Raw genomic sequence first — 53,324 nt, forward strand, 5'->3', positions numbered from 1 at the left:
GTCTTCTTCAGTAGTTAGTATTATTCTTAACGCGCTAGGCATCATTTATCACTTAATTTCCGACTCTATCTATCTTACGTTTTTTTTGGTTGACCTACTTATTCTACAATCAACTATATGAGCAGAGTAGAAGGTGAAAATCCACGGTTACGTCATTATCTAGGACGCTTACATCTATTTTACGTGTTAGTTCACCATTAGTTTACTCAAATCAATGATGTGAGTGCAAAGACGCTGAAGTAACGCTGCTTCATGACTGATGACTAAAATTCCCACTTTATGTTCTTTGGCATATTTAATTACTACCTGCCAAATCAGAGCTTGAGTGTTAGCATCTAGCATTGCCGTCATTTCATCTGCAATTAAGTAGCGTGTGGAAGAATTGAGCGATCGCGCTACTGCAATCCGTTGCAATTCACCCCCACTGAGTTCATGAGGATAGCGATTGAGCCAACTTTGGTGAATGCCCAAAGCAGCGAGTAAATCATCTGAAGGCGGTTGTCCTTCTGCTAAAATTTTGCTAATTCGCCAGCGCGGATTGACAGCTAGTTCCGGGTTTTGAAAAATCAGTTGGACAGGACAATAACTACTGCTGGGTAAGGGCTGACCATTACAAGTTACCTTTCCTTGAGTCGGTTGCAGATATCCCGCTAGGAGTTTAGCAATTGTGGTTTTACCCAAACCACTCGGCCCAGTCAAACCCACAACTTCGCCTCTGGCTAATTCCAAACTAAAATCTTGCAAAATCCAGCTTTGCTGGGAATGGTAACGAAAAGATAAATGTTCAGCCTTCAACATGAATACACCTCACGGGAGCGCCCCGGACTATCCGAACTTGGGGTCTAGCTTCTAAGCAAGCCTGTGTTGCTACAGGACAGCGATCGCCAAATAAACAACCAACAGGTAAAGCCTCTGGGCTGGGTTGACTACCGGGAACTGGGATAAACTCATTTTGAGGAAGCGATCGCCATAAGGCTTGAGTATAAGGATGACGCAGATTTCCAGAGGTAAAATCACCAGCCTTCGCCACTTCCAGAGTTGTCCCTGCATAAAACACAGCCACTTTATCCGCCACTTGCAACGCTGCTTCTAAGTCGTGGGTAATTAAAATGACACCTTTACCCTCACTAGCCAGTTCCCGCAGATGATTCAAAGTCTCTACTACAATCTCTGGGTGCAGCCCAGGAGTAGGTTCATCAGCAATTAACAACTCAGCACACCCTATTGCGGCTGTAGCAACTAGCACTCGCCGCGCCATACCTCCAGAAATTTGAAAAGGATACTGCTGTTTCACTGACGCAGCCAGACTATAACGGTCAAATACTTGATCTACTTGTTGTTTAGCTTTTATCTTAGGTAATCCACTTAAATTACCTGCACGATTTACCTGAGAACCCACACGCATCAAAGGGTCAAGGTAGCTTATAGATTGGGGAATTAGAGCGATTTGCTTTCCTCGCAACTGCGCCTGACGTTCTACAGTTAACGGTTCTCCCTGAAAAATCATCTGTCCTGTTACTTGGGCGTTGTGCGGTAATATACCCAAGATGGCATGAGCGAGTAAACTTTTCCCGGAGCCACTAGAACCAACAACTGCAACTACTTCACCAGCATTAACCTCTAAATCTAATTCGGAAATTACAGTTAACTGCTTCTGGGTCAGTCCCGCTTCATACATCGTGAAAGTGACACTTAAATTTTGAACTGATAACATCTTCAAATTCGACATTTGAGATTTTGAATTAATTACGAATTACGAATTACCCCTGACTTGTTTTGGGATCGAGCAATGCACGCACACTTGCACCCAAGATATCAAATGCTTTGACAGCAATTAATAGAGCCATTCCAGGTAATACGGAAAGCCACCAGTAACCTGCTGATAAGAAGCGCATTGATTCTGATAGTATGATACCGAGGGCGGGTGTTTCTGGCGAAAGACCCAAACCCAAGAAGGTAAGACCAGCCTCATGGAGAATTGCATGGGGAAACTGTAAAATTAGCCCGACGACGAACTGAGGAAACAGGTGGGGTATCATGTGATGGCGGGCAATCCACAAAGGCGATCGCCCTAATTTAGCAGATAGTTGTACATAGTCGGAATTTTTAATTTGCAAAACCTCTGCTCGTAGCAGTCTTGCTAATGCCATCCAGTGAGTAATAATGATGGAAATTAACAAACCCCCTACTCCACCACCAGCCGCAAATGCCACTAAGATAATCAGCACCAAATGAGGTAGGCTAAAAAACACATCAATTAACCAAGTGATAGCCACATCGACTTTACCACCCATAATGGCGGAAATTGTGCCTAGCACCAGTGCTAACACTGCACTACAGATAGCAGTGAGTAAACCCACCCATAAACTCAGGCTCAATCCATGCAGGGTGCGGGTGAGCATATCTCTTCCTAACCAATCAGTACCGAAGGGATGAGCAAAGTTAGGCGGTTGATTTTGAGCTTGTAAGTTGATTTCTAGTCCACTTTTGCTAATAATTTGAGTACCCAACAGTAAAATTATCAGCACGAATAGACAAAGAAGTGCGATCGCTAAAGTTTTACTCCGGCGATTACCCAAAATCCAGAGACGAGGTTTTGAACTGCGAGTAACAGAAATAGCATTCTGAAGTTTCATGGTGTGGGGTTTCCCAGACGAATGCGGGGATCAATAATTTGATAGGTGAAGTCTGCTAGAGCATTACCTATAAAAACGAACAATGCACAAAAGAAAACAATACCCACCAGTAAAGGTACATCACCAGAGAGTGCAGATTGGATTGTCGCATCGCCTAACCCCGGATAGCCAAACACTTTTTCCGCCAGCACCGAACCGCCAAACAATTCACCCAGACTCGCAAACTGTAATGTAATCGCAGGTAAGGCAATATTTCGCAAACCGTGATGTAGAATGAACCCTGTTTTCGTTTCTCCTTGAGCATAGGCGAACAAAGCAAAGTTGCTGTGAAGAATTTCGATCAGTTTTTCACGAGTAGCTAAAGCAATAGTGGCAACGCCCATTAAACTTAGTGCTAGAGCAGGTAAAATTAAATGGTATAGTCTGTCCCAAAGGCTGACATCCCGCAGCAATACCCCCGGTGGCGAAGCACAGCAAATTGGTGTAACTTGTAAGCTGACAGAAAATAAGGTCAGTAATAGTAAAGCAATCCAAAAAGTAGGAGCTGATGCCAAAGTGTAGGCATACAGACGAATAGTTTGATCCAAAAATGAGCCTTCTTTTGCTCCGGCGAGGATACCAAGAGTTACACCAAAGCATCCTGACAGCAACCAAGCCAGCCCCATCAACCACAGGGATGCACCGAAGCGATTAGCAATAACTTGCCATACTGATGCTCGATAAACCATAGATTCGCCCCAATTTCCTTGCAAAAGTTGCCCTAACCAAAGAAAGAAACGGGTAATCATGGGCTTATCTAATCCCCAGCGTTGGGCAATTAATTCTCTTTGTTCGGGAGTGAGTGTCAATCTCAGGCTAGCATTGACATAGGCATCAATTGGGTCAATGGGAGATAAACTCATCAACACAAAGGTGAGAATTGCCACTGTCAAGAGCAATAGGAAAAGATAAAGCAGTTTTTTCAGAAAAAATCGCAATAAAAAATTCATTTAATTACAAATTACGAATTACAAATTATCTTCCATTCAGTAATATTCCCTAATAGTCGTCCTTGGTGACGTTGAGATGGCACTTTTGCTCTACCAATATCCAGACATTTACTTACTAAATAAGTCTCATTCAAATTAACCAACCAAACAGAAGTTGCATCCCCTTGAGTCCCAATTCCAGTTTGACCGTTCCAATGTACTTGTTTCCAATACTTACTAGCGGCGATTTCATCAGTAGCACCCAATCCTTGATCCAATAAGCGGTCAACTGTGGGATTAGTGTAATTACTGTAATTAGGACGACGATTGGGTATACCATTGGGACTACGGTATAGGGCGCGTAAATCTAGAGAACGTGTTGTTAAAGTATAGAACCAAGCGTCATGCTGGATGCGATGCTTCATCTGTTCCCAATAGGAACCCTCTGGTTTTACCTTAATCCCCACTGGTTTGAGCATTTGGGCGATCGCCATTGCTAATCCTTGTTCATGGGGTAGACTTGCTGTGTAAAGCAAGGTAAATTCTGCTTCTGTTCCTTGTTTATCCACTGTGCCATTGTTGTTACTATCTCCCCACCCAGCTTCAGCCAAGATTTGTTTTGCTTTATTGATATCTGCATCAGCAATGGCCGGGGCTGGTTCTTGCCAAGGCGGCCCACCTGGATAACCATAAACACTAGACCCATAGCCCCACAAAATTGCATCGACTAATGTCTGGCGGTTAATTGCATAGTTGATTGCTTGGCGAATTCCTCGGTCTGATGTGACGTTATTTCCTGTGGGATAACCTTGAGCATTTTTTTGTCCTGTATCGGGGGCAAAAGGTAAGATCGTGACGGTATGATCTAAAGTGGGAATTTGATATAGTTCCATTCCGCTTACAGAATGTTTTGCCAAGGGATAGGGAATTTTCGCAATTTGAGCGCGACCTGATTTAGCAGCCGCAAAAGCAGCATCTCCTTGGGTGAATAAGAAAACAACACGCTTAATGCTGGGTTTGTTCCCATAGTAATAAGGGTTAGCTTCCAATACAATTTGTTCTCCCTCTACCCACTGTACTAATTTGTAAGGGCCAGAACCAATGGGATTACGGTTGTATGTTTTGCTGTGGGCGTGTTTAGGGACAATGCCTAAGCTAGCGAGTTTGTCAATAAAGATGACATTTGGTTTTTTGAGGTAGAATTTCACCTCGTAATCGCCTGTGACTACAGCTTTATCTAGAAATTTTTCTAAACTTAATTCTGTGTCTTTGTTGAATGTGTAAGCAACATCTTCTGCTGTTAAGGGTTTTCCATCACTGAAGCGGACATCAGGGCGGATTTTTACTGTCCAAATTTTGCGATCGCTACTCAATTGATAGTCTTGCGCTAAATCCATGACTAATCCTTGATTAAGGTCACGCCTCAATAAGCGACTTTGCAATAATGGATCGCTGTAACTATCCCAAGACCAACCATCGGTAGGGTCAAATCCCTGGCGGAAATTAATGTATTCATGCCATCCTAAATCGATGACAATTTTATCTTGAGGAAGCGAATTTGCAACTGCAACGCTGGAATTTGAGGTATTGCGGCTACAAGCAGTTAAGCTGATGAGTAGGATTCCCCAACTAACAGCTAATAATTTTCTCCATCCCCTTGGTTGAAGAGGAAATTGAGAGGTAATGACTGTAGTTTCTGCACAGGTATCAATCATAAAAATCCTCTTCAAAACCTATAGGAAAAACTACCAATCACTGTAAACGGCTCTTGTACATTCAAGCTACCAAAATCGTTAGTATCGAAATACTTCACGTTAAACAGATTTTTGAAGTTCAAACTAATGTTGTAGCGATCGCTGCGGTAAAATAACGCTGCATCAGTTCGCAGATATGAAGGAACGGTGAATTCGTTGGGTATACCATTGGCGCGATCGCCTACGTATACTAATCCCAAACCACCGCCAAATCCTTGCAAATTACCTTTTTGAATTTCATAGGTAGTCCAAAGACTCGCGCTATTATAGGGAACATTCCCCAAGCGATCGCCAACGGGAATCAGGTTATCTTTTGTGACTACGGCATCAGTATAGGCGTAAGTCCCAATAATTCTCCATCCCGGTGATATTTCCCCAGAAATATCTAATTCTATCCCCCGACTGCGTTGTTCTCCGGTTTGAATTCTGTCAAAAAAGTCATCGGAATTGGGGTCTGTGGTGGCGACGTTTTGGCGGGTAATTTGATAAATTGCTAAATTTGCCAATAACTTTCTATCAAACAATTCCTGGCGAATTCCTACTTCATATTGTTCAGAAGTTACTGGTTTAAAAGCTTCACCACTGGAATTTCTGCCAAACACTTGGGGTATAAAAGCATTAGACCAACTTGCATACAGGGTTGTGGTATCACTTGGTTGATAAACAATTCCTAATCGTGGTGAGAATTTGCTGTCACTGATTTTGTTAATGTTGGTGTTTGTATCCAGGTCATCATAGAAGCCTTCAACACTAGCAAAGCGTACACCAGCAGCAATTTTTAAGTTGGGCAGCAGTTCAATGATATCTTGCACATAAATACCAAGCACATCACTACCGTAGGTGATAAAATAATCTAAAGAAAGTTCCCCTGTTGGTCTAGCACCGTAAACTGGATTAAAGATATTAATAGGTGCAATTGGTGAACTGAAAGCTTTACCGGGATAATCTAAGTGGGAATATTCCACCCCAAATAATATGTTATGTCCTATGGAACCTGTTTTGAATTTTCCATAGATTTCGTTACGAAAACTCAGGTTATTTGTCTGACTATTGCTGGTTGTGAATTGACGGTTTAAGGTTTCTCCATCATCTTGTAGTCCCCGACTACTCGCCCTTCTGGAGCTAATTTGTTGCCAAAGTCCATTAAATGTTTGTTTAAATTGCCAATTATCACTAAACTGATGCTCAAATTCGTAGGTTAATGAGTTAGCAGTATAGGTTTCTAAATTGATATCAGGTTCCCCTTGGAAAAAACTGCGCCGGATGTTCAAAAATCTGGGATCTGCTCGAAATACACCAGGATCTACTGATTCATAGGTGAGGTTCTCATAGTCTATATTTAACGTAGTGCGATCGCCCAATTTCCAAGTCAGCGCCGGTGCGATAAAAGTCCCCGCATATCTGCCAAAATCACGAAAACTCCCTTGATTTTGATAGGAAGCATTCAGTCGGTATAGTAGGGATCTTGATTCTGTAAGCGGCCCAGTTAAATCTATTTCACCCCGATAAAAAGCATAACTACCAGCTGTAGCTTTGATCTCATAGAAAGGATCTTCTAAAGGCTTTTTGGTGATTGTATTAACCGTACCAGATTGAAAACCACTACCATACAAAATCGCGGCTGGGCCTTTGAGGACTTCAACGCGATCAATGTTTGCTAAATCCCTAGCAAAACCGCCCTGAGAACGAAAACCATTGCGGAGAGTTTCGTACTCGTCAGAAAAACCCCGAATGATAAAACCTGATGAACCAGGGCCTGTTCCTTCTGTTAATCGTTGGACACCACTGACATTATCTGTAAATTCATCTAAACGTACTACTCCCCTATCTTCTAATACCTGACGTGGAATCACCTGAATTGATTGGGGAGTGTCTTCAATGGGAACCTCCAATCTTGTCCCCGTGACAACGAGTTCTATTGGTGGTTCTTCAGCTTGTTCTCTGATATTTGCAGAGGGTGTATCCGGTGTTTGTGGTTGCTGTGCAGAAGTTGTCACACCAGCGACAACAAAAATTAAACCTTTGTCGCTGTCATCTAGTTCAACTTTCGGTAAACTCGTCTCACCCGTCACTGTGACTCGGATAGTATTTGCATCCTGATTTGTAACTACAACATCAGTAATTCCCGCGATTGGTTTTTCTTGACGGAATAATTCACCACTACTTAGTTTCAGTTGAGCGTTGGGAATATCAACGATAAAATTATTTCCTTCACTCTTAACTACAGTTTGCAGTTGGTCAGAACTAGGTGTTTCTAAAATTACTTCTAAACTGTTATCGCTGGTATTTAAGCTTACCCCTGTGATGAATATGACTTGATTTTGCTGCTGCGCTAACCAGTCTTTGACGCTGGTGTGAGGACGTTGAATATCACTTATTTGGGGAATCTGTGTGATGGGTAATTTTGGTTTATACTCTGGATTTAAATTAATCTGAACTAACTTTTCTTTTCCCTGTGCTTGTACAGGCTCGGAACATAACAAACAGATAATTCCTGCAATCCCTAAATAACTAAAATGTCCTAACTTCAAAATTTTCCTCCACTCCGCAGTCTGATAAATCGACACACATTTTTAGCCCATAACACAAAATTGTTATGAGTTTTTGACTTTTAAATGCTGTAATATTTTTTGATAAGAATGATTATCATACTATTTTCAGCAGGGAAAGATGAATAAAAAATAAATATATCGGCATTTAGCAGTAATACCAATTATTTATTTCCAAAACGAAGACGATAGTCATCATGTATAAGGTGTAAAGATAACTGTAGTGCGATCGCAGAACTTTTCGGTCTACTGTATCGTTCAAATCACACGGCTGTAACCCGATTCGGCTGGGATATTGTGCTGTTGTCAGTTAGGTGGTAGATGCTTGTGAAAAGCTTCGACTGCCCTCGCTACTCCGTCCTCTGCCTGAATCCGTTTGCCCATTGCCGCAGCACGCGATCGCATTGTTGTATCGTTGATAGCAGTTTGAATTGCAACAACTAGTTTCTCTACTGAAGGCTGTTCTTGCACAATCGGGGGTGGACCTAAACCTAACTCCCCTACTCTACGCGCAAAGAGAAACTGGTCGCCATTGTAGGGCATAGTAACTGTAGGAACGCCAGCACGTATACCATTCAATGTTGTACCATGACCACCGTGATGCACCAGTGCCGCCATTTGAGGAAACAGCCAATCGTGAGGCACTGATTGGATCGTAAATATCTCATCTTCTGGAAAATTGGCATCACGAAGCCCGCCTGCTACGGTTCGCACAATTGCTCGCTGTCCTGTCGGAATTAGCACTTTGCGAACTGTTTCTACTCCGATTTTCTCATGCCAGGTTTCAATATAAATTGGCGGTGGTCCAGCAGCCAGAAAATCTACTAGGTCGCTGGGCGGTTGCCAGTTCGACGGACGCTCAAGAAACCAGTAGCCAGTGACATACGCCCAGTCGGGCCAGTCATTCGGTTTAGGGACAAAAGAAGGACTACAGCTGTAAAGAAATGGTACTTTTTGTTGCTGCATTCGCGCCAACACACCTGACCTGGGGGAAAGAGGAGGTAAGTGCAAGGTTTCCTGTCGCCATTGGTTAATTGGTTGCCGAATAGATTGCCAAAAGAGTTGATCGAACAACGGGTAGGTCAGCCAGTTGTAGACGTCTTCTAAAAGCGGAATAGTTGGTGAGTGTATGGGAGGAAAAAGAAGATGAGGCAAAACACGTGTTTGATGGCGGGGGTTCTCACAGGCTGCGTAGCAAGGTATACCAAGTTTTTCAGCGATATCGTAGCAGGCAAATGTGTCTGGATTAAAAACAATTGCGTCTGCATCTTGGCAAATCTGCCAGAGTACAGGAAGCAGACTCTCGTTCACTGGTCGTAGCAAATTGCCCCAATCAAGCATCAAACCGAAGGGATTGTTGCCAAAAGGTATTAGTGGACTTATCTTTTTAAAGTTATTACAGTCCACAGGCACAAAGTCCAATCCGCAACTGCTAACGAACTCTTGCATAGAAACCCAAGTTGCTAGTTGTACTGAATGACCAGCCCGTTGCAATCCAAGCCCCAGGGCGACGTAAGCTCGGAGGCCGCCGGATGATGGCAATACCACAATTTTTATACGCATACTTTCTGTCCTGTTATTTTGGCGTTATACAATCACGTTATGGTTTAGGTAGGTCTAAGGATGCTCACCGGATAAGACAAGTTGGCTTTGTCAAAAGAGTTTTCACTATATTTATGGCAAAATTTATACCCAAATCTTCCAATTAATTTATACTTAGCTGCTTTAATGTCGCCCCAATATTCAAGGATAAGTTCGATTTCATAAAATTAATCAAGATACAATTTCAATTGTTCTTTTAATAATTGAACATGAGGTAAACTCAGCATTGTGTAATGTTCACCTGGTGCAGAAATAATTTCTACTGGTTGAGAAGAAAGTTCATCCCAGCCCAAGGTTGGATTATTAAGCTCACCAATACTACTTGATCGGAAGAGGATGATTCGGTGAGGATAAACTTGCGGTACATAGTTCAACATAGCTTGGATGTTACTTTTGAAAACCTGCACAAGATAGTGGAGTTGTTGCTTTCCAATATCTGGAGGTAGGAAATTAGTGATCTTTGCTTGTTCTAAAAAATGATTTAGTTGCTCATTTATATCTAGCTGTTGCAAATCGTCATCAAAAACTGACAAATTTTTCCCAGTTAAACCAGCCATATCCTCAGCAAAATTAGCTAATAGTTTGCTATCGTCATATTCATAAATCTCTGTAGTTTTGTTGCTCTCAACTGGTGCTAAACTATCTAGCAAAACAAGCCGCTTTACTTTATGACCCTGCTTGTGTAGTTGTTGAGCCATTTCAAAAGCCACAACACCACCCATAGACCAACCTCCTAAAAAGTATGGCCCTTGTGGCTGAACAACACGCAGTGCTGTAATATAGTCTGTTGCCATATCTTCAATGCTTGTGTGGGGTTGTGATTCCCCATCAAGACCAAGTGATTGCAATCCGTAAAATGGTTGGTCTGGTTGTAGATTACGTGCTAATTCGTAATAACAAAGCACATTACCACCAATTGGATGTACGAAAAATAGAGGCGGTTTAGAACCATGAGGTTGAATTGCAACTAAAGGGGACGATCGCACACAATTAGCCGACTGACGTAAAATACTAGCTAAATGTTCAATTGTAGCTCCCTGAAACAGAGTAGATATTAGCAAGTTTTGTCCTAGCTGTTTGTGAATTTGAGCCATCAAGCGCGCAGCCAAAAGTGAATGACCTCCCAAATCGAAGAAATTGTCTGTAATTCCGATGGGGGAAACATTCAACAGCCCTTCCCAGATTTGTACAAGTTGTAATTCTAAAATGTCACGAGGTGCTAGGAAGTTTTCCTGGAGTTTCGGTCTATTCGTATCCGGTGCTGGCAAATTTTGCCGGTCTATTTTCCCATTTGGTGTTAATGGTAGCTCTTTTTGTAACACAAAAGCTGTAGGTATCATGTAGTCGGGCAGTTTTTGTTGGAGGAATTGACGCAAATTACTAATACTAGGAGTTGTTTTTGGTGGAGGTACAATGTAAGCCACTAGGCGTTTGTTACCTGGGTCGTCTTCTCTAGAAATCACAACACTTTCTTTAACTTCGGGATGTTGAATTAACAAAGCTTCAATTTCACCAAGTTCAATGCGGAAACCGCGAATTTTCACTTGGCGATCGCTCCGTCCAAGAAACTCGATATTACCGTCGTTTAAGTAACGGGCTAAGTCACCAGTTTTATAAAGGCGATTCAATTTTGGATTAGCAAAATTTTCATACCTATTCTCCAATTTCAAATCGTGAAATGGATTGGGAATAAATTTTTCGGCGGTCAATTTTGGGTTGTTGAAGTAACACCGAGCAAGTCCATAACCACCAATATAAAGTTCGCCAGTAACACCGATAGGTACTGGTTGGAGATGGTCATCTAAAATGTAAATTGATATGTTAGCAAATGGCTTGCCAATTGGTACTAAGCTATCAAGAGGTAAATTGATTTCGCTACTTTCAAAATATAAACTGTCAACAGTGGACTCACTCACGCCATAGGAGTTAATCAAGCGAGTTTTTGGACTACAAAAACGCCGAAATTCTTCATATTCCTGCACATAAAAGCTATCTGAACCGACAACTAACAACCGCATAAAGTTAATATTCTGCTGAGTTTCTTCCAGATATCGCATCAAGTTTCTGATAATTGCTGGAACAAAATCTGCACAATCAACTTTTTCTTGCAACATCAGTTCATACAGCTTTGCAGGATTCAAAAGCCATGCTGATGGACATAAAACTAGTTTAGCTCCACAACAAAGAGCATGAATCCAATCTCCGGAAAAGACATCAAAAGAAAAACTAGCCGTTTGCAGATAACTAGTAACCAATGTCCGCGACTGATAAGCGTTTTTCCAAGCTTGATATAAATTGAGGAGACTGTAATGAGCGATCGCCACTCCTTTTGGTGTACCCGTAGACCCTGAAGTATAGATAACAAAAGCCAAGTTATGATCGGTAATTTTACTAACTAGATTAATCTCACTTTCCTGAGCAATTAACCCCCAGTCTGTATCGAGTTTGACTACCCGCGCCCCATACTCAGGAAGTTGCGTAACTAACTTTTCCTGAGTTAGCAACACCGACACCTGAGCATCACAGAGCATAAAATTCAAGCGCTCTTGGGGATATGCTGGGTCTAGGGGTAAGTAAGCACCACCAGCTTTGAGAATACCCAAAAGTCCTATTACCATTTCTAAAGAGCGATCGACACACACACCCACTACTACCTCTGGTTTGACACCCAGTGTTTGTAAGTAATGTGCTAATTGATTCGCTTGATTGTTCAGTTCTCGGTAAGTTAGTTGTTGTTCTTTAAAAACCACAGCAATAGCATCGGGTGTATGCTCTACCTGATTTTCAAATAATTGATGAATCGATTGCTCTTTGGGGTAGTCAGCTTGAGTGTTATTCCACTCTACTAACAACTGTAATTTCTCTGCTTCCTTTAATAATGGTAACTCCCAAAGGTATTGCTCAGGTCTAGCAACCATACCTTCTAATAAGGTAACGTAATGACCAAGCCAACGCTGAATCGTTTGGCGATCGAATAAGTCATTGTTATATTCACACTCGACAAAAAGCTCATTATCTGTTTGAGTAATATCCCAACTAATATCAAATTGAGAAGTATGAGTATGATTTTGATTGACGGTAAATTCCTCACCAAAACTCTGTGATTGCAATGACGCTTTTTCTAGATTAAACACTGCTGTTACTAGAGGCGATCTACTTAAGTCTCGCGGTAGATTTAAATTCTCAATCAACTTGATAAAAGGATAAATTTGATGTTCATAAGCATCTAACAGTACTTGCTTGACTGTATTTAGATACTCTGTAAATTTTGCATCTCCAATAACCTGAGTACGTATCGGCAATAAATTCACACAATGACCGACAAGATATCCATCTTTGAAAGCAGATTGTCCTGCGGAAACGATACCAACAACAATATCTTGCTGACTGCTTAATCGGTGTATTAACACTATAAATCCAGCTAGAAGTGTGGTTAATAAAGTGCAGTTACATTGTCCACTCAGACGTTTTAAATCTGCATATAATGCTGTATCAATCTTGATTTTTTGTCGAGAACCTTGATATGTATTTACCGCTAGACGGGAGCGAGTCGTAGGTAATTCCAATACTGGTACTGTCCCTGCAAATTGTTTGAGCCAATAAGCCTCAGCTTTTGCCATTGCTGGACTTTGTTGCAGACTTGCTTCCCACTGAGCATAATCACTCAATTGCATCGGTTTTGGCAGTTTATAAGCAACATTTTGGCACTCTGCAAAATAAATTGTACTCAATTCTCGCAGCAAAATATTAATTGACCAACCATCGGCAATAATATGATGAATAGTAAAAATTAACAGATGATGTTGTGACTCTAGCTTAACAATATGAAGCCGCAGTAATGGCCCTTGTTCTAGGTCAAAAATTTGTTGAGCTTCTGTTGTTAACATCTCTGATATTTTCTCTTGCCGTTCATTGTATTCTAAAGTTGAAAAATCAATGAAAGGAATGTTTATGAGTAAATTGGCTGGAATTTTTTGATAATCGCCTTCAGGACTAAAAGTGACTCGTAGAGCTTCGTGACGATTGACAATTTTTTGAACAGCCCTATTCATTGCTTCTAAATTAAAAAATCCGCGCAGGTGACTAGTAATTGATTGGTTATAGGCACGAGAGGCATTGTCTCCCATCTGGGCGACAAACCAAAGCTGTTTTTGTGCTTCTGTTAAAGGTATCTTCCGGGCATATTTTGAATTTTGGTTGCTGTAGGCATTAGCGGATGATAAATTCTTGGTAGAAATATGAATAGATGGTAAAAACTCTCCAGCTTGCATTTCTACAACGCTTTGCTTGACTGCCGAAATTATCTTTTCAATATCTGCATCAGTATGAGCCGTAGATAAATAAAAGGTGCGTCCTTCCCAAACATAAACACCTTTTTCCAGTAGGTGATAGAAAAATAAATTACTCAATTTCGTTTGACAATTAAACCGGAAGAGTGAACCAAAATTAACTACAGTAATTGGTACTTGTGTTTGCTCGAAGTAACTGTTAAGGGTTTCAACTAGTTGCGTTGTTCTTTGATTTAACTTTTCTTGAAGTTGGGGACTAGTATTTTTAATGTGATTGAGTGCAGCATAAGCGGCGCTCATTGCTAGAGGATGTTTGAAAAAAGTACCAGCAAAAAAAGTGGTTTCTGCTTGCGGATAAGACTCATCACCATAGTTCCAAAAACCACCGTCGAGTGCGTCTAAAAATTGTGCTTTGCCAGCTATTACCCCGATGGGTAAACCAGCAGCAACGGCTTTTCCATAGGTGGTAATATCTGCTTGAATATCCCATAAGCCTTGAATGCCACCAGGGTGCATCCGAAAGCCGGTAATCACTTCATCAAAAATTAAGACAATTCCTGTTTTTTTGGTTAATTCCCTGAGTTCATGTAAAAACTCTTTGGGTTGCCAATCTGGACGACTGCTTTGTATCGGCTCAACTAAAATGGCGGCTAATTCATGTGCATGGGCTTTGATTACATCGAGGGATTCACTGCTGCCATAGTCTAGAGCGATCGCATCCTCGACAATGTAAGATGGAATACCAGCAGCTGCGGGAATCGAACGCAATTTTCCATCGTCGCCTGTGATTCCTTTAACTAAAACCCCATCAAAGTTACCATGATAAGAACCCGCAAATAAAGCAATTTTAGAGCGTCCTGTAACGGTGCGTGCTAGGCGAATTGCTCCCATAACTGCCTCTGTGCCATCGTTGCAAAAAGCTGCTCTCTCTGCACCTGTGAGAAAGCAAATTAACTCAGCAACTTGCCCTGAAAGACGGGATTGCGGCCCATGTAAGATGCCTTGAGCCATCTGCTCTTGCACAGCTTCGACAATAAAAGATGGCGAATGACCAAATAACAGCGTACCAAATCCCATCGATATATCTACATATTCGTTGCCATCCACATCCCACAGTCTCGCACCGACTCCACGCTGTCCGTGAATGGGATATATCATCTCTTTAATAGAGGGAAGAAATCCTGATATTGCCCTGCTATTCGCATGGCATGAACGATAAGCTTGGGTAAGTCGTTTAGATTCTTGTGTACGCTGGATAAAACGGGCAATTAATGAGTCAAGATGTTGTTGCTGAACAGGCGTTAATGAGGATGTTACTTGGTCATTTTTAGATGCTATTTCTGTTGATAATTTAGTATGATTAAGTTGTTGACTTTGATGTCCAGGAGATTGAATATTTTCTAATAACGGCGATGGATTTTGAGATAACTTTCCTTCAGGCAATAAGTCTATTAATTTAGACATGACCTGAAGATGCTGTGTGATAATCTGCTCAATATTGGTTTTACTAGCTATAGGCTTGTCGTCTTTTTGGTTGGGGAGTTTGGGTATTGTTTCTTGGGGTGAAACCGTTACCGTTGGTTCTTCTGGTGGTAGTTGTTGAACTATGTGCAGTGCTAAAGCATCAACAGTCGAAAAATCTTCTAGTAACAGGCGAAAAGAAATCTGCACACCTAATTGTTTTTCAATGGCGCGACTAATTTGCAGTAATGAAAGAGAATCTGCACCCATTTCCAGAAAATTAGCGTGAATATTGATTTCAGCCGAATTTACCCCCAAAGAATTACTCAAAATCTCTTTGAGGACTGGCAAAATTTGATTGTATTGCGAAGAGTTAGGGATTCCAACAAAGAGAGTGTAGCTTGCTTCCTCAAAGGGAGACGCTAAGATTTCTTTAGTCTCATGGATAGAGGTGGTATTTTGAGGTAATGAATTATACTGAATATTTTGGGGAGCAATCCAGTATCTTTTGCGCTCAAAGGGATAGGTAGGCAATATCAGACGATAGCGTGGCTCATGTCCATAAAATTTTGACCAATCGACATCAACTCCTTGCAGCCAAAGTTTACCCAGTGTATTCAGTAAAAACACTACATCCGATTGTTGATTTTGTGGATGTCTTAGTGAAGAGAGAACCAGATGACCAGCCGCTTTTTGCTTTCCGAGCAAAGTACTTAATGTTCGTCCTGGGCCGACCTCTAAAAAAATTCGCTCTGATTCTTGTAGTAACTCAGCAATTCCCTGGCTAAAGCGTACCATTTGCCGTAGGTGTTTTGCCCAGTAACTTGGAGCGATCGCTTGATCTGTGGTAATCCAAGTGCCTGTTAAATTAGACACAAAGGGTATTTTGGGCGGATTTAAGCTGATTTGGCTAACTTGTTTGATGAATGGCTCTAAAATCGAGTCCATCATTGGAGAATGAAAAGCATGGGAAGTATGCAGACGACGACAATCTACACCTTGCTGACTCAGACGATGTTGCAACTCATCAATAGCTGCTGTTGTTCCTGAAACCACACACATTTCTGGCGCGTTACTTGCGGCTAAGGATATCTCGCCTAACAGAGGTGTGATTTCTGACTCAGATAGTGGAACAGCCAGCATCGCACCACCTGGAAGTTTTTGCATCAGTTGTCCGCGAATAGTTACTAGTGCTAAAGCATCTTCCAGGGAGAACACACCAGCTAGAGTTGCCGCAACATACTCACCAATACTGTGACCAATCATCGCTTCTGGATGAATACCCCACGCCATCCACAACTTACTTAGAGCATACTCAATGACAAACAGCGCTGGCTGTGTAATATGAGTTTGTGTAAGTAGCTGTGCCGCAGTTGCAGTTTGTTCTTGGCTCGGATAAAGAATATCACGCAGATCCAGTTTTAAAGGTAATTTGAGCAATTCACAGCAGTAATCAATTTGTTGTTGAAAAATTGGCTCAGTTTGATAAAGTTCCCGACCCATATCCACATACTGAGCGCCCTGACCAGGAAACATAAACACAATCTGTCGCTGACAGGGTTCGGTGAAATTGGTCACAACTCGTTGCGGGTCTGGGGTTTTTAGGACTTTCGCCCCATCGTCAAGGTTTTGGCAAACTACCATCCGGCGATGTTCAAAAGCTCGGCGACCGACACCAAGGGTAAAAGCCACATCCGCAATATTCAAATGAGGATTTTGCTGAAAATGCTGCACAAGATTCGTTGTAGCAGTTTCTAATGCTGATGCGGTTTTAGCAGAAAGAACTATCAGATGATATTTTCTCCCCTGCTCCCGCGCTCCCCTGCTCCCCTGCTCTCTCATCGGGGCTTCTTCAACAATCACATGGGCATTAGTTCCACCCACACCAAAGGAACTCACACCTGCGCGTCGAGGTGTGCCATTGGTCTTCCATTCAGATAATTTAGTATTGACGTAGAAAGGACTGTTAATAAAATCTATTTGGGGATTAGGCTCTTGGAAATACAAACTAGGTGGTATCTGTTTGTGCTTGAGTGCTAATACAGTTTTGATCAAACCTGTAATTCCAGCAGCTACACCCAAATGCCCAACATTTGTTTTCACTGAACCAATGGCACAAAAGCTTTTCTTGTGAGTGCTGCTACGAAAAGCTTGTGTGAGTGCAGCGATTTCAATTGGATCTCCTAAAAATGTTCCCGTGCCGTGTGTTTCAATATAAGTTATCGTCTCTGGTTCTACTTCGGCTACAACTTGAGCGGTTCTAATCACCTTGGCTTGGCTATCTATCCGGGGTGCGCTGTAGCTAACTTTATTTGCTCCATCGTTATTAATAGCAGAACCTTTGATGACAGCATGGATGCAATCTTGATCTGCTAGAGCATCTTCTAATCGCTTCAAAACCACAATTCCCACACCTTCACCGCCCACAGTTCCCTGTGCTTTAGCATCAAAAGCACGACAGTGACCATCGGGAGACAAAACGCCCCCATTTGTATAAAAATAGCCAGATTTGCGTGAGGCATTTATAGAAACCCCACCAGCCAAAGCCATCTTACATTCCCCATTCAGTAAGCTTTGACAGGCTAAATGCACAGCAACTAAAGAACTGGAACAGGCAGTTTGCACTGTATAACTCGGCCCTTCTAGATTGAGTTTGTAAGATACCCGTGTAGTCAAATAATCCTTATCATTACCAATCAAAAGTTGAAAATAATCAACTGATTCGGTGATATCTTTGTTTGCATAAAAATTAAATAAATAAGTGTTTAGTTCAGCACTAGCATAGACACCGATTGCACCTTGATAGGTTTCGGAATTATAACCAGCACTTTCCAGGGCTGACCAAGCACATTCTAAAAAAATCCGATGTTGGGGATCGGTAATTTCAGCTTCTTTAATATTAAAGCCAAAAAATGAAGCATCAAATAATTCTACGTCTTCTAAAACGGCGCGGGCTTTAACATAGTTAGGAGCCTTAATAGTACTTAATTCTATTCCTGATTCTAATAGTTCTTCATCTGTAAAAAAAGAAATTGAATCTACACCATTTTGCAGATTACGCCAAAATTCATTGAGATTCTTAGCACCGGGAAAACGCCCCTCCATGCCAATAATCGCTATTTCTTCGCCATGATTCGCAAATTTGTAATTTTCCATTATTTGTTAATCCTTTAATTGTCATTAATTGAATTTAATTTTTGCATTCGATTTTTACGATGATTTTTACCAGCTTTAATTTCCTCAGTTTGAGCGTTGATTTGGGAAGCAAATAATGTATTTTGTTTATCAATATTCAGGTGTTTTAATAAAGAGCTTATCGTAGGATATCTGAACATATCGACCATTGATAATTCTATTTTTAAGACTGCACACAATTGACTATGAACCTTAACCATGAGTAGTGAATTACCACCAAGTTCAAAAAAGTTATCGTGGATGCCTATTTTCTCAATATTGAGTGCAATTCGCCAAATATTAGCGATGTTTCGTTCTATCTCTGTTTGTGGCATCACATAACTAGCAGCCAATTGCGATCGCCAACTTTCTATTGCAGGTAGAGCTTGGCGATCTATTTTACCGTTAGGCGTGAGTGGCAGAGCATCCAGTACAATAAAAGTTGACGGCACCATGTAGGCGGGTAACTTTTCACTTAAGAAACTCCTCAACTCATCAGTTGTGATTTGATTTGGGTGCAAAACTACATAAGCTACTAACTGTTGCTTGTCTTGCTGTTCGCCCACAGAAGTAACTACAGCAGTTCGTACTCCTGGATGTTGTGCTAGACTGGCTTCAATTTCTCCGGGTTCGATGCGGTGTCCCAGAATATTCAGCTGAAAATCGACTCTCCCCAAAAATTCAATGTTGCCATCAGGAAGATAACGCCCCAAGTCTCCAGTAGAGTACAAACGCTCTTGAGTTCGGGGATGAGTGATGAAACTAGCACGGGTTTTTTCCTCATCTTCCCAGTACCCTTTGGCTAGACCAATTCCAGCACAGTAAATTTGTCCTGCTACCCATACCGGACAGTCTTCTAGTGCATCATTTAAGATATAGTATCGGCAATTGGCGATCGCTTGACCATAAGGAATACTTTTCCAATTCTGGTCGATAGTTGTAATCGGGTAGCAGATGTTCCAAAGAGTTGTTTCCGTAGGGCCGCCAACACTGACTACTTGCGCCCTTGGGGCTATAGCTGTGATTTTATCAGGTAGAGTTAGGCCAATCCAATCTCCACCGAGAAACGCTAACCGTAAACTCTCAAATCTCAACTGAGGTTGAATATGAAAGTACTCCACCAACATTTCCATCATCGCTGGTACTGAGTTCCAAATGGTGATTTGCTGTTTTTGTATGAGTTCAGACCAATGGGTGGGATCGCGTTTGGCTGAGGCTGCTGGCATCACGATCGCACCTCCAGCAGCTAAAACCCCAAAAATGTCAAAAACTGACATATCGTGGTGTAAAGCCGTTAAAGCTAATACTCGGTCTGTTGGACTCACACCAAAGCGTTGGTTAGTGTAGATAATTGCATTGACTACACCCCGATGAGCAATCATCACTCCTTTTGGAAGCCCAGTAGAACCAGAAGTGTAGATGACATAAGCTAAGTTATCCGGTTCGTTGACCAATTTTAAGGGCTGGTGGTTTTCATTGGTGAGTTCTGCGGTGTCCACACAAAGCCGATGGATGCCCTCTGGCCATTCCCAGGTATTATTTAGCCAAGACTGGGTTAAAACCTGCTGGACTTTGCCATTTTCTAGGAGATACCACAGGCGCTCTTTGGGTAAATTGGGGTCAATGGGTAAGTAGGCAGCTCCCGATATTAAAATCCCTAATACGGCTACAATTTGCTCCCATCCCTTCTCCATGACTACCGCCACCAAAGTGTTAGGTTGGACACCTAAGTGCTGCAAGTGGCGAGCGATTTGATGCGAGTGGCGATATAATTCCTCGTAAGTCAAAGTTTTGTTGGTGGCAACCACAGCAACTTGTTGGGGTCGTTGTAGTGCTTGGGAGATAAACAAGCTGTGGAGCGTTTCTTCGGGTATGGGGGCTGCGGTGGCGTTGCTGGCTGCTCTTTGAGCAAGTTGGGCTGGTGGGACTAGTTGCCTTGTTTGCTCTTGCCAAGGTTCTTCTTGCTCGGCTAAGTTTTGCAGAAGACGGCAATAAGCTGTAAATATGTCGTCAACCATTCCCGTGGGAAAGAGATCCTCCACAGCATCCAAGTTAAATTCCAAACCGTCAGCACTCTCGTTATATTGAAAATCCAGCCATACTTGAGGCGTTTGCGCCAAACTGTAAACTATTTCCCCAATATCTGCCGGCCAGTCAGTAATTTGGGAACTATCCCTACCTTCTACTTCTTTAGGAGTGCTGGTGAACACTACAGGCATTGTCGCTCCTAAGATGTTTCTGCGGTTGTGGGCTAATTCTCGCAGGACTCGCACACTACTAACAAATTGATGCTCTAAATCCTGCCATAGTTGTTGCTGAATACGCTGTGCGCGGACTTCAAAAGAATTTTGTTGGGAATTATCTACTTCTAGTAGAGTAGATGAGGCGAATTCTCCAATAATTTTGTTAACTTGGGGATGCAAGGGCAAACGATCGAAGCGTGGAACATTGATGGTAAATCGAGGACTTTTGCTCCAAACAGCTAAAACCTCTGCATAGACAGCTAACAATAGTCCGGTGGCTGTCAAGTTAGCTTTCGCAGCCCGATTTTTTAGCCTTAGCCATGCCTCTGGCTCTAATTGTGCGTGACGACGCACAAATTTAGGATGAGATAATGAACTGGGATTTTTTACCAGGGGTAACTCTGGTGCGGGAGGTAGGGTAAGGATGCGATGCTGCCAATATTCTAGGGAGCGTTGAAATAGTGGAGATGCTTGCAAAGCCACCAAGGCTAAAACATAGTCTCGAAATGAAAGCTCAAGGGGCTGAAGAGGAATTTGGGGAGCTTGGTATAGTTGAATCAATTCGAGAAAAAGAATGCGATAACTCCAAGCATCGAAGAATATACCATCAATGCTAATGTGGATTCTAGTCAGGCGATCGCTTACTCTAGAAGCACAAATCTCAAATAATGGCCACTGGTGACTCGGTAGCACTTGATGAGACATGCGATCGCGAGTTTTTTCTAACTCTAAAGCAATGATCTCAGGATCTTGTCCCCGAAAATCCCGAAGTTGGATTTGATATGCAGGAACTTGTTCGAGAATCTGCTGTTGACCATCTGGCAAAACGATCGCTCTTAACATATCATGACGTTCTATTAATCGCTGCCATGCTAAATTCAGCCGTTTTATGTCTAAATCCACCATTTCGATTTCACAATAGGCATGGATTGAGACATTACCTAATTCCATAAAGCTATTTCTACCTATCCAGTAAGCCTGTTGCATATCGTTGAGGGGGAAAGGTAAATATTTTTGCTCTGGATTAGGCACAATTACAGGCAGTAGGCTGAGAGAATCTTCAGCTTGTTCGGAAGAGGAGGTTGTCAAGTTACCCCGTAGCCGCTTTGCTAGTAGAGCTTGTTTAGCTGCTGAAAGTTGCGATCGTTGTTCATCAATATTTTTGTTTGCCATAGTCAGAGAATTTTAGATTTTGGATACTTCGGCTACGCTCAGTACAAGTTTTAGATTTTGGATTGATATTATTTCAGCCTAATTAAAGTAATTCGTAATTGCATGATTTAGGGAATTAGACCCCAACAGGTAAATACAGCTAATTTTTACACATATTTAACATGGTGTTCCGCCCATTTAAATTACGAATTAAGATTCAACCTTTAGAAAATATTCAACTTGTTCTTCAGTTAACTCTGCTATTTCTGCAATCAGAACTGCTTCAATCATCACGGCTAATTGGGCGATGGTTGATGCTTCTAGTAACCTACGGACTGGTAAATCTACTCGTAATACTTCATTGATTTTAGACATTAATTGTGTAGCTAGCAGTGAATGTCCTCCTAATTCAAAAAAGTTGTCGTGAATACCTACTTGCTCAATACCCAAAAGTTCTTGCCACACTTGGGAAATAATCTGTTCAGTTTCGTTTCTGGGGGCTACGTAAGCATTAGGTAATTTTGGTCTGGAATGTGTTGATTTAGATTCACGAAGTTGCTGAAATTTCTCTAAAGTCGATGATACCTTTAAACTATGATTTTGCTCAATAACCAGCTTCAAATCCTGTGTGGAAACAATTAATTGAGGAATATGTTGCCGCAGAATCCGAGAAAATACCTCTTGACCTTCTGATGATAATATTCCTTTGTTGAGGTTTTCTTGTTGTAGCTGTTTCAGTTCAATTGGCACTGCTGTGTTGACTGCCATTCCCACTTCTTGCCAAGTATCCCAATTAATTGATATGGTAAAAATTCCGTCTTTAGCTGTTTTAAAATCAGCGAATGCATCCAAAAAATTATTAGCGGCGCAATAGTCTATTTGACCGAATCCACCTAAAACTGAGTTGAGGGATGAACAAAGTATGAAAAAATCTAACTGCTGATTTTTCAAGATAGTATCGAGGACTTTAGCTCCTATAACTTTGGGGTAAAATACACTTTCTGCTACTTCTGGGGTTTTCAGTTGAATGACACCCCCGCCAGCAATTCCAGCTGCATGAATCACACCGTGAATTGCGCCAAATGTTTGATATGCCTCTTGTATTATCAGTTGCATTTGTTCTAGGTTGGCTACATCGGCATTCTTGACTAAAACTTTTGCACCCAACTCTTCTAGTGCTTGGATTTTTAATATCTTGCTAGTGATTTTGTCTTGAGGATCGTGAGTTTGTTGCCATTGTTGCCATTCTTCTCTACTAGGAAAAGCTGAACGCCCGATTAATATTAATCTTGCTTGTACTGTCTGTGCTAAATACTCTGCAAGAATTAGACCCATACCTCCCAATCCACCTGTAATGAGGTAAACTCCTTGATGGCGCAGTCTTGGTGTTGGTGAAATATCTAATTGTACAGATTCAAAAGTTTGCACCCATCGATGATTGCTACGGTAAGCAATGATTGAGTTAGGAAGTTTGGCAATAAGTTCTGATAAAATTTGGTCTACCAGTTTTTCTTTGTGGGTGGTTACTGTTTGGTGGTGTTTGCTATTTGCAGGAGAATTTTTTTCACGCAGAGGCGCAGAGTCGCAGAGAGGATCAGGCGTTTTAGATTTGTTAATGTCTATATCAATATCAATGCTTTTTAATGTGATATTCGGATATTCTTGGGGAATTACTTTACAAGCACCGAGTATAGTTGCTTTCTCTGGACAGAGTGTTTCCAGTCCTGTAATTTGTTGTATATTGTTTGAGACTAGGGCAATTTGTAGGGAGTCTGTGAAATTCTGCTCTGCTAAAGCTTGTGTTAGGTATAGCAAGCTATAAAAGCCTAAGTTTTGAGTTTTTTGCCAAAAATCAATGTCTGAGTCTGTATGTTGATTTGGGGTGACACTCCATAAATGCACAATTGTTTGGGGAATTTTGTTGATAACACCGAGGTTGTTAATTAAGGTGTCATAATCATCACGTTGTTGAGGATTGAGGATATATCTGTGTTGGTTAACTTTGACGAATTCCTCTCCCACTTCCACGGAAATAACGTCTTGGTTTTCTTGTTGCAATCGTTGTACAAGTTGAGTACCTAAGCCACATTCATCGACAAAAACTAGCCAGCATGACTTTTGCTTTATCATTTCTGTGTTGTAAACAGGCTGAGGCGGCATAGATTGTTTCCAGACCGGCATATAAAACCAAGAATTAATATCTGGGTTTTTCTTTGATGATGGGGCGTATTTGTTCAGAGTATCTGTCTGTTTTTGTGGTTCGATCCAGTAACGCTGGCGCTCAAATGGATAGGTGGGTAAAGGTAGGCGACTCCTGGGGAAAGCTTCTGTAACGTGTTTTTCATATTGATAAAATTTCGACCAATTAATCTCTACGCCAGCTAGCCAAATTTGACCAAGTGTTGTGAGTAAAAATTCTCGATCTGATTGTTGGTTTTGTGGATGCTTCAGGGTGGATAATATGAAATGATGATCTGCTTTTTGTAAAGATTGTCTGACAAATGTGCTTAAGGTTTTTCCAGGGCCTACTTCTAGGAACAGCCGATTTGATGCTTGTAACAAAAGTTTCAGCCCATCAGCAAAGCGAACTGTTTGCCGCAGATGTTTAACCCAGTAGTTGGGGTCTGTTGCTTCTATATCTGTAATCCAATTACCTGTAACGTTGGATACATAGGGAATTTGAGGAGGATGGAGGTGAACTTGGTTTACCTGCTGTCTAAATGATTCTAAAATCGGGTCGGTCATCTGGGAATGGAAAGCATGAGAGGTCAAAAGACGGCGAACTTTCAAACCTTGGGTAACGAGGTGATTTTCTAGTTGAGCGATCGCATCTGTAGAACCGGAAACTACACACAAGGATGGGGCATTAATCGCTGCTAAACAAAGTTGCTCGTTTAAGAAGGGTTGCACCTGTTGGGCAGAAAGTGGCACAGCTAACATTGACCCACGGGGTAATTGCTGCATAATCTGTCCCCGTGCTGCTACCAACGCCACAGCCTCTTCTAAGGAAAAAACACCAGCCAGATGTGCTGCTACATATTCACCGATGCTATGTCCAATCATCGCTTGGGGATGAATGCCCCAGGACATCCACAACTTAGCAAGAGAATAGGCGATCGCAAACAGCGCCGATTGAGTTACAGCAGTCTGGTTTAATTGCTGTGTCGCAGTTTCAACTTGTTCTTGGGGATACAACACCTTACGTAAGTCAAGCCCCTGGTGTCTTTGGAAAAGTTCACAGCACAAATCAAGTGCCTCTTGAAACGTCGGTTCAACTTGATAAAGTTCCCAGGCCATATTTACATACTGTGTTCCCTGTCCGGGAAACATAAACACCACAGGCGGGTGGCGCTGTTCAGTGTGAAAAGTCAAAACTCTGGGGGAATCTTTGATTTCTAGTGTTGTGACTGCATCGTTAATATCTTGGCAAACCAAGAACCGCCGATGGTTAAAGCCTCGTCTCCCGACTTGCAAGGTGTAGGCAACATCTCCTAAGTTAATTTCCGGATTTAACCTCAAATGTTCAACTAAATTAACTGTGGCTATGTCTAAAGCAGAAGCGGTTTTAGCAGACAAAAGTAACAATTCCCAAGGTCTAGGAGGACTGGAAGCTGCGATGGAGGGTGCTTCTTCCACAATGACATGAGCATTAGTCCCCCCAATGCCAAAGGAACTCACACCCGCCCGCCGGGGGATGTTGTTTGTCTCCCAAGGGGACAAAGTAGTGTTGACGTAGAAAGGACTGTTACAAAAGTCAATTTGCGGATTGGGCTGCTGAAAGTTCAAGCTGGGAGGAATTAATTTGTGCTTCAGTGCTAGAACAGTTTTAATCAAGCCTGCGACACCCGCAGCCGCATCTAAATGGCCAATATTGGTTTTTACCGAACCAATGGCACAGAAACCATTTTTGGCAGTACTCTCACGAAACGCCGCTTGCAGTGCGGCAATTTCAATGGGGTCGCCTAGAACTGTGCCTGTTCCATGAGTTTCAATGTAGGTAATTGTTTGCGCTGCTATACCGGCGACGGCTTGGGCTTGGGCGATCGCATTTTTTTGTCCTTCTAAACTGGGGGCTGTATAACCAACCTTAACAGCACCGTCGTTGTTGATAGCTGACCCCTTGATGACTGCGTGAATACAGTCTCTATCTGCTAAAGCATCTTCTAATCGTTTTAAAACCACGATACCAACGCCACTACCGGCAACAGTTCCCTCAGCTTTGGCATCAAAGGCGCGACAGTGACCATCAGGAGCAAAGATTCCTCCTTTTTGATAACTATAACCAACTCGATGGGGTACGCTAATAGAAACACCGCCAGCCAGTGCCATATCACTTTCACCAGCAATCAAGCTTTGACAAGCAAAATGAATTGCAACTAGTGAGGTAGAGCAAGCAGTTTGAATGACTACGCTTGGCCCATTTAAGTTTAATTTGTAAGAAACTTGTGTGGTTAAAAAATCACGGTCATTACTTAATAATGTTTGATAAGTACCAATTGATTCCAGTAAATTTTCATTGTTAGCCAAGTTATAAAATAAGTAACCGCCAAGGCTCACACCAGCATAAACACCAATGCGACCTGGATAAATTTCCGAGTTATAACCAGCATTTTCTAAAGCTGTCCAAGCACATTCTAAAAATAGCCGATGTTGCGGATCTGTGATTGCGGCTTCTTTGGGATTAAAGCCAAAAAAGGCAGCATCAAATAATTCAATATCTGTTAAAACTCCTTTGGCTTTCACATAGTTGGGGTCTTGTAAAAGTTGTGCATCCACCCCGGAAGCTAATAATTCTGCATCAGTAAAACTAGAAATTGACTCCACACCATCACGTAGATTCTGCCAAAATGAATTTAGGTTTTTTGCGCCAGGAAAACGTCCATCCATGCCAATCACGGCTATAGATTCCGGTTCGTTGAATGCTTCTTGATGATTCATGTGCAGGACTCCTAATTTTCAGTGGCAGGGTAACTATTTCTGCGTTGGCGTTGCTGCCTTAAGGCTGCTCTCCGGGAGGTCGGTAAAGATTTGATTTCCGGCTCAAAAGTATCTCCTTGATTCAGATATTTGGCAAAAGAACTGATAGTTGGATATGTAAATAAATCGACTATTGATATATCTTTGTAAACAATTTCTCGCAGTTGGCTATAAACTTGAACTGCCAGTAAAGAATGTCCGCCTAAATCAAAAAAATTATCATAAATTCCCACTTTTTCCACATTCAGTACTACTTGCCAAATATTAGCAAGCATTATTTCTGTTTGAGATTGGGGAGCAACATAAGCGGCTGTTAGTTCTGTTGGTAAATCTTCAGGTGGAGGTAATTGCTGATGGTCTATTTTGCCATTGGCGGTTAATGGTAGCGCTTCTAGCACCACAAAGGCTGAAGGTACCATATACTGAGGTAGTTTTTCTTTAAGAAAGTCGCGCAGGTGACTAAAACTAGGAATTTTACCTAACAAAGGTACGATATAAGCTACAAGCCGTTTGTCACCTGGGCGATCTTCCCGATTGAATACCACAGTTTGCCGTATATCAGGATGTTGATTTAGCAGCGCTTCGATTTCTCCCAGTTCAATGCGGAAGCCACGAATTTTCACCTGGCGATCGCTCCGACCGAGGTATTCAATATTACCGTCAGTTAAATAGCGGGCTAAATCCCCAGTTTTATACAAGCGATTCCATTTTAGATTTTGGATTTGAGATTTTGGATTGCTAAATTGTGCGTGAGTTTCACAAGATTCTGAATCCTCACTAGAATCCCCCAATCTAAAATCTAAAATCGGCAATCTAAAATTGCTAAAGGGGTGAGGAATGAACTTATCAGCAGTTAATTGAGGTTGGTTGAGGTAGCCTCGCGCCACACCAGCGCCGCCAATGTAGAGTTCGCCGGGAGTTCCCACGGGAACTAGTTGCAAATGAGAGTCCAGGATATATAGATGTGTGTTGGCGATCGCTCTACCAATGGGAATAGAATTGGCTATGTCAGTTTCTTTTAAAACTTCATAAACGCAGCATCCCACAACTGTCTCGGTTGGGCCATACTCATTAAAAATTCTGGTGTTAGGCATATAATTACGCCAAAATGCTAGGTGATTTGCCGATAAAGCATCACCACCAATCACCATCGCTTTGACTTGAGTTGCAATCTTTTTCACCGATAACAACTGACTCAACATTTCTAGATGAGCTGGGGTAATTTTAATCAGGCTAAAATTGCTTTGAGAGTTTAAAACGTTGCTGAGTACTTCTATTTCTTGCTTGCTTGGTAGCAGTACTACAGTCTGCCCCACCAACAAAGGAGAGAATAAACTAGTAATAGTTGCATCGAACCCAAGGGAAGAATGAACCGGAGAACCGCATCCATCGGCGACTGCATAGGCTTGGGTACACCAATGTAAATAATTGACGAGTCCTTGGTGAGGGATCATCACTCCCTTGGGTTTTCCAGTAGAACCCGAAGTATAAATTACATAGGCTAGATTCTCAGGTTGAACAATACTGGCTATATTTTCTGTATTTTTATTAGTAAATATTGTGTTTTTTGTATCTAAACAAATCAATAAGCCTTGATACTCAGAAACTTTAGTGACTAACTTTTCCTGGGTCAATAATATTGAGACCCTTGCATCACAGAGCATAAAATTCAAACGCTCTTGAGGATATTCGGGGTCTAAAGGTACGTAAGCGCCACCAGCTTTAAGAATACCTAGTAGTCCAACTAGCATTTCTAAGGAGCGCTCAACACAGATTCCCACTAATACCTCTGGTTTGACACCAAGCTTTTGTAAGTAATGTGCTAATTGATTCCCACGCTGGTTTAGTTGTTGGTAAGTGAGTTGTTCACCTTCATAAATCGCTGCGATCGCGTCAGGCGATCGCTCTACCTGCGCTTCAAATAACTGATGAATACACTGTTGGGGATAGTTGCTTTCAGTGGGATTCCACTCTACTAGTAGCTGGTGTTGTTCCTGCGCCGAAAGTAGTGAGTGATACTCATAGCGTTCTGTTGGTTGATTGGCGATCGCAACTAGAGTTCTGAGATAATAATCGCCAATTGTCTGAATCTGTTCTGCACTAAATTCCGTTGTTTTGTAGCTGAGGTGGAGTGTAATTTGGGATGAAGCGGGTACTAAACCAAAGTCTGCCACAAAGTTAAAGTTTGTTGCACCAAAGAATTTTGTCTCTAACAACTGCATCCCTTCAACTTGCAAAACTCCCTGATACACATGGAAGTGAACAAAGTTAAACGCCGTCTCAAACAGAGGTTGATTACCTAAAAGGCGCTGTAATTCGGCTAATGGGTATCGGCGAAAGGGTAATAGTTCCTGTTCTGCGGCTAAGATACTCCGCACAAGTTCTATCCATGTTCCCCCAGTTAGCAAAACACGCAAGGGTAGGGTGTTGAGAAACAGTCCTAAAACTCGCTCACCATCAGCTTCCTCTAACCGACCATTAGACACCAAACCCGTGATGATATCGGGTTGTCCGTTGAGAAAACTTAACACTCGCAGATGTGCGGCTAGGAGAATACTTTTCAGGGGAAGATTCTCTGATTGAGACAGTTGTTGCAGTTTTTGGGAAACCTCAGCAGATAGAAAAACTTCTTGGGTGACAACTTGATTTTTACTAGTTAATTGCTGGCGAGGATACCAGCGAGGGAGATTTGAAATTGTGCGATCGCGTAGTTTCTCAAGCCAATAATTTCTGCATTCTGGCGATGCAATAACTTTTTTCTCGAAAGCAACAAAATCTCGAAATTTACTAATTGATGGTGGCTGAATTAAAGCAACTTTTTTCCCTAATAAACCAAAATAAATTTGAAATAACTCAGTCAGCATAGAAGCCACACTCCATCCATCAAGAATGGCATGGTGAAAGCTAAGAGTAAACTGAAACCTTTCTTCAGTTAGGCGATGAATTTGCAAGCGTAATAACGGCGGATGCTGCCAATCAAAAGACCGTTGTTTTTCCGACTCTATCCAAGCAGCCACTACCTCATCTTGTTTAATATTAGATAAATGCCGCAAATCTTCCATATCTAAGGGAATATCTACCTTTCGGTGAACCAATTGCAACGGCTCAGTATAGTCTGTAAAATTAAACGCAGTGCGTAAAATTGGGTGACGCATTCCCAATTGTTGCGTTGCAGCTTGTAAAGTTAAAAAGTCGAAAAAACTTTGGCATTGATAGCTAAAAATATCGTGATAAGCAGCAGTTTTGGTGTCATACTCACTATGAAAAAGCATCCCCATTTGCAGTTTACTTAAAGGATAAGCATCCTCTAAATTGTCAGGCAAATTTACTTTATCCTCTTCACATATGAGACTAAAATCTTGAACTAAATTTGCTGTAACGGCGACATCTATAATAGTTACATTCTGGGCTAATTCATAAATTGTGGGATATTGAAATAGTTGCTCAATGGTAAAACTCAATCCTTGTTGTTGCGACAGAGATTGAACTCGAATACTAAAAATCGAATCTCCACCCAAAGCAAAAAAGTTATCATAAATCCCAACTCGTTCAACACCGAGAACCTCAACCCAAATTTTTGCGAGTATCTGTTCTTGGGGAGTGCTAGGAGCTACAAAAGCTTCATCTAATTCAGGACGTGTTTTATCAGGTGCAGCAAGTATTTGGCGATTTATCTTGCCATTACTAGTTAGCGGTAAAGTATCAAGTATGACAAACAAACCAGGAACCATGTAGTCTGGTAATTGCTTAGTTAAGAAAGAGCGCAACTCGCTAATTTTCAGAATTTGCTGATTACTGGGAACAACATAAGCCACTAACTGTTTATTGTAATTTTCCTCTTGGGCGATCGCTACAGCTTCCCTGACAGCAGGGTGTTGTGCTAGTACCGCCTCAATTTCTCCCAACTCAATGCGGAACCCCCGCACCTTCACTTGCTCATCGATTCGTCCTAAATATTCCAGTTCTCCATTCGGTAAAAAACGAGCTAAATCTCCAGTTTTATAAAGGCGACTTTTGAGAGTGCTGACGGTTGACACTTCGACATGCTCAGTGCGGCGCTGTTGACGGTTGACTGTTGACTGTTGACTGTTGACTGTTGAGTGAGGAGTTAGAAATTCTCCCCCTGCTTCCCCTGCTCCCCAAAAGGGGTTATTAATAAATTTAGCAGCAGTCAAATCTGGTCGATTGAGATAACCACGAGCCAAACCCGCGCCACCTACGTAGATTTCACCAGGTACACCAATAGGGACTGGTTGTTGATGTGAATCGAGCAAATAAACCTGTAAATCGGGAATTGGGCGACCGATGACGCTGCCTAAACCAAGTTGCAAATCGGCTATACTTAGTGGACGATAAGTAACGTGTACCGTTGTTTCGGTAATGCCGTACATATTGACAAGCTGGGGGAAGCGATCGCCATGTAGTTCAAACCAAGGCTTTAAACTTTGGAGGTTAAGAGCTTCTCCACCAAAAATCACCCAGCGCAAAACCAAATCTAATCCAGTTTCCGAAGATGCTTCTACTTGGATAAGTTGGCGAAAGGCTCCAGGAGTCTGGTTAAGTACGGTAACTTTTTCTTGACACAGCAAATTGTAGAAGTCTTTGGGTGAGCGACACAACCAGTAAGGTACTATCACCAACCTTCCCCCATAAAGCAATGCTCCCCAGATTTCCCAAACTGAGAAGTCAAAAGCAATTGAATGAAACAGAGTCCACACATCATTGTGGTTAAAGTTAAACCAAGACTCAGTTGTTTTTAATAGCCTAGTGACATTTCCATGAGTCACCAAAACACCTTTAGGAGTACCAGTTGATCCAGAAGTGTAGATCACATAAGCTAAATTTTCAGGTGTTGTCTGATTGATAGGGTTTGACTGGCTATTTTGGGCAATTTGCGAGTCACTATCTAAGCAGATTACTTTGGTTTGACATTCTGGTAAATCTTTGACCAAGTGCTGCTGAGTTAATAGTATGGGAACTTGGGCATCTGTTAACATCAAAGCCAGCCGTTCGCGGGGATAGGTTGGATCTAAGGGTACATAAGCTGCACCAGCTTTGAGAATCCCTAGTAGAGCTATGATGAGAAAGAGCGATCGCTCTACACAAATGCCAACCAATACCTCTGGTTTGACTCCCAGTTGTTGTAAATAATGTGCTAGTTGATTTGCTCTAGCATTGAGTTCACTGTAGGTTAGTTGTTCATCTTCAAACACCACCGCTACTGCATTAGGTGTTTGTTCCACAACACTCTCAAATAACTGATGCAGGCATTGTTTTTGGTGATAATCTGCTTTTGTATTGTTCCATTCAAATAACAGTTTTTGACGCTCGGTTGCACTGAGAATTTGTAAGTTACTAATTAATATATTGGAATTACTAACAGCACTTTCTAATAATGTATAAAATTGTTCTACTAAATTTTCAATTGCTGTATCTGAAAATAAACTAGAATCATAGTGAAATTCTGTAGTCAAGCCACCTTCTATATCTACACAAGACAACTTGACTTTGAATTGGTCAAAGCAGACATACTTTTTATCAACTGTAAATGAGATTTCATCGGCTAAACAAGTTGTTTGGCGTTCCTCAAATTCAAAGCAGTAGGGAAAAAACGGCAATTTTTCTCTATTATGAGCTTCATTAATTAGTTGTTCCCAACAGAAATACTCTTGCCATTCTTCTACTTGGCTTATTGATTCGCTAACCTTTGTAATCACCTCACTAAATTTAGCGTTTTCTTCTAAACAACATTGAACTGGTAAGCACTTAGCAAACAGTCCCATCATGTCTTGGAGTTCTTCATAAACTCGATTATTACAGATAATTCCTACTATTAAATCTGATTGTCCAGTTAGTCGCCAAAGTAAGACTTGCCAACAAGCTAGAAAAAATACATTACCTGAAATATTATGTTCCCGGAGAATTGCTTTAATTTTCATCTCCAAGTCATAATTAATAGTGCATGATAAAACTTTGGGTGCAAATTCTCTTGGCTCCAAAAGCTGATTTTCCATCACCAGCTTAAGATTCAGCAGAGAATCAATATCCTGGTTACGCCACCCTTTGATTGCTGTTTGGGAATCCACCGATTCTATTAATTCATTTTGTAATTCCGAAAATTGAATATATTGAATTGGTGCAGCTAATGATTGCTGATTCTGGATTTTGTATAAAGTAATAATTTCTCTGACTAAATTGTTCAGAGTCCACCCATCAGCATAAAGAGAATGTAAAGCGATCGCTAAAATATATTCTTGTTGAGACAGAGTAATTAGAGTAGGACGTAAAATAGCAATTTCTTTTAAATCAAAAATATATCTACTCTCCTCAGCCCAAAAATCATTAATGCTATTTTGTTGCTTCTCTTTTGAACATCCGCTTAAATCAACATATCGCCATAAAATATTAAGAGATTTTTGGATAACTTGAATTGGTTTTTTTATTTCATCTACTACTTGTAAACTTGTCCGAAAAATCTCATGTCGTTCTCCAACCTGATGTAAGGCTTCTTGTATCTGCTGAATATTGAGATTACCTGCAATTCGTATAGCTAACTGAGCGCAATAAGCTACACTGTTCTGCTGTTGTAACCAGAGACGTTTTTGCTGAGGCGAGATTTGAAATCCTTCAATAATATCAGCTTGCATTTGCTCAATTTATCCTCTATTAAATATAAAAAACAATTGATAAATCAATGATTTGTGTAGTAATTAACTAATCATCAATCAGATATGACTTGTGATTTCTGAATTCTTACTCTCTCCACCAATCCTTTGTTAGGATGTGAGGTTTTGTCTCATCTACTACCCGCCAACCTTCTTGGATATACTCTGCAAATTCAGTCTGCTCAAGTGACTCAAGAGCATTAACTTCAATGTCTGTCAGTTCAGGATGCCAAACATCCACAATCAAAGCAATTCTACTTGAGCTAGCATTAATCCTAACTTCATGTTCAAAAGAATCATCAAATACCAAACACTTTCCTTCTTCCCATGTTCTTGTTTCGTCTCCAACACGGATAGAACATCCCAAAGGTATCTTTAAGCCTAAATGACATTTAATTCTGGCATTTGTCGGGCCACAATGCGGTTCTATAATTGTGTTTGGACTTAAGGCAGAAAAACAGGCTACTCCTGTGCGTCTGGGAATTGCTTCCAAAAGTTTTGTTGTTTCTGGACAATGAAGACAGTTCTCCTCAAATTTTCTGCCTTGGAGGTAAAAATAGTATTGGAACCAATCAGTACGTTGTCTATAATTGTCAGATGTTTCTGGTTGCATATATGATACGAAACCTTTTTTATTATATAAATTAAATAATTCATTTTTAATTATTTGGAATGATTCTTCTAGATTTTTTATCCATTCAAAATCAGCACAATTATGCCAAGGTTTAGCAGTCAAGCCTGGATAAAAGAAATCAGGATTTTGCCCAGGCTGTGTTGGTGGGCGCGTTTGTAATCCTTTGACGATTCTCAGAAATTCATTTAATCTCTCATCTGAGTTTTTTGGCAAGCTTTTGGAGGAATTATTCATATTTAAGTTTCTTTTTTGAGTATATAGTCTGAAACAAATTACAAATGATATTGAGTGTGAAGAATATAGGTAGATAAAAGCATTAATAAGGTTGAATCTATGGCAATACGTTGACGTTCTGTCATTGTGGGAAGTTTATCTAACAAAGCAATAACTGTTTTTTGATCAAAGAAAGGTATTGATGCCATAACTGAACTCCGTAAAGATTCTTGCATTAATGTGTACAGGCGATTGTTGCTTGTCAAAGTAGCAGGTGGAGCAGTAAAAGGATGCTTTGGACGGTGATAAACTGTATCTGTCAAAAAAGGTCGAGCCGCCTCCCTGAGTAGATATTTTTCTTGCATTCCATGAGTTAACAGCGAAACTGGTATTTCACGCACTAACTCGAAGAGATGATGATCTAAAAATGGGACACGAATCTCAACAGCGTGTGCCATTTCTAAACGTTCTGCAAATAATGAATAATTAGGCAAAATTGATTTAGACCACAAATATAATGATTGAATAATTGGATTTCGCCCCGCAAGTTGTCCGGGAAAATCAAACTGTTCTAAAAAGAAGCGATAAACATCTTGTTTAGCAAATTTGAAAGCATAATCAGGTGCAAGTAAAACAGGAAAAAAAGCTCTATCTACAGCTACATTTTTTAACCAAGATGGCACAAACCCCAAGGTTTGTTGGACGCTTGCTAAGAAAGCGGGCGTGCTATTGGGTAAAGTATTTTCTAATTCCTGTTTTGTATGATTAAGCCGCAAGTCTTGTTTTACATGACCGTATCCAGCGAATATTTCATCAGAACCATCGCCGGATAAAATAACTTTATAGCCTGAATCATGTACCACGCGACTTTGTAAATATCTGGCAACACCACGGGAGTTAGTATCTAACGTCTCGGCGTGCCAAATCGCATCAGTAATATGGTCAGCAAAATCAGATTGTTTGAGGAGAATGGGCTGAAACTCTGCTCCTACCCTTGCTGCTGTCTCGCGGGCTATTGCTTCTTCATTGTAACCAGTTTCATCGAAGGTGACAGTAAAAGCTCGAACTGGCTGGGAACTATGTTTTGCTGCTATACCAAAGACAGCAGATGAATCAAGTCCACCACTGAGAAAACTACCTACTGGCACATCAGCGCGTAGCCGAATTTTAACAGCTTCTTCCAATTTGTGCCGAATTTGTGCAATATATTCAGTATTTGTGTATCGTGGTTGTGAATCATCGTCTCTTGGATAATCAAGATCCCAATAACGTACAAGTTTTACACCGTCGCGTGTTCCCAAAAGATAATGACCGGGTGGTACTTGATAGACACCTGCAAATAATGTCCGGTCTTGGTTGGCGTAAAGAAATAACTGTTGAAAAAATGATTCCTGATCCCAACGAGCCGGAACACCTGCGGCAAATAAAGCTTTGGCTTCCGATGCTAAATAAAGGATGTCACCAACAATTGTATAGAAAAGTGGCTTAATACCGAAGCGATCGCGGGCAGCAAAAAGCAGTTGCTTCGACTCATCCCACAGTATAAATGCAAACTCTCCCCGGAGATGATGTAGGCATTGTGTCCCCAAGTCCTCATATAAATGGAGAACAATCTCGCTGTCAGAACAAGTACTGAATCGGTGTCCCTTGTGTTTTAACTCACACCTAATTCGTTCAAAATCGTAAAACTCCCCATTGACAATAACATGTAATTGCCCATCTTCATTTGCAATGGGCTGGTCTCCTGTGGTCAAATCAATAATACTGAGCCGTGTATGTCCCAGTCCCACTAGTTGATGAGCTGCTATCCACTGAGACTGCTTGTCTGGGCCACGATAGCTTAACCTCTGGGTTGCTTTTGCTAACGCCTCTGTTGAAATTGGCTCTCCTGTCGAGAACATTGCCACAATACCGCACATAAATCACACCCCTCCCTTTCCTTTCTTCTGTGTATTCTCATTTACCTCATATCGTTGTTTTAAAAAAACATTGCTGAATTTGAATATGAAAGTCAAAAATCAACTCTTCTCAATTCTTACTCTCTGCGACTCTGCGTCTCTGCGTGAGGTAAATTCATATTCTCAATCAGCAACGCCAAAAAACAATTCTCATAACTCAAACACACTTGCTATAATCCCATCACCTGTGGTCTAATACTCTTTAACTTGCTAGCATTTAATTGCCGACGTGCTTCTAAAGCCAGAGATTTTTCCTTTTTCTCCAAGTCATCAATTATTTTAATTAAATTCCCCAATTGACTATCAGGATTTGCGACCATAGCTTTAATAATTTCTTGAAAATGGCTCAAGACTTTAGTAACCGTCACACCAGAAAATCGGCGTAAATCATAGAGCAGATGTAGCCCTAAATTTGCGCCGGGTATTGCGACAATTGCTAAAGGATAATGAGTACTCGCAACCGAACGAATATTATCAAGTTTTAAGTGTTGTGTACCTAATTGAGAAATATCAACTTTGGAGTTTTGAACTACTAGAATACTTTCAAATAAAGGTAAACCTTTAGGGACATTACTCCAAATTTGAACCTGTGCTAAGGGACTATATTCATAATTACGCAAATTTATTTGTTGGATTTGTAAAGATTTCAGCCAAGGCAAAAGTAAATCTTCAGCAGATATTTTCACCCTTGCAGGTAAAGTATTGACAAAAAGCCCAACCATAGCATCAATTCCCGCCAAATTAACTGGACGACCAGACAAAACTGTGCCAAAAACCACATCTTTGTTGCTGCTATAGTGACTTAAAAGTAAAGCCCAAGCTCCCATTAATAGGGTATTTAAGGTTAAATGCTCCTGTTTTGCTAGACAAATTAATGCTTCTGTGGTATTCAGAGAAAATTCAACTTCCTGTTGAGCATAATGTTCTTCTTGATTAGATAATTTCCGGTTATTTTCGTCTATTCCTAGAGGAGTAGGTATTCTCAAATCCTGAATTTCTCGCCGCCAAAATTTTTCTGCTGCTGTTAAATCCTGTTGTTTTAACCAGGTGATATAGTCTCGATAGGGACGGCTTGGTTGTAACTCAATATTTTTGCCTTCGTCAAATGCTCGATAAAAAGTAAAAACTTCTTTGAGCAGGATAGCATCAGACCAAACATCGGAAATTAAGTGGTGACTACTCCAAATTAGCTGATGGGTGTTTGCTGCTATTCGGATAATTGCTAGACGCATTAAAGGTGGCTGAGAAAGATTGAAACCTCGCTTTCTATCTGCTTGTAAATAATCTTGTAACTGCGCTTCTTGAGCAGTAGGAGAAAGTTCAGACCAGTCATACTGAATTATTGATAATGTTGTTTGGCGGTGAACTATTTGAATTGGCTTTTTCAGCCCTTCCCAAACAAAAGCTGTTCTTAAGGTTGGATGTCTAGCTACTACTTTTTGCCAAGCTTGCTCAAAGGCGAAGAAGTTAAACTTTCCATGTAAAATGCACATTTGTTGTGCAAAATACATCCCAGAGTCAGGATTAGCGAGGATGTGAAAAAACATCCCCTGTTGTGTAGGCGAGAGTGTGTAGATATCTTCGATATTTTTAGGGTTCATATCTAAAGATTTGGTGTGGCTGAGGAGGTATCACGCTACAGGCGCAGAGAGTAAGATTTGAGGATATCCTTATTAGTTGAGGAAAAGCTGATTGAGTTCTTCTTGAGTTAATTCGGCTTCGGGAAAGTCTGAGGGTGTAAAATTTACCGTATCTGTAGATTGACAAAGAGCAATTAGCGATCGCAATTTCTCTATAAAATCAATAGCTAGTTGTTCTACGGTGGATTTCAGATGAATATTTTCGCTATATCCCCAACTAATTTCTAGCTGTCCTCCCATGACTTTCCCTATTACTTGTAACAGGTGAGAACGACTAGCACTAGGACTGATAGTCACACCTGGGGATTCACTAGCTAATCGAAAGGTGGAAGATTCTCCAAAAACGCTATCGAATTGTCCTAAGTAATTAAAAATAATTTCAGCTTGGGGAAGTTTACTTAATTTTTCTACCTCACTTCGCTCTTCGCAACAATAACGTAACAAACCATAACCTATTCCCCGCTTGGGAATCCGGCGAATTTGTTCTTTCATTGACATTAAAATATCAATGGATGCTTGAGACTTCTCTATACTCAAATACACAGGAAATACGGAAGTAAAAAAGCCCACTGTACGAGATAAATCCACTCCCGAAATCACTTCTTCACGTCCATGTCCTTCTAAGTCAATCAGCAAATTATCCATCCCTGTCCATTGGGAAATAGTCTGTGCTAAAGCTGTGAGTAACACTTCATTAATTTGGGTCTTATATTTTGCCGGAATTTCTTGTAGCAGTATACGAGTTTCTTCTGGTGTGAGAGATACTGATAAAATGCGAGTTGATGCTTCAATATTCGCACCTCCTGTTAAATCCACAGGTAAAGGGCTAATTGGTTTTGAGTCTGTCAACCAATAATTTAACTCTTGTTTAAGTTCTGATGAGTTAGCGTAGTTCATCAGCAGACAAGACCATTGCTGAAAAGCAGTTGTTTTTGGTGGAAGATTGATAATTTCTTGGCGCTGAAGTTGCTGATAAGCTGTTTGCAAATCTTCCACAAGTACCCGCAAGGAAAAGGCATCTTCTATCAGGTGATGTAAAATCAACAACAAGCGGCTGGTTTGATGAGAACCGAGATGGAAAAAAGCAACTTTCATTAACGGCCCTTGAGATAAATTTAAGCTGCTTTGTAGTTGAGATGCTATCTTTTCAATGGCAGATTTTTGTTCTGTTTCAGACACATTTGATAAGTTGAATTGAGCAAAAGCTACTGTTTCTCCTAAACCTTGATTCACCTGTTCCCAGATTCCTTGTTTTTGTGCAAAACGCAAACGCAGCGCATCATGATGTTCTAACAATTTCTGACAAGCTGTTTCTAACAAAGCTGGGTCTTGTCCTGGTTGTAATTCTAGTAAAACGGCTTGATTCCAATGGTGAGGTTCTGGAAAGTTTTGCTCAAAGAACCACTTTTGTATAGGTGTCAGGGGTATTGCTCCCTTGATTGGCTCTTGTTGAGCTTGACGCACCAAAATTGTACCGACAACTGTTGCTAATTCCGCAATGGTGGGATATTCAAATAACTGACTGGTACTAAGTTGCAGACCTAACTGATGAGCTTTGGCGACAACTTGAATACTCTGAATTGAATCGCCTCCCAGAGCTAAAAAGTTATCATGAATACCTACTTGTTTAATTCCCAATGCTTGACTCCAAATGCTAGCAAGTGCCTCTTCTATTGGTGTACGGGGAGCTATATAGTTAGTTTGTACTTCTGTGCTTGCTTCTTTCATCAGCATTTCTAGAAGTTCACGCTTTTCTGTTGAAAGTAATTCAATACGCTTTAAAAGTTCGTCACTCATGGCGATTTTGGATTTTAGATTTTGGATTTTGGATTATTTGGAGATTTTGAAGCAATGCTATTTATGGGTTTTGCGTAAAATCTTAGGGAATTGAGGGGGAATTTAAACGCAAAGGTACGCAGAAAGTTTGCTAGTAATGAAGTGTTGTACTAAGTTTGTATTGATAACTTTTTCTGGGAAAGCATTGTTTTGACTTGATCTTCTGAAAGTTCCTCCAGCATTTTGAGAATTTGAGCCATTTTTTCATCTTCAGATTGTGTTTGTTCTGGTGCTGGTAAACTCTGGCGATCAACTTTGCCATTGGGAGTTAATGGTAAAGTATCTAGGATAAGGAAGGCAGTAGGTATCATATATTCTGGTAACTTCTGTTTCAAATAATTTTGCAATTCACCCTTGGTAGGTGCGGGTCTTTGTTTAGGGACTATATAAGCAATTAAGCGTTTGCTACCCGAATTTTCTTGTCTGACGATGACAACAACTTCTCGAATAATCGGATGTTGCAATAAAACCGCTTCAATTTCTGTTAGTTCAATCCGATATCCTCTTAGTTTCACCTGATAATCACTACGTCCTAAAAACTCGATGTTCCCATCAGGTAAATAACGCGCCAAATCCCCGGTTTTATACAAGAGATTCGATTTTGAATTTTGGATTTTAGATTTTGGATTGCTAAATTGTGCGTGAGTTTCACAAGATTTTGAATCCTCACTAAAATCTCCCAATCTAAAATCTAAAATCGGCAATCTAAAATCCCTAAACGGGTTGGGAATAAACTTTTGGGCTGTTAGTTCTGGGCGGTTAAGATATCCCTTGGCTATACCAAAACCACCAATGTGCAGTTCTCCCGGAACTCCAATTGGTACTGGTTGTCCGTAAGAATTAAGCAAATATATCTGGGTGTTGGCAATGGGGCGACCGATCGCAACAGGAGTCGTTATATCATGGTTTTGACAATCGTAAACGCTACTCCAGACTGTTCCTTCTGTGGGGCCATATTCGTTAAATAAGGATGTGGAAGGTAGTAGTTGACGGTGATGTTGTACTAACTCGCTAGAACATATCTCCCCTGCGACAATGACGGTGCTAAGAGAAGTTAACTCTCTGGAATCTATATGTGCTAAAAGAGCTTTATATAAGGAAGGAACACTCAACCAATGGGAAATCTGATGTTGAGCGATCGCTTTTCCTAACTGCCATATGTCTTTTTGGCTACCCTCCTGCACCAGTACTAAGGTTCCTCCTTGACAAAGCGTCCAAAATATACATGCAACTGAGCTATCAAAGGCGAAGGATGGAAGCAATAAGAAACTGCTGACTCGTTGTTGATAGTAGCTCATCCTCGCACTAGTTGAGTGAAGCAAGTTTTGGTGAGTAATTAGCACTCCTTTGGGTTGACCTGTGGAGCCGGAGGTATAGATAATATAAGCGAGGTTTTCTGGAGTATTGTGATTGATCGGGTTGTCTGTGCATTCCTGACTCCAGGTATTTCCGTGTGAATCTAGGCAAACTACTTCAGCTTTATGGGCAGGAAGTCTTGTTAATAAATGTGTTTGAGTCAGTAAAACTGGTACTTGGGCATCTTCCAGAATCACAGCCAGATGTGCTTGAGGATACGCTGGATCTAAGGGAAGATAAGCACCACCAGCTTTAAGAATACCCAGAATTCCCACGATCATTTCTAGGGAACGCTCTAGATAAATTGCGACTGGGACATCGGGACTAACGCCTAAGTTACGTAGGTGGTGGGCAACTGCATTAGCACGATGATTTAATTCTTGATAGGTTAGTTGTTCATCACCAAAGACTAAAGCGATCGCATCAGGGTTTTTTGCAGCAGTCACTTCAATCTGTTGATGGATCAGTAAATCCTGGGGATATTCCCTGGCTGTATTATTCCACTCCACTAAAATCTGATGCTGTTCTGACTCTGGGAGCAAACATTGAGACTCATAACGCTCAAACGGTTGGGAAGACATTACCGTTAATGTCTCACTGAAATAACGACCAATGGCTTCTAGTTGCCCTTGAGGAATGTTTCTCAAGTCACATTCTAAATCGAGTTGTATGCCATCGGATGTATGATTGCGATTAAACTCTACCTTTAAACCAAAATGGGTTTCACCAAACCCTTGAGCGCCGACAATTCCCAGTCCTTCTAAAGTCTCAAGAGTATGGAAAATGTGAAAATGCGTGTAGTTAAACACAGTCTCTACTAAAGGCTGTAGAGGTTGGCGGCCACTTAATTGTTGTAAATCTGCGTAGGGAAAACGTCTGAAAGGTAACAATTCCCGTTCCTCTGCAAATACCTGCTGTACCAAATCTACCCAAGTTCCTCCTGTCAGTTGGAAGCGAAATGGTACTGTGTTCAAATGAGTTCCTAGGGTCTTTTCTGCATCGGCTTCTTCTAAGCGACCATTAGACTCAAGTCCTGTGAGAATATCGGTTTCACCACTCAACAAACTCATAACTCTGATATGTGCTGCTAACAAGACATTTTTCAGGGGAACTTGTGCTAATCGAGACAGTTTCTTCAGTCCCTCGGAAACTTGGGGGGAAATGGGGACATCTAAGACAGCTATTTGTGGTGCGTCTGTTTGGCGATCGCAATTATGCCAACTTTTAATTTTTGTGGTGAGACAATTTTCTAGCTTTTTCGTCCAAAATGCCCGACATTCTGGAGAATTTAGCACCGAACGCTCTAAGGCGATGAAATCCCGATAGGTAATTACTGGAGGGGATTCGATAAAGCGATCGCCATTCAGTAGGGCGTAATAACGATGTAACAATTCTGTCAGTAGGGAAGACTTACTCCAACCGTCAAGAATTGAGTTGTGACAGCTCAAAGTAAAATAAAACGACTCATCTGTTAAACGTTGAATAAAAAAGCGGATGATGGGAGCAAAAGACCAGTCAAAGTGAGTGTTTCTTTCCACTTCAATCCAATCTGCTAAAGCTTTTTTTCGTTGTTCTGGCGATAGACTCCGTAAATCCTGTACTTGAAATGGTACTCTAACAGTTTGATGAACTAATTGCAGAGGTTCCCTAAAGTTGGTCAAATCGAAGGAAGTCCGCAATATGGGATGGTAAGCCACAAGCTGCTGCAAAGCTAATTCAAAAAGTTCAACATCCAGATGAACTTGCAAATGATAAAGAAAGACATCATGGTACATCGGTAAGTCAGGACAATACTGACTGTGAAAAATCACCCCTGCTTGGACTCTAGCTAAAGGATAAGCATCTACCACATTGCTGGGTAGTTTTTGGCGTTCGGCTTCCGAAATCAGACTGAAAGGCTTTGTTGTTGTTGCTGGAGTACTCGGTGCAATAGTAGTAATTTCTTGCGCCAAAGTATAGATAGTTTGATGTTGAAATAGTTGCGGTAGTGAAAAATTTAAGCCTCTTTCTATCGCTTTGGCTCGGACTTGGATGCTGCGAATAGAGTCTCCTCCAATCTCAAAAAAATTGTCATGGATACCTACTCGTTCAATCCCCAATACATTTGACCAAATTTCGGCTAATATCTTCTCAATGGAAGTGCGAGGAGCCACGAAAGCGTTGTCTAATTCAGGTCTTGTCTTGCTCGGTATGGGAAGCGATCGCCGATCTACTTTACCATTAGGTGTCAATGGAATGGCATCCAATAGCACAAACGCTTTGGGAATCATATAGTCTGGCAATTTTTCCCTCAGAAAACGCCGCAGTTCGCTAACCGTGGGTGCGCTTTCATGTTTGCAGACATAATAAACAATTAATTGACCCTCAGCTTCTATTTTCGCAGATTTGCCTTTTAATAAGCGCCGAAAAGCATTGATGGCTTCCCTATCTCCTAGCTCATTTACGGGATTTGCTGGTTTTTGCTGATGATTGGGTTCTTGAATCAGTGCGATCGCTTCTCGAACCCCCGGATGTTGACACAAAACAGCCTCAATCTCTCCCAACTCAATCCGAAACCCACGAATCTTTACTTGCTGATCGATGCGTCCCAAATATTCAAGTTCGCCATTGGGTAAGTAACGAGCCAAATCTCCAGTTTTATATAAGCGATTTTTGAGAGTGCTGAGTGATGAGTGAGAAGTTAAAAATTCTCCTCCTGCTCCCCTGCTCCCCTGCTCCTCTGCTTTTTCAAAAGGATTGATAATAAACCTTTCCGCAGTCAATTCCGGGCGATTGAGATAACCACGAGTTACACCCGCACCACCAATGTAAAGTTCACCAGCCACCCCAATGGGAACCGGTTGCTGTTGTGAATCTAATAGATATACTTGCAAATCAGGAATCCGATACCCGATGGGACTACCAGGTTTTTGGCTTAAATCCGCCATAGTTATGGGACGATAGGTTACATGTACGGTTGTCTCCGTAATCCCGTACATATTCACCAATTGCGGCTTACTATCTCCGTGACGTTCAAACCAGGGCTGTAAACTCCCAATTTCTAAAGCCTCACCACCAAAAATCACTTTTCTTAAAGCCAAGGTTCCAGTGTCACCTGCTTCTTCTTCTGCACCTATGAGTTGACGAAAAGCAGAGGGTGTTTGATTGAGGATTGTCACCTTTTCGGTACATAACAACTGATAAAATGCATCTGGCGATCTCGTAATCCAGTAGGGAACTACCACCAGCCGTCCACCGTGAAGGAGAGCGCCCCAAATCTCCCAAACTGAGAAATCAAAAGCGTAGGAGTGAAAATTTGTCCAAACATCGCGATCGCTAAAATTAAACCACGATTGAGTGGCAGCAAACAACCGCATTACGTTCTGGTGCGTAACTAAAACACCTTTGGGTTTACCAGTCGAGCCAGAGGTATAAATTACATCAGCCAGATTACTGGGATTCACCTGACTCACTACATTATCTACTGACAATAACTCTAAAGTTTCACGCTCTTTGTCTAAACAAACAATCTGCGCCCCACACTCAGGTAAACTTGCAAGTAATTTCTCCTGAGTTAACAATACTGCAACCTGAGCATCATCTAACATAAAAGCTAGACGTTCTTGGGGATAGGTGGGATCTAGAGGGACGTAAGCGCCGCCAGCCTTGAGAATTGCCAAAATCCCAACCACCATCTCTATGGAGCGTTCTAGATAAATACCCACCAATACTTCTGGTTTTACACCTAAAGCTTGCAAATGATGGGCTAATTGATTCGCTCGTTGGTTCAATTCTCGGTAAGTAAGCCATTCTTGTTCAAATACTAGTGCAACTGCGTCTGGTGTTTGCTGAACCTGAACCTCAAACCGTTGATGGAGACAGATATAACTTACACCAAAACTCTCTGAAACTCTTATTCCTCCGTGTTCTCTGTGTTCTCTGTGTTCTCTGTGGTTCGATTTTTCATTACCTGTAAGTAAGTTATGCTCAATAGTGTTCCATTCCACCAATAGTTGATGCTGTTGGGACTCGGTTAATAGTGGTAAATTTGCAATCTGTTGCTGTGGATTGACAACAATTCCTCCTAGTAATGTTTCAAAATGCTCGGATATCCGGACGATAGTAGCAGCATCAAACAAATCTGTATTGTATTGCCAAGAAGCAGACAACACACCATCAACCTCAGCCATCATCAGCGTCAAATCAAACTGAGCTATCCGCCCAGGTAAATGCAGAGATTCTAGCTCTAAATCCCCTAATTTGATGCTTGCGCCTGTTTCTCCCAAGGCAAATGCAGCCAAACCTTCTCCGTTCAGTAGGTGCGCTTGCTGGAAAACAAACATCACTTGAAACAGTGGCGAACGACTGGGATCGCGCACTGGTTGTAGTTGCTCAACTAACCGCGCAAAAGGGTAATCTTGATGTCTGAAAGCATCCAGTACACAAGAACGCACTTGCTTGAGGAACGCCTCAAAACTGGGATTTCCTGAAATATGCGATTGCACCACCACAGGGTTGACAAAATACCCAACTAATGCAGCTAAATCTGCCCGACTTCTACCTGTGGTTGGCGAACCCACTAAGATATCTTCTTGACCGGATAAACGGTAGAGCAGCACCACAAAAGCTGCTAACAAGGTTGTATAGAGGGTAGTATTGTTAGCTTGACTCAAAGCTCTGAGTTTTGCTGTTAAATCTGCATTCAGTTTGCATAACTGCGAAGCCCCTCGATCAGTTTGCATCGGTGGTCGGGGTCGGTCAGTAGGTAAATTTAAAACTGGTAATTCCCCTGAGAGTTGTTGTTGCCAGTATGACCAAAGCCTTTCACCTGAAGGACTAGCCAGCATTTCTCTCTCAGCACGAACATAGTCTATGTACGAATGGCTGAGGGGAATGAGATGATGTTGCTCACCAGCTTTTTGTGCTTGGTAAATAATTCTCAACTCATCGACAAGCACTGTTAAAGACCAGAAGTCAGCCACAATATGATGTACAGCCAACAGTAGGATATGTTCATTGTTTAACCCCGTGAACAACAGCACCCGCATTAAGGGGCCAGTTTCCAGATTAAAGGGGCGGTGAGCTTCTGCGATTAAGCGGTTTTTGAGAACTTCTTCACTCCAGGTTGCAGCGTCTTCTTGCTGAAAACAAACCTCTAGGTGTTCGTGGATATGTTGGGTGGCTGTTCCTTGGTTCGCACTAAAGGTAGTTCGTAAACATGGATGACGGTCTACTAGTATTTGAAATGTACGTTGCAGAGCAGTAATATCGAGTTCACCATGCAAACCTACAGCATTGACAATATTGTAGGCGGGGCTGGAAGGTGAGAGTTGATGCAGGAACCACAAAGCCTGCTGACTGTATGAAAGAGGGTATTCAGTGACAGCTTGTGGTACTGGAGGGATAGGGATTTCTTTTGATATCTGTATTAAGCTGGCTAAATCTGCAATCGAAGCACCTGCGAGAATGTCCGCCATTGGTAAGACGACACCTAGTTGAGTTTCGATGCGGTTTTGTAGTTCAATAGCGGTTAAAGAATCGATACCTAAATTACTCAAAGGCTGGTGGTAATTTAAATGCGATCGCTCTATTTTCAAAACTTGCGCTACTAGCTGTTGTAAACTACCAACTAACTCTGACTGTTGCGCTTCACTGCTCAACAAGCTAACTCTAGAATTAGACTGTTCTAGAATACTGCTATGTACAACATCTAGACTGTTATTAGTAAATCCTAATCGGCAAGCATGACGCTGAATCTTGCCACTAGAAGTTTTGGGGATAGAGCCAGTTTTCAGCAATAACACCGCATAAACTTGCAGTTCATATTCTTCTACTATTGCCTGACGAATGGCTCTAATAACTTCATCCCCAGCCAAATTTTTGAGATATGTGCGTTTTACCTCTATCGTCAGTACCAACCGTTCCTCATCATCAACTTCCACGGCAAATGCTGCACTACTGTTTGGTTGCAGTGCTGGGTGACTTTGTTGTGCTGTTTGTTCAATGTCTTGAGGGTAATGGTTACGCCCTCGGATGATAATTAAATCTTTCAGCCGACCAGTAATGAAGAGTTCGCCCTGGTGTAAAAATCCCAAGTCTCCCGTCCGCAGAAAAGGGCCTTTTCTAGTATCTTGCAGGTAAGCTTGGAAAGTCTGCTGTGTCTGTTCTATCTGCTTCCAGTAGCCTGAAGCGACGCTCCCACCTGCAACCCAAATCTCACCTACTTCATTACTGTTACAACAAGTCAAAGTATCAGGATTGGCAATGACTATCTGCATATCCTCTAGGGTTTGACCACAAGAGACGAGAATTTTGTCCCCAACCGCCGGAACAACTTGATTTTCAGCCAGCGCCGTTTGCTGAAAGGATTGCATTACTGGTGCGGCTGTCTTCAGTCCACCAGAAACCATCAAAGTTGTTTCCGCCATCCCGTAACAAGGGTAGAAAGCTTCGCGGCGAAAACCACAGTCAGCAAAAGTTGCGGCGAAGCGTTCCAAAGTATCAGCACGGACGGGTTCGGCTCCGTTAAAAGCAACTTCCCAACTACTTAAGTCAAGAGTCGCTCGTTGTTCGGGAGTAATCTTATTCACACAGAGGTCGTAGGCAAAATTCGGCCCGCCACTAGTAGTGGCTTTGTATCGGGAAATCGCTTGTAACCAACGTACAGGGCGCTGTAGAAACGCAACAGGAGCCATGAGAATGCAGGGAATACCTAAATATAGGGGCTGAAGCATATTCCCAATCAATCCCATATCATGAAACAGTGGCAACCAACCGACAAAGATAGTCTTGGAACTATGCCCCATAGACTGCTGAATAATGCGCTGGTTATGCAGCAGATTCCCATGACTCACCATTACACCTTTAGGTGTGGCAGTGGAACCTGATGTGTATTGTAGAAAAGCTAAGGTATCACTACTAGGTTGAGTTTGTTGCCAATTATTTTCTAGTCCACTGTGAAGATTATCGGTAGTCACCCACTGCATGGACTTGAGGTTGGGAGTTTGCTGCAACTGATGTTCTATCTGAGCCAAAATCTTGGTGGTTGTCAGTGCCACAGTTGCTTGTGCATCAGCCGCGATCGCTGCTAATCTGGGCATGGGTCGATTCAGCCGAGGCGGATAAGCAGGGACGGCAACGACTCCAGCGTAGAGACACCCAAAAAAGGCAGCAATGTATTCTAGACCTGGCGGATACAGTAGTACAGCACGCTCTCCACTGACTAGGCAATTTTGTAGCTTTGCTGCAATAGTTCGAGCTTGACAATCGAGTTCCTGGTAAGTCAAATGGGCTGCTTCTGTTTCTCCATCAAGCAAAAAAGAATAAGCTTTTTGGTTGGGCTGTTGACTGGCTCGAAACCGAAGAATTTCTATGAATGTAGAAAAATCCATTAGCATATCTAAAGGTTGATTGCCCATTTTTAATACCACTGACTAAGTATGGTTATGAGTTCGCTCAAGCAAGATTCTTTAATTAATAATAATATTGGCAATTACATATAATAAAAAGCAGATTTATTGGGACTGTTATCAGATTTTTGCGTTCCTACATTTAGATTTTTATACAATCAAGTCGAATAGAAAATTTATCTAGCAAATTTATGCTCAAATCTCTAGCTTTGATTGATAAAAAATCATCAACAACTGACAAAATTAACGGCTCAAATGCTCTAAATTACATACACAAATTCATATAATGATTTAAGTTGTTACCTGTGTCAAAAGACAAGATGTCAAACTTCAGCCAAGATAACGAGAGCAATTTTTTTGAGCAGCTAGGTGACATTAAACAGGAAGATCCAACATTATTAATCATCGCAAAAACCTTGAAACCTCATAGGCGCGAGTTTGGTGTCAAACACTGTGTATTCAATATTATTATGCCTTTTTGGACGACCTAGAAGCAACAACCCACAAAAAGCTAGTGGGTATTTTTTTAACTAGAAGTTATGTGACAAACTACTAAAGTTTATCAGTTTTGTTGTTAACAACTAGATGATAATCATTATCATTATCATGGTATTCTGGTTCTTGTCAAGCAGATTACATAAGATTAATAATTGTGCGAAAAGATATAGCGTAATCAAAAAATCTCAAGAATACACGGTAAATACTACACAATGCTCACCAAACCTCATACCAATTCAATATGAAAATGCATATAATTTAGCCGGCGCAGGCAGGCTTTGTTTGTTTAGCCCCAGACTTCCAGAGGAAGGGCGTTAATATGCAGCTTCACCGAAGGCGGCTATCCCTCCGGGGTAGGAGGGATAATAAACCGCCGCGTCAGTGGTCATTGGTCAATCAATTTTGGATTTTGGACTTTGGATTTTAGATTAACCCACCAGCATGAATGCAGGGGCTTTAATTAAAAATTGTGGATTTTGGACTTCGTCGTGAGCGATCAGTCGAACGATGCGTGGATTTATTCCATGCATTAATTCGCTTGCTTTGAGCTTGTTCATTCCCATCTATTTGCTGTTAATTATTTTTTCTCGTACTTCACAAAAGCAAAAATGCCTATGTTTCAACACAGTGTAGCCCGAAATATGAGGGTGTTTACTCTCATTTGGTTTGGACAACTAGTCTCAATGCTGGGTTCTAGTCTGACAAGCTTTGCTCTGGGAGTTTGGGTCTATCAAACAACTGGATCAGTTACACCGTATGCACTTATTTCCTTGTTCTCGGTACTACCAGGTCTTTTTATAGCACCATTAGCAGGCGTGTTAGTGGACAGATGGGATCGACGTTGGTTAATGATTTTTAGTGATGCTGGAGCAGGTTTGAGTAGTCTGACAATTGCACTGTTGCTGTGGCTGGATCAACTCCAAGTTTGGCAAATTTACCTTGTTGTTGCCACTAGTTCAATTTTTGGTGCTTTCCAGTGGCCTGCTTATGCTGCTATCACAACATTACTTGTTCCTAAACAGCACTTAGGGCGTGCTAATGGAATGGTACAGTTTGCGGAAGCAATATCACGGTTGATTGCACCAGTCTTAGCAGGAATATTAATTGAAACAATCAATCTTCAAGGTGTGATATTGCTAGATAGCGTGACTTTGCTTGTTGCGATCGCCACGCAGATGTTCGTTCGATTCCCGAAAATCAAAACTACGATCGCAGATGAAGAGAAAAACAAATCCTTGCTACGGGAGGCGGTGGATGGCTGGATATACATCACTACTCGACCCGGACTACTGGCATTGTTGATATTTTTTACTATCAAAAATTTTTTGGTAGGAACTGTTAACGTACTGATTACACCTTTAGTTCTATCTTTTGCCTCCACTACTGTCTTAGGCTCTGTACTCTCAATTGGTGGCAGTGGTATGCTCCTTGGCAGTTGTGTGATGAGCTTTTGGGGTGGTTCACGGCAACGTATTCATGCTTTACTGGGCTTTACCCTGTTGGGTGGGTTATCTATTGTCATGGCTGGAGTTAAACCAGCAGCACCAGTTTTCTTTGCAGCTGCGTTTACCTACTTCTTCGGCTTCCCCATTGTCAACAGTTGCGATCAAGCTATTTGGCAAAGCAAAGTTGAGCTTGCTGTCCAGGGACGAGTTTTTGCTTTGCGACGTATGCTGACTTGGGGATCTCTACCGCTTGCTAGTCTTGTGGCAGGCCCCTTAGCCGATCGAGTCTTTGAACCTTTACTTGTTCCGGGAGGGTTATTAGCCGGAAACCTGGGACAGATTATTGGTATAGGGAAAGGATACGGCATTGCCCTATTATTTATTCTTATGGGAATACTGACTATGTTGACCACAGTAGGCTTCTATTTATACCAACCTCTACGTTTATTAGAAACTCAATTGCCTGATGCGATTGCTGACAATACGCCAATTTCTAAGGAAGACATAAGACAAAATTAAATTAAATTATGGACGATAAAAATTCATACAAGATCATAAATGGTTGGTACTGACATTACCATTTGTATGTTGGGTAATGCCCATTGCCCAACCAAAGACCACAGCTTTTGATGTGCCGATGATGGTTGCTGCGGCGGCAATTTCTGCCTGGGACAAGCCGCAGGTAGCCGTGATTGTTTCCCAAGAAAGCGATCGCGCCTGTTCTAAGGGACATCCAATTTTTTCAATACCCAATCAATTTGTAGTGCGAGCATCTTGCTCGCTGGTGTTCAAAAGCGAGCAAGATGCTCGCACTACGGAATTTGGGTAATTTATTTTTTGTAAGTCCCTAATACCGCTTCCCACCCTTGGGTATATGCTCGCAAAAAGTCGTATTGCACAAATCCCTGTTCTATTAAAGCTTTCTGAATGCCCAAAAACAGAGCCACATCACTACCCGGAATCGGTTGGAGATACAGTGAAGCAATGTCAGAACCAGGAATCAAAGACTTAACTGGAAATGCCGGAGAGCCAAATTTCACCAAGCCAATTTCCATCACGGGATTGATTACAATCACTTTGCCACCTCGCTCTCGCAGTTTGATCAACTCATTCATCAAACGTGGATGGTTGTAAGCAGAATTTGCCCCTGCTAACACCACACAATCTGCTTGCTTCAAGCTTTTCAGGCTGACGATTGAGGTGTTTGTGCCAAACATCTCTTTGAGTGCGGTTGTGGAAGGAGCATGGCACAGGTCTGAACAATCTGCCAAATTATTGGAACCCAGGGTTCGCAGCAGCAGTTGTAGTAAAAATGCCGCTTCGTTGGAGCCACGCCCAGAACTGTATGATGCTACTCGCTCTGGTGGTTTATTAAAGGCATCTGTGGCGATCGCATAAATCTCTTCCGAAGAAATGCGCTCATAATGTTCACTACCTGAGCGTCGAATCACCGGGAAGCTAAGTCTTCCCAATCGATCCGCTTCCATAGAAGATAGCTGTTGTAGGTCAGTAATTGTATGGGAATCAAAGAAATGGACTGGAACCGCAGGTTGGATTTCGGCTGAAATTGCTTCTACACTTTTCATGCAGCGTTGCAGTTTCTCACCCGCTTCATTGGTGAATCCTCCTTTTTGCCCACCAGTCCCCCAGGAGCAGGACAGGCAAGCACTCTTGTGAAACAGGGTTTTCCAAAGATGTGGCCCTTGAAGTGAGAGTGTGTGCTTTGCCCAATACTCAATTACAGGCAACCCACCGCCAATTTCTGGGGTGTTTTCATTGGTTTCGTGGAAGGGCGGTTGGGGCTGGGGGTTGCTATCCATCTGGTTGCAGCGACAAATCAGTTCATTTTGTGCAATTTAATCCAATTTACTGGACATGAGAATTCCTCATTAGGTAGATTTTCGCGCTCTCCCATTCGTATTGCCCGTAATCAGAGTTGGCAAATCTCGCCGGGAAATTAATCGTTTCCGGACATAAGGTTTAATCATGGTTTTCAATTCCGTGGTGTTGACTGTTGACCGTTGAATGTTAACAGTCAACAATCAACGATCGCATTTCGCTCTCTATTTTTAGATTGCTAAATCTTTAGAAAGGACGGCTACCCCGGAGGCTGACTCGTTTGAGAATACGGGTAGCATTGGCCTCAAATTCAGGGCGATAGTGAGCAGTTGCTTGGTTATCCCAATACAGCAAGTCGCCCTTGCTCCATTGGTGACGATAAGCAAATCGGGGTTGTTTGATATGCTCTTGCAATTTTGCAACTAGTTTTGCGCCTTCTACGTGGTCATAATCTACGATGTCTACATCACTAGCTGCATTAAAGAAGAGAATCTTTTTACCTGTATCTGGATGGGTACGAACTAGAGGATGAATTGCTACTCTTTCGCCAGCTTCAGGAGCGCGACCTGCTGCATATTTCGGGTTACCATATTCATCCCGATCTCTACTTCCATAGAAATTGAAGTAACGAATTTGCAAGCCAGCAATTTGCTGTTTGGTAGCATCATCTAACTCTTCGTAAGCTTGAGCCAAATTTACCCAATAGGTATCTGGGCCATTCTCAGGTACTTCTACTGCATAGAGGAAAGAGCCGCTAGAGGGTACAGGTAGCCAGTAGTGATCGATATGGGGTAAAAGTTCTTGATAGTTCGGTCGGATATTAACTGAACTTTCTTCAGGAGCAGCATTTGCGAGAGTCAGAACTAGAGGCGGTAGATATTCTTCTGTCTCCCCTTTGCGGATGTAAGCAGGTTGTTGGAGAATATCGCCAAAGAAGTTGGCAAACTCTAGGGCGTGTCATCAATTAGGTAAACTTGAGTAGGTAATGCTTGGGATAAGCCAAATAGAGAAACAATGACTCGACGTTATGCGCTACGAGATGACCAG

At 41.6% G+C, this 53,324-nt stretch carries 19 protein-coding genes and 3 pseudogenes; 1 reads left to right on the top strand and 21 read right to left on the bottom strand.

The annotated features are described in order from the left end of the window. Window positions 1-186 precede the first annotated feature (186 nt). The 18 genes and pseudogenes from AACW45_RS29275 to AACW45_RS29360 form a co-directional block, all read right to left on the bottom strand. Complete coding sequence (locus tag AACW45_RS29275; protein WP_190636499.1) at window positions 187-798, bottom strand: ABC transporter ATP-binding protein; 612 nt, start codon at window positions 796-798, stop codon at window positions 187-189. Beyond that, window positions 785-1,729, bottom strand: coding sequence for an ABC transporter ATP-binding protein (locus AACW45_RS29280; protein ID WP_242045785.1), 945 nt, complete (start codon window positions 1,727-1,729; stop codon window positions 785-787). Before AACW45_RS29280 ends, AACW45_RS29275 begins: the two co-directional genes overlap by 14 nt. Window positions 1,730-1,760: 31 nt before the next feature. Beyond that, a complete protein-coding gene (locus AACW45_RS29285; RefSeq protein ID WP_190636501.1) occupies window positions 1,761-2,636 on the bottom strand; it encodes an ABC transporter permease in 876 nt (291 codons plus the stop codon). Then, window positions 2,633-3,625, bottom strand: coding sequence for an ABC transporter permease (locus AACW45_RS29290; RefSeq protein ID WP_190636503.1), 993 nt, complete (start codon window positions 3,623-3,625; stop codon window positions 2,633-2,635). The genes AACW45_RS29285 and AACW45_RS29290 overlap by 4 nt, the downstream gene beginning before the upstream one ends. A gap of 11 nt (window positions 3,626-3,636) precedes the next feature. After that, entirely contained in the window at window positions 3,637-5,319 is a 1,683-nt protein-coding gene (locus AACW45_RS29295; RefSeq protein WP_242045786.1) for an ABC transporter substrate-binding protein, read from the bottom strand. An 11-nt stretch (window positions 5,320-5,330) separates the two neighbouring features. Beyond that, on the bottom strand, window positions 5,331-7,889 hold the full coding sequence (locus AACW45_RS29300) for a TonB-dependent siderophore receptor (RefSeq protein ID WP_190636530.1): 2,559 nt from the start codon (window positions 7,887-7,889) through the stop codon (window positions 5,331-5,333). A gap of 324 nt (window positions 7,890-8,213) precedes the next feature. After that, window positions 8,214-8,981, bottom strand: coding sequence for a glycosyltransferase (locus AACW45_RS29305; RefSeq protein ID WP_190636505.1), 768 nt, complete (start codon window positions 8,979-8,981; stop codon window positions 8,214-8,216). 695 nt (window positions 8,982-9,676) lie between these two features. Continuing rightward, window positions 9,677-12,361, bottom strand: a complete 2,685-nt coding sequence (locus AACW45_RS38490) for a non-ribosomal peptide synthetase (RefSeq protein WP_373462104.1) — start codon at window positions 12,359-12,361, stop codon at window positions 9,677-9,679. 6 nt (window positions 12,362-12,367) lie between these two features. After that, a pseudogene (locus tag AACW45_RS38495) lies at window positions 12,368-18,415 on the bottom strand (aminotransferase class III-fold pyridoxal phosphate-dependent enzyme); the annotation flags it as partial. A gap of 14 nt (window positions 18,416-18,429) precedes the next feature. Next, entirely contained in the window at window positions 18,430-21,849 is a 3,420-nt protein-coding gene (locus tag AACW45_RS29320) for a non-ribosomal peptide synthetase (RefSeq protein WP_190636509.1), read from the bottom strand. 189 nt (window positions 21,850-22,038) lie between these two features. Beyond that, on the bottom strand, window positions 22,039-26,766 hold the full coding sequence (locus AACW45_RS29325; RefSeq protein WP_190636511.1) for a type I polyketide synthase: 4,728 nt from the start codon (window positions 26,764-26,766) through the stop codon (window positions 22,039-22,041). An 11-nt stretch (window positions 26,767-26,777) separates the two neighbouring features. Beyond that, the gene (locus AACW45_RS29330) at window positions 26,778-33,452 is read right to left on the bottom strand and encodes a non-ribosomal peptide synthetase (RefSeq protein ID WP_190636513.1); all 6,675 of its coding nucleotides are present in this window, start codon (window positions 33,450-33,452) and stop codon (window positions 26,778-26,780) included. 106 nt (window positions 33,453-33,558) lie between these two features. Beyond that, a complete protein-coding gene (locus AACW45_RS29335) occupies window positions 33,559-34,338 on the bottom strand; it encodes an aspartyl/asparaginyl beta-hydroxylase domain-containing protein (protein ID WP_190636514.1) in 780 nt (259 codons plus the stop codon). A gap of 38 nt (window positions 34,339-34,376) precedes the next feature. Next, window positions 34,377-36,236: an asparagine synthase (glutamine-hydrolyzing) gene (gene asnB / locus AACW45_RS29340; RefSeq protein WP_190636516.1), complete on the bottom strand. Its 1,860-nt coding sequence runs from the start codon at window positions 36,234-36,236 to the stop codon at window positions 34,377-34,379. A 209-nt stretch (window positions 36,237-36,445) separates the two neighbouring features. Beyond that, complete coding sequence (locus tag AACW45_RS29345; protein WP_190636518.1) at window positions 36,446-37,876, bottom strand: condensation domain-containing protein; 1,431 nt, start codon at window positions 37,874-37,876, stop codon at window positions 36,446-36,448. 72 nt (window positions 37,877-37,948) lie between these two features. After that, the gene (locus AACW45_RS29350; protein WP_190636520.1) at window positions 37,949-39,712 is read right to left on the bottom strand and encodes a condensation domain-containing protein; all 1,764 of its coding nucleotides are present in this window, start codon (window positions 39,710-39,712) and stop codon (window positions 37,949-37,951) included. 149 nt (window positions 39,713-39,861) lie between these two features. Further along, window positions 39,862-48,504 carry a non-ribosomal peptide synthetase gene (locus tag AACW45_RS29355; RefSeq protein ID WP_242045787.1) on the bottom strand — a complete coding sequence of 2,881 codons (8,643 nt, stop codon included), beginning with the start codon at window positions 48,502-48,504 and terminating at the stop codon, window positions 39,862-39,864. Window positions 48,505-49,421: 917 nt separating this feature from the next. Then, the gene (locus AACW45_RS29360) at window positions 49,422-49,550 is read right to left on the bottom strand and encodes a hypothetical protein (RefSeq protein WP_277883139.1); all 129 of its coding nucleotides are present in this window, start codon (window positions 49,548-49,550) and stop codon (window positions 49,422-49,424) included. An 84-nt stretch (window positions 49,551-49,634) separates the two neighbouring features. On the opposite strand from AACW45_RS29360, the gene AACW45_RS29365 reads away from it, so the two are divergent. Further along, window positions 49,635-50,957, top strand: a complete 1,323-nt coding sequence (locus AACW45_RS29365) for an MFS transporter (protein ID WP_306415013.1) — start codon at window positions 49,635-49,637, stop codon at window positions 50,955-50,957. Window positions 50,958-50,990: 33 nt separating this feature from the next. Here the strand turns inward: AACW45_RS29365 and AACW45_RS29370 are convergent, their stop codons facing one another. The 3 genes and pseudogenes from AACW45_RS29370 to AACW45_RS29380 form a co-directional block, all read right to left on the bottom strand. Next, window positions 50,991-51,191 (bottom strand): hypothetical protein, encoded by a 201-nt coding sequence (locus AACW45_RS29370; RefSeq protein WP_339385101.1) that lies wholly within the window; start codon window positions 51,189-51,191, stop codon window positions 50,991-50,993. A 95-nt stretch (window positions 51,192-51,286) separates the two neighbouring features. Beyond that, window positions 51,287-52,258: pseudogene (locus AACW45_RS29375) on the bottom strand (molybdopterin-dependent oxidoreductase); the annotation flags it as partial. A gap of 265 nt (window positions 52,259-52,523) precedes the next feature. Then, window positions 52,524-53,216, bottom strand: a pseudogene (locus AACW45_RS29380) (TauD/TfdA dioxygenase family protein); the annotation flags it as partial. Between the last annotated feature and the right edge of the window lie 108 nt (window positions 53,217-53,324).

Source organism: Calothrix sp. FACHB-168 (assembly GCF_963889195.1).
GTDB lineage: Bacteria > Cyanobacteriota > Cyanobacteriia > Cyanobacteriales > Nostocaceae > Aulosira > Aulosira anomala_A.

Excerpts from the sequence above, each read along its gene's own strand:
- AACW45_RS29275 (WP_190636499.1), bottom strand. The coding sequence starts at position 798 with ATGTTGAAGGCTGAACATTTATCTTTTCGTTACCATTCCCAGCAAAGC.
- AACW45_RS29280 (WP_242045785.1), bottom strand. The coding sequence starts at position 1,729 with ATGTCGAATTTGAAGATGTTATCAGTTCAAAATTTAAGTGTCACTTTC.
- AACW45_RS29285 (WP_190636501.1), bottom strand. The coding sequence starts at position 2,636 with ATGAAACTTCAGAATGCTATTTCTGTTACTCGCAGTTCAAAACCTCGT.
- AACW45_RS29290 (WP_190636503.1), bottom strand. The coding sequence starts at position 3,625 with ATGAATTTTTTATTGCGATTTTTTCTGAAAAAACTGCTTTATCTTTTC.
- AACW45_RS29295 (WP_242045786.1), bottom strand. The coding sequence starts at position 5,319 with ATGATTGATACCTGTGCAGAAACTACAGTCATTACCTCTCAATTTCCT.
- AACW45_RS29320 (WP_190636509.1), bottom strand. The coding sequence starts at position 21,849 with ATGGCAAACAAAAATATTGATGAACAACGATCGCAACTTTCAGCAGCT.
- AACW45_RS29325 (WP_190636511.1), bottom strand. The coding sequence starts at position 26,766 with ATGAATCATCAAGAAGCATTCAACGAACCGGAATCTATAGCCGTGATT.
- AACW45_RS29330 (WP_190636513.1), bottom strand. The coding sequence starts at position 33,452 with ATGCAAGCTGATATTATTGAAGGATTTCAAATCTCGCCTCAGCAAAAA.
- AACW45_RS29335 (WP_190636514.1), bottom strand. The coding sequence starts at position 34,338 with ATGAATAATTCCTCCAAAAGCTTGCCAAAAAACTCAGATGAGAGATTA.
- asnB (WP_190636516.1), bottom strand. The coding sequence starts at position 36,236 with ATGTGCGGTATTGTGGCAATGTTCTCGACAGGAGAGCCAATTTCAACA.
- AACW45_RS29345 (WP_190636518.1), bottom strand. The coding sequence starts at position 37,876 with ATGAACCCTAAAAATATCGAAGATATCTACACACTCTCGCCTACACAA.
- AACW45_RS29350 (WP_190636520.1), bottom strand. The coding sequence starts at position 39,712 with ATGAGTGACGAACTTTTAAAGCGTATTGAATTACTTTCAACAGAAAAG.
- AACW45_RS29355 (WP_242045787.1), bottom strand. The coding sequence starts at position 48,504 with ATGGGCAATCAACCTTTAGATATGCTAATGGATTTTTCTACATTCATA.
- AACW45_RS29360 (WP_277883139.1), bottom strand. The coding sequence starts at position 49,550 with ATGAACAAGCTCAAAGCAAGCGAATTAATGCATGGAATAAATCCACGC.
- AACW45_RS29365 (WP_306415013.1), top strand. The coding sequence starts at position 49,635 with ATGAGGGTGTTTACTCTCATTTGGTTTGGACAACTAGTCTCAATGCTG.